General features: G+C 60.4%; 40 protein-coding genes (1 of these 40 cut by a window edge). 33 read left to right on the forward strand and 7 right to left on the reverse strand.

The features are described 5' to 3' along the window. The 32 genes from VNS12_RS04370 to VNS12_RS04525 all read left to right on the forward strand — a co-directional run. On the forward strand, positions 1-515 hold the 3' end of the coding sequence (locus tag VNS12_RS04370) for an NADH-quinone oxidoreductase subunit D (RefSeq protein WP_325486619.1). Its footprint begins 676 nt before the window's first position; only the last 515 of its 1,191 coding nucleotides appear in the window; the start codon falls outside the window, past its left edge; the stop codon is at positions 513-515. Then, positions 515-1,435, forward strand: coding sequence for an NADH-quinone oxidoreductase subunit NuoE (gene nuoE / locus VNS12_RS04375; RefSeq protein ID WP_325486620.1), 921 nt, complete (start codon positions 515-517; stop codon positions 1,433-1,435). The genes VNS12_RS04370 and nuoE overlap by 1 nt, the downstream gene beginning before the upstream one ends. Positions 1,436-1,438: 3 nt before the next feature. Then, positions 1,439-2,746, forward strand: a complete 1,308-nt coding sequence (nuoF, locus tag VNS12_RS04380; protein ID WP_325486621.1) for an NADH-quinone oxidoreductase subunit NuoF — start codon at positions 1,439-1,441, stop codon at positions 2,744-2,746. 5 nt (positions 2,747-2,751) lie between these two features. After that, the gene (gene nuoG, locus VNS12_RS04385; RefSeq protein WP_325486622.1) at positions 2,752-4,845 is read left to right on the forward strand and encodes an NADH-quinone oxidoreductase subunit NuoG; all 2,094 of its coding nucleotides are present in this window, start codon (positions 2,752-2,754) and stop codon (positions 4,843-4,845) included. A 9-nt stretch (positions 4,846-4,854) separates the two neighbouring features. After that, a complete protein-coding gene (gene nuoH / locus VNS12_RS04390; RefSeq protein ID WP_325486623.1) occupies positions 4,855-5,952 on the forward strand; it encodes an NADH-quinone oxidoreductase subunit NuoH in 1,098 nt (365 codons plus the stop codon). A 9-nt stretch (positions 5,953-5,961) separates the two neighbouring features. Further along, entirely contained in the window at positions 5,962-6,450 is a 489-nt protein-coding gene (gene nuoI, locus VNS12_RS04395) for an NADH-quinone oxidoreductase subunit NuoI (protein ID WP_325486624.1), read from the forward strand. A 9-nt stretch (positions 6,451-6,459) separates the two neighbouring features. Beyond that, positions 6,460-7,068 (forward strand): NADH-quinone oxidoreductase subunit J, encoded by a 609-nt coding sequence (locus tag VNS12_RS04400; protein ID WP_325486625.1) that lies wholly within the window; start codon positions 6,460-6,462, stop codon positions 7,066-7,068. Positions 7,069-7,077: 9 nt separating this feature from the next. Next, positions 7,078-7,392, forward strand: coding sequence for an NADH-quinone oxidoreductase subunit NuoK (gene nuoK, locus VNS12_RS04405; protein WP_325486658.1), 315 nt, complete (start codon positions 7,078-7,080; stop codon positions 7,390-7,392). A gap of 65 nt (positions 7,393-7,457) precedes the next feature. Then, positions 7,458-9,416 (forward strand): NADH-quinone oxidoreductase subunit L, encoded by a 1,959-nt coding sequence (gene nuoL, locus VNS12_RS04410; RefSeq protein WP_325486626.1) that lies wholly within the window; start codon positions 7,458-7,460, stop codon positions 9,414-9,416. After that, on the forward strand, positions 9,413-10,906 hold the full coding sequence (locus VNS12_RS04415; protein WP_414693063.1) for an NADH-quinone oxidoreductase subunit M: 1,494 nt from the start codon (positions 9,413-9,415) through the stop codon (positions 10,904-10,906). Before nuoL ends, VNS12_RS04415 begins: the two co-directional genes overlap by 4 nt. 9 nt (positions 10,907-10,915) lie before the next feature. After that, a complete protein-coding gene (nuoN, locus tag VNS12_RS04420; protein ID WP_325486627.1) occupies positions 10,916-12,361 on the forward strand; it encodes an NADH-quinone oxidoreductase subunit NuoN in 1,446 nt (481 codons plus the stop codon). Between the two features lie 12 nt (positions 12,362-12,373). Next, entirely contained in the window at positions 12,374-13,207 is an 834-nt protein-coding gene (locus VNS12_RS04425; protein WP_325486628.1) for a biotin--[acetyl-CoA-carboxylase] ligase, read from the forward strand. Between the two features lie 57 nt (positions 13,208-13,264). After that, complete coding sequence (locus VNS12_RS04430; RefSeq protein WP_325486629.1) at positions 13,265-14,947, forward strand: ribonuclease J; 1,683 nt, start codon at positions 13,265-13,267, stop codon at positions 14,945-14,947. Positions 14,948-15,034: 87 nt separating this feature from the next. After that, positions 15,035-15,280: a DUF1467 family protein gene (locus VNS12_RS04435; protein ID WP_325486630.1), complete on the forward strand. Its 246-nt coding sequence runs from the start codon at positions 15,035-15,037 to the stop codon at positions 15,278-15,280. Positions 15,281-15,665: 385 nt separating this feature from the next. Next, positions 15,666-17,015, forward strand: coding sequence for a proline--tRNA ligase (proS, locus tag VNS12_RS04440; protein ID WP_325486631.1), 1,350 nt, complete (start codon positions 15,666-15,668; stop codon positions 17,013-17,015). Beyond that, positions 17,012-18,379, forward strand: a complete 1,368-nt coding sequence (locus tag VNS12_RS04445) for an ABC transporter permease (RefSeq protein ID WP_325486632.1) — start codon at positions 17,012-17,014, stop codon at positions 18,377-18,379. The genes proS and VNS12_RS04445 overlap by 4 nt, the downstream gene beginning before the upstream one ends. Further along, a complete protein-coding gene (locus VNS12_RS04450; protein ID WP_325486633.1) occupies positions 18,372-19,058 on the forward strand; it encodes an ABC transporter ATP-binding protein in 687 nt (228 codons plus the stop codon). Before VNS12_RS04445 ends, VNS12_RS04450 begins: the two co-directional genes overlap by 8 nt. A 118-nt stretch (positions 19,059-19,176) precedes the next feature. Next, a complete protein-coding gene (locus tag VNS12_RS04455; RefSeq protein WP_325486634.1) occupies positions 19,177-19,320 on the forward strand; it encodes a hypothetical protein in 144 nt (47 codons plus the stop codon). A gap of 78 nt (positions 19,321-19,398) precedes the next feature. Then, positions 19,399-22,842 (forward strand): DNA polymerase III subunit alpha, encoded by a 3,444-nt coding sequence (dnaE, locus tag VNS12_RS04460; protein WP_325486635.1) that lies wholly within the window; start codon positions 19,399-19,401, stop codon positions 22,840-22,842. 156 nt (positions 22,843-22,998) lie between these two features. Continuing rightward, entirely contained in the window at positions 22,999-23,805 is an 807-nt protein-coding gene (rpsB, locus tag VNS12_RS04465) for a 30S ribosomal protein S2 (RefSeq protein ID WP_325486636.1), read from the forward strand. Between the two features lie 96 nt (positions 23,806-23,901). Further along, positions 23,902-24,828 (forward strand): translation elongation factor Ts, encoded by a 927-nt coding sequence (gene tsf, locus VNS12_RS04470; RefSeq protein ID WP_325486637.1) that lies wholly within the window; start codon positions 23,902-23,904, stop codon positions 24,826-24,828. Between the two features lie 47 nt (positions 24,829-24,875). Then, positions 24,876-25,589, forward strand: a complete 714-nt coding sequence (gene pyrH, locus VNS12_RS04475) for a UMP kinase (RefSeq protein WP_325486638.1) — start codon at positions 24,876-24,878, stop codon at positions 25,587-25,589. 101 nt (positions 25,590-25,690) lie between these two features. Further along, positions 25,691-26,251: a ribosome recycling factor gene (gene frr, locus VNS12_RS04480; RefSeq protein ID WP_325486639.1), complete on the forward strand. Its 561-nt coding sequence runs from the start codon at positions 25,691-25,693 to the stop codon at positions 26,249-26,251. A 33-nt stretch (positions 26,252-26,284) separates the two neighbouring features. After that, complete coding sequence (locus VNS12_RS04485; RefSeq protein WP_325486640.1) at positions 26,285-27,034, forward strand: isoprenyl transferase; 750 nt, start codon at positions 26,285-26,287, stop codon at positions 27,032-27,034. Continuing rightward, positions 27,031-27,906 carry a phosphatidate cytidylyltransferase gene (locus VNS12_RS04490; protein WP_325486641.1) on the forward strand — a complete coding sequence of 292 codons (876 nt, stop codon included), beginning with the start codon at positions 27,031-27,033 and terminating at the stop codon, positions 27,904-27,906. The genes VNS12_RS04485 and VNS12_RS04490 overlap by 4 nt, the downstream gene beginning before the upstream one ends. A 67-nt stretch (positions 27,907-27,973) precedes the next feature. Continuing rightward, positions 27,974-29,086 (forward strand): RIP metalloprotease RseP, encoded by a 1,113-nt coding sequence (rseP, locus tag VNS12_RS04495; protein ID WP_325486642.1) that lies wholly within the window; start codon positions 27,974-27,976, stop codon positions 29,084-29,086. A 184-nt stretch (positions 29,087-29,270) separates the two neighbouring features. After that, on the forward strand, positions 29,271-31,406 hold the full coding sequence (bamA, locus tag VNS12_RS04500) for an outer membrane protein assembly factor BamA (RefSeq protein ID WP_325486643.1): 2,136 nt from the start codon (positions 29,271-29,273) through the stop codon (positions 31,404-31,406). A 69-nt stretch (positions 31,407-31,475) separates the two neighbouring features. Beyond that, positions 31,476-32,498, forward strand: a complete 1,023-nt coding sequence (lpxD, locus tag VNS12_RS04505) for a UDP-3-O-(3-hydroxymyristoyl)glucosamine N-acyltransferase (protein WP_325486644.1) — start codon at positions 31,476-31,478, stop codon at positions 32,496-32,498. Between the two features lie 47 nt (positions 32,499-32,545). Further along, positions 32,546-32,983: a 3-hydroxyacyl-ACP dehydratase FabZ gene (gene fabZ, locus VNS12_RS04510; protein ID WP_325486660.1), complete on the forward strand. Its 438-nt coding sequence runs from the start codon at positions 32,546-32,548 to the stop codon at positions 32,981-32,983. Next, entirely contained in the window at positions 32,980-33,789 is an 810-nt protein-coding gene (gene lpxA / locus VNS12_RS04515) for an acyl-ACP--UDP-N-acetylglucosamine O-acyltransferase (RefSeq protein WP_325486645.1), read from the forward strand. Before fabZ ends, lpxA begins: the two co-directional genes overlap by 4 nt. Beyond that, positions 33,786-34,613, forward strand: a complete 828-nt coding sequence (gene lpxI / locus VNS12_RS04520) for a UDP-2,3-diacylglucosamine diphosphatase LpxI domain-containing protein (protein ID WP_325486646.1) — start codon at positions 33,786-33,788, stop codon at positions 34,611-34,613. The genes lpxA and lpxI overlap by 4 nt, the downstream gene beginning before the upstream one ends. Next, entirely contained in the window at positions 34,606-35,730 is a 1,125-nt protein-coding gene (locus VNS12_RS04525) for a lipid-A-disaccharide synthase (protein WP_325486647.1), read from the forward strand. The genes lpxI and VNS12_RS04525 overlap by 8 nt, the downstream gene beginning before the upstream one ends. Positions 35,731-35,740: 10 nt before the next feature. Here the strand turns inward: VNS12_RS04525 and gltA are convergent, their stop codons facing one another. Further along, positions 35,741-37,030, reverse strand: a complete 1,290-nt coding sequence (gene gltA / locus VNS12_RS04530; protein ID WP_325486648.1) for a citrate synthase — start codon at positions 37,028-37,030, stop codon at positions 35,741-35,743. Positions 37,031-37,201: 171 nt separating this feature from the next. Beyond that, complete coding sequence (gltX, locus tag VNS12_RS04535) at positions 37,202-38,632, reverse strand: glutamate--tRNA ligase (protein ID WP_325486649.1); 1,431 nt, start codon at positions 38,630-38,632, stop codon at positions 37,202-37,204. Positions 38,633-38,711: 79 nt separating this feature from the next. On the opposite strand from gltX, the gene VNS12_RS04540 reads away from it, so the two are divergent. After that, positions 38,712-40,781, forward strand: coding sequence for a ComEC/Rec2 family competence protein (locus VNS12_RS04540; RefSeq protein WP_325486650.1), 2,070 nt, complete (start codon positions 38,712-38,714; stop codon positions 40,779-40,781). 9 nt (positions 40,782-40,790) lie between these two features. Here the strand turns inward: VNS12_RS04540 and lexA are convergent, their stop codons facing one another. The 5 genes from lexA to trpD all read right to left on the reverse strand — a co-directional run. After that, a complete protein-coding gene (gene lexA / locus VNS12_RS04545; protein ID WP_325486651.1) occupies positions 40,791-41,498 on the reverse strand; it encodes a transcriptional repressor LexA in 708 nt (235 codons plus the stop codon). 93 nt (positions 41,499-41,591) lie between these two features. Further along, a complete protein-coding gene (locus VNS12_RS04550; RefSeq protein WP_325486652.1) occupies positions 41,592-42,794 on the reverse strand; it encodes a molybdopterin molybdotransferase MoeA in 1,203 nt (400 codons plus the stop codon). After that, positions 42,791-43,276 carry a cyclic pyranopterin monophosphate synthase MoaC gene (gene moaC / locus VNS12_RS04555; RefSeq protein WP_325486653.1) on the reverse strand — a complete coding sequence of 162 codons (486 nt, stop codon included), beginning with the start codon at positions 43,274-43,276 and terminating at the stop codon, positions 42,791-42,793. The genes VNS12_RS04550 and moaC overlap by 4 nt, the downstream gene beginning before the upstream one ends. Before the next feature lie 3 nt (positions 43,277-43,279). Continuing rightward, positions 43,280-44,077 (reverse strand): indole-3-glycerol phosphate synthase TrpC, encoded by a 798-nt coding sequence (gene trpC / locus VNS12_RS04560; protein WP_325486654.1) that lies wholly within the window; start codon positions 44,075-44,077, stop codon positions 43,280-43,282. Continuing rightward, the coding region (gene trpD, locus VNS12_RS04565; RefSeq protein WP_325486655.1) for an anthranilate phosphoribosyltransferase at positions 44,078-44,870 on the reverse strand (793 nt) is incomplete at its 5' end. It lies immediately after the preceding gene.

Raw genomic sequence — 44,870 nt, forward strand, 5'->3', positions numbered from 1 at the left:
GCGCCGCCTGGGATCTGCGCAAGAGCCAGCCGTATGAATGCTACGACCGGCTGGATTTTGATATTCCGGTGGGCAAGAACGGCGATTGCTACGATCGCTATCTCGTGCGCATGGAAGAGATGCGCCAGTCCAATTCCATCATGAAGCAGTGCATCGACCTGATGAACGCGCCGGAAGGCAAGGGGCCGGTGTCTGCGACCGATGGTAAGGTGGTGCCACCCAGCCGTGGCGAGATGAAGCGCTCGATGGAAGCGCTGATCCATCACTTCAAGCTTTACACCGAGGGCTATCGCGTGCCGGCTGGTGAAGTCTATGCGGCGGTCGAAGCGCCCAAGGGCGAGTTCGGCGTGTATCTGGTGGCCGATGGCACCAACAAGCCGTACCGGTGCAAAATTCGCGCGCCGGGGTTTGCCCATCTTCAGGCCATGGATTTTCTCTGCCGGGGACATTTGTTGGCCGATGTGTCGGCAATCCTTGGCTCAATCGATATCGTGTTCGGAGAGGTTGATCGCTGATGAGTGTGCGTCGCCTTGCAGACGAATCCGTCCAGCCCAAATCTTTTGCGTTTTCCGAAGAGAACGCGGGCTGGGCCCAAAAGCGCATTGCGCTGTATCCGGAAGGGCGCGAGCAGTCCGCCGTGATCCCGCTATTGATGCGGGCACAGGAGCAGGACGGCTGGGTCTCCCGCGCCGCCATCGAAACCATCGCCGACATGTTGGGCATGGCCTATATCCGCGTTCTGGAAGTGGCGACGTTTTATAACCAGTTCCAGCTTCAGCCGGTTGGAACCCGTGCGCACATCCAGGTGTGCGGAACCACGCCCTGCATGCTGCGCGGCGCTGAGGATCTGCGGGCGATCTGCCAGAAGCATATCCATCCCGAGCCGCACCATCTCAATGACGATGGCACCATGAGCTGGGAAGAGGTCGAGTGCGCGGGGGCCTGCGTCAACGCTCCGATGATCACCATCGGCTTTGACACTTATGAAGATCTGACCCCGGAGCGCTTCGAGGAAATCCTCTTCGCTTTCAGGGACGGCAAGGGCGATACGATTCCGGCAGGGCCGCAGAATGGCCGCCGCTTTTCCGCGCCGCTGACCGGACAAACCACGTTGCTCGACACGGTCGCCGCGCAACCTGCTGGCGGCGCGGCGGCGTCCGGGGCCGGCGATGATCCCAAAGCCGTCCGTCCGGGACGCAAAAGCCAGATCGGGGAGGAGGCCGCGCCCGCGATCAACTCTCCGGCTCCCGATGAAGCAAAGGCTTCTGTCGCAGAAGCGGAAGCGGAAAAGGACGATGCGACCGGGCCCGTCGGGCGCAAGCCCGATCAGGCTATGCGCGAGGGCGCAACCGGCGCGGAATCTGGTGCCATCGATGGCACGGCGAAGAGCGCGTCCGACCGCAAGTCGCCAAGCGGCAAGTCGAAGGGGGAGTGAACGATGCTGGCGGATAAGGATCGCATTTTCACCAATCTCTACGGCCAGGACGACTGGGGCCTTGAGGGAGCGCGGCGGCGCGGCTCCTGGCAGGGCACCAAGGACCTGCTCGATATGGGGCGCGAATGGCTGACCAATGAGGTCAAGGCTTCGGGCCTGCGGGGCCGGGGCGGCGCTGGTTTTTCCACCGGGCTGAAATGGAGCTTCATGCCCAAGGTCAGCGACGGGCGTCCGCACTATCTCGTGGTCAATGCCGACGAATCTGAGCCGGGCACGTGCAAGGATCGGGAAATTCTCCGGCACGATCCGCACCATTTGATCGAAGGTTGCCTGATCGCTGGCAGGGCGATGGATGCTCATACGGCGTTCATCTATATCCGCGGCGAATTCATGCGCGAGCGGCACCACCTGGAAGCGGCGGTGCAGCAGGCCTATGACGCGCGGCTGATTGGCAAGAACAATATCCATGGCTGGGACTTCGATATCGTCGTCCATCACGGGGCGGGGGCCTATATCTGCGGCGAAGAAACCGCGCTGCTCGAATCGCTTGAGGGCAAGAAGGGTCAGCCGCGCCTGAAGCCGCCTTTCCCGGCGGGCATGGGGCTTTATGGTTGCCCCACCACGGTCAACAACGTCGAATCCATCGCCGTCGTCCCGGAAATCTTGCGGCGCGGGGCGTCGTGGTTCTCCGGGCTCGGGCGTGAGAACAATACCGGCACCAAGCTGTTTTGCGTCTCGGGGCATGTCAACAATCCTGCCACCTTCGAAGAAGAGATGGGCATTCCGTTTGAACAGCTGATCGACAAGCATTGCGGCGGCATTCGCGGCGGCTGGGACAATCTGCTGGCGGTGATCCCGGGCGGGTCCTCGGTCCCGTGCGTGCCGGGCGAAACGATCCGCAACGCGCATATGGATTTCGATGGCCTGCGGGAAGTGGGGTCGTCGCTAGGCACCGCTGCGGTGATCGTGATGGACAAGTCCACCGACATCATCAAGGCGATCTGGCGTCTGTCGGCCTTCTACAAGCACGAAAGCTGCGGTCAGTGTACGCCGTGCCGCGAGGGGACCGGATGGATGATGCGCGTGATGGAACGGATGGTGCGTGGAGAAGCGCAAAAGCGCGAGATCGACATGCTGTTTGCCGTGACCAAGCAGGTTGAAGGCCACACGATCTGCGCGCTGGGCGATGCGGCAGCCTGGCCGATCCAAGGGCTGATCAAGAACTTCCGTCATGTGATCGAAGAGCGGATCGACGCATATACCTACAAGTCCACCTCGGATGGCGCCGTGCCATCGGTCGCGGCGGAGTAAGGGCTATGGTGCAACTCAAGGTCGACGGGCAACTGATCGAGGTTCCCGATCATTTCACGCTGATGCAGGCCGCCGAGGCAGCGGGGGCCGAAATCCCGCGCTTTTGCTATCATGAACGCCTGTCGGTGGCCGGAAACTGCCGCATGTGCCTCGTTGAGGTGAAGGGCGGGCCACCCAAGCCCCAGGCAAGTTGCGCCATGAGCGTGCGCGACCTGCGCCCCGGGCCCAATGGCGAAGCGCCCGAAATGTTCACCAACACGCCGATGGTCAAAAAGGCCCGCGAAGGCGTGATGGAATTCCTGCTGATCAACCATCCGCTCGATTGCCCGATCTGCGATCAGGGCGGCGAGTGCGATTTGCAGGATCAGGCCATGGCCTATGGTGTGGACAGTTCGCGGTTCTGGGAGAACAAGCGCGCCGTCGAAGACAAATATATGGGTCCGCTGGTCAAGACCGTGATGACCCGCTGCATCCAGTGTACCCGCTGCGTGCGGTTCAGCACCGAAGTGGCGGGGGTTTCCGAACTCGGTGCGACCGGGCGCGGCGAGGATATGGAGATCACCACCTATCTAGAGCAGGCGCTGACCAGCGAATTGCAGGGGAACGTGATCGATCTGTGCCCGGTGGGTGCGCTGACGTCCAAGCCCTATGCGTTCCAGGCGCGCCCATGGGAATTGATCAAAACCGAATCCATCGACGTGATGGACGCTGTGGGGTCGTCCATTCGGGTCGATGCACGGGGCCGCGAAGTCATGCGCATCCTGCCGCGCATCCATGAGGGGGTGAACGAGGAATGGATTTCCGACAAGACCCGTTTCATCTGGGACGGACTGCGCACGCAGCGGCTTGACCGGCCCTATGTGAAAAAGGGCGGCAAGTTGCAGGCCGCAACCTGGGCCGAGGCGTTCGCGGCAGTCGCAAAAGCAGTCGGCAAGGCAGACCCCAAGAGGATCGGCGCGATTGCCGGCGATCTGGCCGGCGTGGAAGAAATGTTCGCGCTCAAGGCGCTGATGACCGCTCTGGGCTCTGCCAATATCGACGCACGACCGGCAGGCTCAGGGCTCGATCCGAAAAAGGGCAGGGCGTCGTATCTATTCAATGCGACAATCGCGGGTATCGAAAACGCTGACGCGATTCTGATCATTGGCGCCAATCCGCGCCGTGAAGCCGCAGTGCTCAATTCGCGCATCCGCAAAACGTGGCGCGCGGGCGATGTCGCCATCGGCGTCATCGGCGAAGCTGCTGACCTCACCTATGACTATACCCATCTGGGCGCCGGTATCGACAGTCTGGTCGATCTGGCGGCGGGCAAGGGTGACTTCGCCAATACGCTCAAGGCTGCCAAGCGCCCATTGGTGATTGTGGGCGAGGGTGCTGTCACCGGCGTTTCAGGCAAGGACGTTTTGGCGCTCGCCGCCGAAATCGCGCGGGCCAGCGGGGCGCTGACCGAGGAGTGGAACGGGTTCTCCGTGCTCCATAATGCGGCCTCCCGCGTCGGAGCGCTCGATATCGGTTTTGTTCCGGGTCGTGGCGGCATGGATGCTGGGGCGCTGACGAAGGCTGCAGGAAGCGGCAAGCTCGACGTCCTGTTCCTTCTCGGAGCCGATGAACTCGACATGGCGGCGCTTGGCGACACCACCGTCGTCTATATCGGCACCCATGGCGATGCCGGAGCGCACCGCGCCGATATTATCCTGCCAGCGGCGACCTACACCGAAAAATCGGCCACCTACGTCAACACCGAGGGGCGGGTACAGACGACCACGCGGGCCGTGTTCGCACCGGGCGAAGCGCGGGAAGATTGGGCCGTATTGAGGGCCTTGTCGGCGGTGCTGGGCCATACCCTGCCGTTCGATTCCCTCGCCCAGTTGCGAGCGGTGCTCTATGAGCAGCATCCGCATCTGGCGCGGATCGATGCGATCGCAGCAGGCAAGGCCTCGGATATCGAAGCCATTGCCGAAATGGCCACGCCGAAATCGACATATGGCCTCATCTCGCCGGTTGGCGACTTCTACCTCACCAACCCGATAGCGCGCGCATCCGCCGTGATGGCCGAATGCTCGCAGCTCATGGCGGGCCTGAAACAGGCCGCGGAGTAAGGCAGCGATATGGATTGGATTTTGTACGCGCTGGACTACCTGGTGGGAGCCCCGATCCTGGGACTGGGAACCACGGTCGGCTTTGTCTGGAAGGCGCTGTTGCTGCTGGTCACACTGCTGATCTTTACAGCCTATGTTCTGCTGGCCGACCGCAAGATATGGGCCGCCGTTCAGATTCGGCGGGGCCCTAACGTGGTGGGTGCGTTCGGGCTGTTCCAGAGCTTTGCCGACCTTCTGAAATTTGTCTTCAAGGAACCGGTTATTCCCGCCGGGGCCGATAAGGCGGTGTTTATTCTCGCTCCACTGGTCTCGGTGCTGCTGGCGCTATCGACCTGGGCGGTAATCCCGATTTCCGAAGGCTGGGCGCTGGCCGATATCAATGTCGGCATTCTCTATATTTTCGCCATTTCCTCCCTTGGCGTTTACGGCGTAATCATGGGCGGGTGGGCGTCGAACTCGAAATATCCGTTCCTCGGCGCGCTGCGCTCGGCGGCGCAAATGGTGTCCTATGAAGTCTCGATCGGCTTCGTCATCATCACCGTGCTGCTGTGCGTGGGGTCGCTCAATCTCACCCATATCGTTCAAGCGCAGGAGCAGGGCGGACTGGCCCATATGCTGGGCGTGCCGTGGCTGACGTTCCTCAACTGGTTCTGGCTGCCGCTGTTCCCGATCTTCGTGATCTTCTTTATTTCAGCACTGGCCGAAACCAATCGTCCTCCCTTCGATCTGCCGGAAGCAGAATCCGAGTTGGTTGCCGGGTTCATGGTCGAATACGGATCGACGCCATACATGATGTTCATGCTCGGCGAGTATGTTTCGATCATCCTGATGTGCGCCCTGACCACCATCCTGTTCCTCGGCGGATGGACAGCACCAATCGACCTGCCGCCCTTTACATGGGTGCCCGGACCCGTGTGGTTCGTTTTGAAGCTGTCGATGGTCTTTTTCATGTTCGCCATGGTGAAGGCCTTCGTCCCCCGCTATCGCTATGACCAGTTGATGCGGCTGGGCTGGAAGGTCTTCCTGCCGATTTCGCTGTTCATGGTCGTCGCAGTCGCCGCCGTTCTCCAGCTGACCGGCTGGGGATGGCATGGCGGCATGGCTTAAGGAGAACCCATGAGAGCTTTGCGGTTTCTCGATGCGCTTTTGCTCAGGGAGTTCGTTTCGACGTTTTTCCTGTCGATGCGATATTTCTTCTCGCCCAAGCCGACTATCAACTATCCGTTCGAAAAGGGCCCTGTCTCGCCGCGCTTCCGGGGGGAACATGCCCTGCGGCGTTATCCCAACGGCGAAGAGCGCTGCATTGCGTGCAAGCTGTGCGAGGCGATTTGCCCGGCGCAGGCGATTACCATCGAGGCAGGCCCACGCCAGAATGATGGCACCCGCCGAACCGTCCGCTACGACATCGACATGGTCAAATGCATCTATTGCGGCTTCTGCCAGGAAGCGTGCCCGGTCGATGCGATCGTGGAAGGACCGAACTTCGAATTCGCAACCGAGACGCGTGAAGAACTCTATTTCTCCAAGGAGCGCCTGCTTGCCAATGGCGATCGCTGGGAACGCGAACTCGCGGCCAATATCGCGCTCGACGCGCCGTACCGTTAGGAGCGACAGGTGACCTTGCCGCTATTTTTCTTCTACCTGTTCTCGGCTGTCCTGGTCGCTTCGGCGATCATGGTGATCTCGTCGCGCAATCCGGTGCACTCGGTGCTGTTTCTGATCCTGGCCTTCGTCAATGGCGCCGGGATTTTCATGCTGGCCGGGGCCGAGTTCCTCGCACTCATCATCATAGTGGTCTATGTCGGCGCCGTGATGGTGCTGTTCCTGTTCGTGGTGATGATGCTCAACGTGGACTTTGCAGAGCTGCGGCGCGGAATCCTGCAATATGCGCCATTTGGCTTCGTGATCGGCATCATCCTGCTGCTTGAATTGCTGCTGGTCGCCGGATCGGCCTATCTGGTGCCCGAGGTGGCGGGGACGGGCGTATTGCCCATCGACGGCACCATTGAGAATACGCGGGCGCTCGGACGGGTGCTCTACACCGATTACATCCATCTCTTCCAGGCCTGCGGTCTCGTGCTGCTGGTGGCGATGGTTGGGGCCATCGTTTTGACATTGCGGCACAAGCCGAACGTCAAGCGCCAGGACGTGGCGCAACAGGTGGCGCGCACCAAGGCGACCGGCGTCGAGGTCGTCAAGGTAGAGAGCGGAAAAGGGCTTTAGGGGACAATGATGACACCGGTTATCGGGCTCGGTCACTTCCTGACCGTCGCGGCCATTTTGTTCACCATCGGGGTGTTCGGGATTTTTCTCAATCGCAAGAACATCATCATCATCCTGATGTCGGTGGAACTGATCCTTCTGTCGGTGAACATCAATCTCGTCGCGTTTTCCAATCATCTGGGCGATCTGGTCGGGCAGGTGTTTGCGCTTGTCATCCTGACGGTTGCCGCAGCGGAGGCCGCCATCGGGCTGGCGATCCTTGTGATCTTCTTCCGTAACCGCGGCTCCATCGCGGTTGACGACGTCAACATGATGAAGGGCTAGGGCATGGCTCCGAAAAGGCAAATCCGGCTTTCGGAAAAAGTCATGCTCCGGGGGGTAGGGCAGCAATGATTCAGGCAATCGTCTTCTTGCCGCTGATCGGCGCGCTGGTGGCCGGGCTTTTTGGCCGCTTCATCGGGCACAAGCCGGCGGAAATTCTCACTACGTCGCTGTTGATGGCGGCGGCAGCGCTATCCTGGGTAGTTTTCCTGCCTTTCTTTTTCGGCTCAGGCGAGCCGTTCTCGATAACGGTGCTGAGCTGGATTCATTCGGGGGAGCTGTCTGTCGACTGGGTGCTGCGCGTCGATACGCTGACCGCGATCATGCTGGTTGTGGTCAACACCGTCTCCGCACTCGTGCATCTGTATTCGATCGGGTACATGCACGACGACCCGCACCGGGCGCGGTTTTTTGCCTACCTGTCGCTTTTCACCTTCGCCATGCTGATGCTGGTGACGGCCGACAACTTCGTGCAGATGTTCTTTGGCTGGGAAGGCGTCGGGCTGGCTTCATACCTGCTGATTGGGTTCTGGTACCAAAAGGAGTCGGCGCGGGCAGCCGCAATGAAGGCCTTTGTCGTCAACCGTGTCGGCGATTTCGGCTTCCTCCTGGGTATCCTCGCGACATTTTTCGTCATCGGCACACTGGGGTTCGATGAAACCTTTGCCGCACTGCCGAATATGGCCGATGCGACGATCCAGTTCCTGTGGTGGGACGCGCATGCGATGACCGTCATCTGCCTGCTGCTGTTCATGGGCGCGATGGGCAAGTCCGCGCAATTCCTCCTGCACACATGGCTCCCCGATGCCATGGAGGGTCCGACGCCGGTTTCTGCCCTGATCCACGCGGCCACGATGGTGACGGCGGGGGTGTTCATGGTGGCGCGCCTCTCGCCGATGTTCGAACTCAGCGAGTCGGCAACCCTGTTCGTCATCTATATCGGGGCGATCACCGCGTTCTTTGCCGCGACGGTTGGGCTGGTCCAGAACGACATCAAGCGCGTCATTGCCTATTCGACCTGTTCGCAACTGGGCTATATGTTCGTGGCACTGGGGGTAGGGGCCTATTCGGCGGGCGTGTTCCATCTGTTCACCCACGCCTTTTTCAAGGCGCTGCTGTTTCTCGGGGCGGGATCGGTCATCCACGCCATGCACCATGAGCAGGATATGCGCCGGATGGGCGGGATCGCCAAAAAGGTGCCGATCACTTACGCGATGATGCTGATAGGGACACTGGCGCTGACCGGGGTGGGTATTCCCGGCACGCCTTTGGGTTTCGCAGGGTTTTTCTCCAAGGATGCCATCATCGAATCCGCTTATGCCTTTGGCGGCAGCGCGGGCTCGCTGGCCTTCTGGCTGCTGGTGGTCGCGGCGATGTTCACCAGCTTCTATTCCTGGAGACTGATCCATCTCACCTTCCACGGTCCGACCCGCGCCGATCAGGCCACGGTCGAAGGGGCTCATGAGAGCCCAAATGTGATGCTGACGCCGCTCTATGTGCTCGCCATCGGCGCGGTGCTGTCCGGTGTGGTGTTTTACCCGGTGTTCTTCGAACACGCAGACGAGGTTATGGCGTTCTTCAACGGCTCGGTCGTTGTCGACGAGCAATTGCTCGATGCGGCCCACCATGTTCCAGTCTGGGTGAAGTGGTCGGCAACCCTTGCCATGGTGATCGGGTTCGTCGCCGCCTGGTTCATGTATATCCGCAGCCCGGAAACACCCCGCAGGCTGGCCGAGGAACATCGTGGCCTCTATCAGTTCCTCGTCAACAAGTGGTATTTCGACGAGCTCTATGACCGGATTTTCGTACGTCCGGCCCGCTGGATCGGAACGGCTCTATGGAAGGGCTTCGACGACTGGCTGATCGACGAAACGCTCACCGAGGGCCTCGGGCGGCGGGTGAGGCAGGTGACCGGTTACGTCACCCGCCTGCAATCGGGCTACCTCTATCACTATGCATTCGCCATGCTCATCGGCGTTGCCGCCCTTATCACTTGGGCCATCGCCGCCGGGGGACTTCTGGGATGATTCTTGAAAGCAACATCCTGACCATCGTGACGTTTCTGCCGTTGGTCGGGGCATTCTTCATTCTCCTGACGCCCGGACGCGACGAGGCCGCGGTCACCAATATCAAGCGCATCGCGCTGGCGACCACAATCGTTACTTTCGTCTTCACGCTGGTCATGTGGGCCATATTCGACCCCGAAACAGCCGATTTCCAGTTCGTTCAGAACCAGCTCTGGCTCGGCGACGTGATCGGCTATCGCATGGGCGTGGATGGAATTTCGGTCCTGTTCATTGTGCTGACCGGCCTGCTGATGCCCATGTGCATCCTTGCCAGCTGGGAATCGATCACCTTCCGGGTGCGCGAGTACATGGTGCTGTTCCTTGTGCTTGAAATGCTGATGATCGGCGTTTTCGCTACGCTCGATCTGGCCATGTTCTACGTGTTTTTCGAGGGCACCCTCATTCCCATGTTCCTGATCATCGGGATATGGGGTGGAAAGCGGCGTATCCAGGCCAGCTACAAGTTTTTCTTTTATACTTTTACCGGCTCGGTGCTGATGTTGCTGGCCATCATGGCCATGTACTGGCAGGGCGGAACGCTCGATATCTCGCGCCTGCTGCGCGTCGAGTTCCCGGAATCGATGCAATACTGGCTGTGGTTGGCCTTCTTTGCCTCGCTGGCGGTCAAGATGCCCATGTGGCCGCTCCACCGCTGGCTACCTGAAGCGCACGTCGAGGCGCCAACGGCGGGCTCGGTCATCCTTGCAGCCATCCTGCTCAAGCTGGGCGGCTATGGGTTCCTGCGCTTTTCGCTGCCGATGTTTCCAGAAGCTTCTGCGTATTTTTCCAGCTTCGTGTTCTTTCTCTCTGTCGCCGCAATTATCGTCACCTCGCTGGTGGCCTTCGTGCAGACCGACATGAAAAAGCTCATCGCCTATTCCTCAGTGGCGCATATGGGCTTTGTCACGATGGGCATCTTTGCCGGCAATGTGCAGGGGGTTCAGGGAGCGATCTTCCAGATGATCTCTCACGGCATCGTGTCCGGAGCGCTGTTCCTGTGTGTTGGCGTCATCTATGACCGCATGCACACCCGCGAGATTGCCGCCTATGGTGGGCTGGTCGAACGCATGCCCAAATACGCATTCGCGTTCATGGTGTTCACCATGGCTAATGTGGGCTTGCCGGGCACGTCCGGTTTCGTGGGCGAGTTCCTGACGCTGCTGGGAATGTTCCAGGTCAATACGTGGTTTGCAGTGTTTGCAGCGACCGGCGTGATCCTTTCGGCCTGCTACGCACTCTGGCTGTATCGCAAGATCATCTGGGGCGCGCTGGACAAGGAGAGCCTCAAGGCGATTCTTGATCTCAATCCACGTGAAGTGGCGATGCTCGCCCCGCTGATTGTCCTGACAATCCTCTTCGGTTTCTACCCCGCGCCGCTGCTCGACGCGACTGCCGTTTCGGTGCAGGCGCTGGTCGATCAGTACCAGTCCGCTATCGGTCTGGCGCATTAGGAGGTGACTATGGTGTCCGAATTTCCCGGTTTCGCCGCCCTGGCGCCTGCCTATCCCGAATTCGTGCTGATCGTCGGGGCGCTGGCGCTGCTGATGGTCGGCGTGTTCGCCAAAAAAGAGATCGCCGCCGGCGTGACCGGCATCGCTATCGGGCTGCTGATCGCGGTCGCGGTGCTGATCGCCTTCATGCCCTCGGAAGGCACGATCTTCCAGAACGGCTTCATCAATGACGGCTTCGCGCGCTTCATGAAGGTGCTGATCGTCACAGGATCGGCGCTCGCACTCGTGTTGTCGGTGTCGAGCGCGTCCGACAGCGGGCTCAACAAGTTCGAATATCCCGTGCTCGTCGTCATGGCCACAGTTGGCATGATGATGATGGTGTCGGCCAATGATCTGATGAGCCTTTATGTCGGCCTCGAACTGCAATCGTTGGCGTTGTATGTGTTGGCTGCGTTCAAGCGCGATAGCGGCAAGGCGACCGAAGCGGGGCTGAAATATTTCGTGCTCGGGGCCTTGTCCTCGGGGATGCTGCTCTATGGCGCGTCGCTGGTCTATGGATTTACCGGCCATACCCAATTGCCGGAAATCGCTCAGGCCGTGGCGCTTGGCGACCGTAATCCGGGCGTGATCTTCGGTCTTGTGTTCCTGCTTGCCGGTGTCGCCTTCAAGATTTCCGCCGTGCCGTTCCATATGTGGACGCCCGACGTTTATGAAGGCGCGCCCACGCCGGTGACGGCATTTTTCGCCTCGGCGCCGAAAGTGGCAGCGATGGCTCTGTTGATCCGGCTCGTGTTCGACGGTTTCGAGCCCATCGCGCGTGACTGGCAGCAGGTGGTGATCTTTTTGTCCATCGCTTCCATGGTGCTCGCGTCATTTGCAGCCATCGGGCAGAACAATCTCAAGCGCCTGCTGGCCTATTCCTCAATCGGCCATGTCGGTTTTGCGCTTGTCGGCCTTTCAGCGGGCAATCTGGTGGGTGTCGAAGGCATTGCCATCTACATGGCGATCTACATGGTCATGACCATCGGGACATTTGGCTGTCTTTTGGCCCTGCGCAACGAAAACGGATATGTCGAAACCATCGATGACCTTGCAGGCTTGGCCCGCAATCGTCCGTTCGTAGCGGCGGTGATGGCGCTGTTCATGTTTTCGCTGGTCGGGCTGCCGCCTCTGGCCGGATTTTTCGCCAAGTGGCAGGTGTTCCTCGCAGCGATGGAAGCGCAGCTGTTCGTGCTGGCTGTCATCGGCATGCTGGCGAGCGCGGTGAGCGCGTTTTATTATCTGCGGATCGTCAAGGTCATGTATTTTGATGAGCCGACCCAGACCTATGCCATTCCGCCCGTCGAAGTGCGCGTGGTGCTGGCCTTTACCGGGTTTCTGATCCTCACCTATTACTTCACGGTGGGCGCACCGCTGACGGCCCTGGCCCGTGGCGCGGCCACAGCATTGCTCTAGAGCCGAGGACGGGTGGTTACGTTTCCGCTTTCCAAACGGGCACTCAATGCCGGGTACCGGGTGGTGGGTTTCGATACGGTCGGGTCCACCAACACCCTGGCGATGCAGGCTGCCATGGATGGGGATGCGGGCCAGCTGTGGTTTGCGGCCTTGCAGCAGACCGAGGGCAGGGGACGGCGCGGACGGGCCTGGGAGAGCCCTCATGGCAATCTCGCCGCCTCGCTACTCATTGTGCCCGATGCCCCGGCTGCCAGCCTTGCCAGCCTTGGTTTTGTGGCCGGCGTAGCGCTCAACACTGCTCTTGCCCGTGTGATCCCACAAGCAGCGATCCACAGCGCACTCGATGGCGCGGACGGGGCGAGCGGGGGAGGCAAGACGCGGTTTGCGCTCAAATGGCCCAATGACCTGCTGAGCGATGGGGCCAAGCTGGCGGGCATCATGCTCGAAGCGTCAAAACGTCCCGATGGCCGCACCGCAATCGTGATCGGCATCGGCGTCAACGTCGTCGCAGCCCCCAAGGACGTGCCGTATCCGGCGACTTCGCTGGCCGCGCTGGGCGCAGCTATCGACGCTGCGACAGTTTTTGAGGCACTGGCGGAAAGCTGGGTCGAGTGCTACCAGACATGGAACGATGGTGAAGGCACCCCGGCGATCATTCGTCTGTGGCGCGAGCGGGCCGCTGGAATTGGTGGCGAGGTGGCCGTTCAGCGCAAGGACGGCGTGTTGCGCGGAATTTTTGAAACGATTGATGAAGCGGGCCATCTGATTGTCCGCGATGACGACGGGCACCGTATCGCGATTACCGCGGGCGACGTCCATTTTGGAACCACGGCAACGCTGCGCTAGACGATGCGGGCCGTTAGAAACAGGGACGCCGCCGCCTTGCGACGGCGCAATCCGCTAATGGCAAAAAAGAATTCCGGGATCGAAGAACTCGTCTTCGTGCCTCTTGGAGGCGTGGGCGAAATCGGCATGAACATGGGCCTGTACGGCTTTGGCCCCGAAGAGAAGCGCAAATGGCTGGTGGTCGATTGTGGCGTGAGCTTCGGGGGCCCCGAATTGCCCGGCATCGAACTGGTCATGCCCGACCCCTATTTTCTGGAAGACCAGGCCGAGAACGTCGTCGGGCTGGTGCTGACCCACGCTCATGAGGACCATTTTGGCGCGATCCTCGACTTGTGGCCCAGTTTCGATAAGCCGGTTTTTGCTGGAAAATTCGGCGCGGCCATGCTCAGGGCCAAGCGCATTTCCAACAATATCGTGGACGATGTCGAAATCCAGCTGTTCGAGCCGGGTGTGCCGTTCCATGTCGGCCCGTTCACCGTAGAAGCCATCGAGGTTTCGCACTCGATCCCGGAATCCAATGCTTTGCTGATTTCGACGCCAGCCGGTCGTGTGGTGCATACCGGTGACTGGAAGATCGATCCTTTGCCAATTGGCACCCCGGCAACCAACATGGCGCGGTTCAGGGAGATCGGGTCGGATGGCGAGCCTATTGCGCTGGTTTGCGACTCGACCAACGCCATGAAAGACGGGGACAGCCCCTCGGAAACCGAGGTTGGCGTCAACCTGGAACGGCTGATCGCTTCGGCCAAGAACCGGGTGGCGGTGACGATCTTTGCGTCCAACCTTGGGCGGATGATCTCGATTGCGCGCGCGGCGGCCAAAGCCGACCGGCAGGTCGTCGCGGCGGGCAGGGCGGTGCATCGAATCGCGGGCATCGCGCGTGAACTGGGCATGATGGAAGACATTCCGCCCTTTCTCGATCAGGATGCCTTCGACACTCTGCCACGCGACAAGGTTGTGCTGATCTGCACGGGCAGTCAGGGCGAATCCCGCGCAGCCATGGCTCGCATTGCCGATGGTTCTCATCCGGTCATCAAGCTTTCGCCCGGTGACATGGCGATTTTTTCGTCCTGGGCCATTCCAGGCAACGAGAAGGCCGTACTCGATATCCAGAACAAGCTGGTCGACCAGGGCGTCGAGATCGTGACAGCGGACCGGGAAACCATTCACGTTTCCGGCCACCCCCGCCGCCATGAGCTGGCCCAGCTCTACGATTGGCTCAAGCCGGATGTGCTGATTCCGGTGCATGGCGAGCCGATGCATCTTGAGGCCCACGCTACGTTTGGCCGTGAGAAGGGTATCCCCAAAGTGTTCTCGATCCGCAACGGGGACATGGTGCGGCTGTATCCGACGCTGAAACATTCACGCAATGAAGTGCGCACCGGCGTGCTCTACCTGGACGGTAATCTCGTCTGCACGCCCGAGGAATCCAATGTTCGTGATCGGCGCCGACTGGCTTTTGGCGGCGTTGTCGTCGTGAGCCTTGCGATTAACGGCAAGGGACAGATCGTCTCGGGTCCGGTATTCGATCTGGACGGTCTGCCGGATTTGGCCGACGATGACGATCCGTTGAGCGCTGTTGCCCATTCGGCGGCGCGTGGCGCCATCAAGGGCTTTGCCGAAAAGCGGCGGTCCGATACCAACCGTTTCGCAGAGGCCATCCGCCGTGCGGTGCGCGCCGAACTCAACCACGCGTGGGGGCGCAAGCCCATCGTGAAAGTGTTCGTTCACAAGGTCTGAAGGACCTGATTTTTTATTGGAGGTCTTCCGGTCGATCCTTCGTGGCTCTCGGACGGAAGGCCCAAGACAGTGGGGTGGACCTCAGGCATGCAGCCATTGACCTATATCGCGATTTATTTCGTGGTCTGGTGGACCGTGCTTTTTGTCGTTCTGCCGTTCTCGGTGCGCAGCCAGCACGAGGATGGGGAGATCGCTGACGGCACGGACCCCGGCGCTCCGGTGAAGACCTATCTGTGGCAGAAGGCGCTGATCACCACCATCATTTCAGCGGTGCTGACCGTGGCTGTGTTCTGGATACTGGGCAATCCCGCGCTCCAGGATTACTGGGCCTAAGGCCGAAATCCGATCTTTTTGCATGAAGGTCGGGCGGCAAATCTTTGTAAGTGAAATAAAAAAGTGCAGGGCGATGCCCTGCACTTTGGAAAAGTTTCGCGACAATCCACTGGTCTTACAGCGCTCAGATCGGGCGGCCAGTGCTCCTCCCTTGACGTTGTCCGCGTCAGGACAGGTTGTGCCTGTCTATTGGTTTTATGGGCGGACCCTATCAAGGACATTTTGCCTGGACAAGCACAAAATGCGTGGATTTGTCACACCCGTTGGCAAAAGGCTCAAATTGGCCGCATTCCAGCATTGTCGCTTGTCAGCGCGAGCCTGCTTGCGCTTGATTGTGCGGCCTATTATTGAGCCTTGAGTCGGTCTGCGGCAATTCGGAGTTTTCATGCGCCTGTCCCGTTATTTCCTTCCCGTCCTCAAGGAAACGCCCAAAGAAGCGGAAATCATTTCCCATCGGCTGATGCTACGGGCGGGCATGATCTCCCAGCAGGGGGCCGGAATGTATGCCTGGCTGCCACTCGGCTACAAGGTGCTGCGCAAGATTCAGCGCATCATCGAGGAAGAGCAGAACCGGGCAGGGGCCATCGAACTGCTGATGCCTACGCTCCAGAACGCGGACCTGTGGCGTGAGTCCGGGCGGTACGAGGATTACGGCAAGGAAATGCTGCGGATGCAGGACCGCCATGAGCGCGACATGCTCTATGGTCCGACCAACGAAGAGATGATCACCGCGATCTTCCGCTCTTCGGTCCGCTCCTACAAGGATTTGCCGCTCAATCTTTACCACATACAGTGGAAGTTCCGCGACGAGATCCGCCCGCGCTTTGGAACCATGCGCAGCCGCGAGTTCCTGATGAAGGATGCCTATTCCTTCGATCTCAACAAGGAAGACGCGATCAAGGCCTATAACAAGATGTTCATCGCCTATCTGCGGACCTATCACCGCATGGGCCTCACAGCCGTGCCGATGCGCGCCGAAACCGGTCCCATCGGCGGCGACTTGTCCCATGAATTCATCGTGTTGGCAGAAACCGGTGAAAGTGGCGTTTTCTGCCACGCAGACCTGCTCGATACGGCCATTCCGGGAAGCGACATCGATTTCGACAGCGATTTGTCGTCGATCGTCTCGGATTGGACCGCGCTCTATGCCGCGACCGAGGACATGCACGACGAAGCCGAGTTTGCGGCCAAGGTGCCCGAAGACAAGCGCATCGCTGCCCGGGGCATCGAAGTGGGACAGGTGTTCTACTTTGGCACCAAATATTCCGAACCCATGGGGGCGACGGTTACCGGGCCGGACGGAAAGGAAGCCACTGTCCATATGGGCTCGTACGGTATCGGGTTGACGCGCATCATCCCCGCCATCATCGAAGCGAGCCATGACGAAGATGGGATCGTTTGGCCGGTCTCCGTCGCGCCATTCGAGGTGAGCCTGATCAATCTCAAATCCGGCGATGCGGCCTGCGACGCCGCAAGCGAAAAACTCTATGGCCAACTCGATGCCGCCGGCATCGACGTGCTCTATGATGATCGCGAGATGGGCGCGGGCCAGAAATTTGCCACAGCTGACCTGATCGGCATTCCCTTCCAGCTGATTGCCGGCCCGCGCGGACTGGCTTCCGGAGAAGTCGAGATCAAGCATCGCAAGAGCGGTGAGCGTGAGACACTGGGCATCGAGGATGCGGTTGCGCGCCTCAAGGCTCTTATCGAACCCGAACGCAGGGACGCCGTTTGACCTCCACAGCCAATGCCAGCCTGAAGAAGAGCCCGCGACCGTTTTCGCGTTTCGAGTGGCTGGTCTCCGGTCGCTATCTGCGGGCGCGCCGACGCGACACGTTCATCTCGGTGATTGCCGGGCTGACGATGATCGGCATTGCCATTGGTGTCGCGACGTTGATCGTCGTGATGAGCGTGATGAACGGGTTCCGCGATGAGCTGCTGACCAAGATTTTGGGGCTCAACGGTCATTTTACGGCGTTTCCCATCGAGGAGGTGTTCCACGATTACGAGGCCGTGCGGGACCGGCTCGAAACCGTGGATGGCGTGGTGTCGGCTGTGGCCTTTGTCGAGGGGCAGGCGCTGGCGACGGGCACCTACAATTCTTCCGGGGTCAACGTGCGCGGCATGTCTCTTTCAGACATCGAGAAGCTGCCGCTGCTCTATTCCAGTACGCTTGCCGGCGGCTGGGAAGATTGGGATGATCTTGAAGGCGTTGCCATCGGCGTACGCATGGCGTCCCAGCTTGGTGTCACGATCGGCGACCCTATTACGATCGTGACGCCCAATGGTCCGCGCACGCCCCTGGGATCCACACCGCAAATCCGATCCTATCCCGTCAATGTTATCTTTGATGTGGGAATGGTGGAATTTGACTCTCTGTTCGTGTTCATGCCGATCCGCGCTGCGCAGAACTATTTCCGCCTTTACGAAGACCGCTTGCGTGAAGGGTTCGACGAACTGCCGCTGATGGCGACCGACGAGGAAATCGATGCCGCCTATGAGCGGGTCTATACCGCGACCGCGGTTGAAGTGTTCCTCACCGATCCAGATTCCACCTGGAGCAAACAGCTGGAACTGGAGCAGGCCGCAGGCCGCCCCATGGTCTTCACCGACTGGCAGCGGCGCAATCAGACATTCTTTTCAGCGCTCCAGGTTGAGAGGGTGGTGATGTTCACCATCCTTTCGATGATCGTCCTTGTCGCCGCTTTCAACATCATCTCCAGCCTGGTGATGCTGGTGAAGGACAAGGGCCCCGACATCGCCGTGCTGCGCACCATGGGCGCGACGCGAGCCTCGATCATGCGCATCTTCTGCATCACGGGCACCGCTATCGGCTTTATCGGCACCATCGCAGGGTTTCTCCTTGGGCTGGTTCTCGCCATCAATGCCGAAACCATTCGGGCGTGGATTTCCGATGTCATCGGCGTGGCGCTGTTCCCGCCTGAGGTGTTCATGTTGTCCCAACTGCCCTCGCGCGTCGATCCGACAGAGGTGACGGTTGTGCTGGTCATGGCGCTGGCGTTGTCATTCCTCGCGACGCTCTACCCTGCCTGGCGTGCGGCCCAATACGATCCCGTGGAGGCCTTGCGTTATGAGTGACGCACTCTTGAGCCTGCGCAACGTGCGCCGAACCTACGGCGATGGGGAAGGGGCGATCCACGTCCTCACCGGCGCGGATCTCACGGTCAGCCGGGGCGAGATCGTCGCGCTGGTCGCGCCTTCAGGGGCGGGCAAGTCGACCTTGCTGCATATTTGCGGGCTGCTGGAGCGGCCAACCGATGGGGAAGTGGATATCGACGGCGAACGCACGGCAAAGCTCGCCGACCGGCAGCGGACCCTGCTGCGCCGACACAAGATCGGCTACGTCTATCAATTCCACCACCTTTTGCCTGAGTTCAGTGCCCTCGAAAACGTCACGATGCCACAACTGATCGCGGGGGAGAGCCAGAGCGTCGGCAATGAACGCGCCATGGCCCTGCTGGACGCCCTGGGGATCAGCCATCGCGCAGACCATCGACCCGCGGAACTCTCGGGGGGGGAACAGCAGCGGGTGGCCATTGCGCGCGCCGCCGCTAACCGCCCCAGCCTGATCCTCGCCGACGAGCCGACCGGCAATCTCGATCCCGGCACTTCGGATACTGTGTTCCGTGCGCTCTCGGATTTGATCCGAAAGCAGAATGCCGGCTGCATCATCGCCACGCACAATCATGATTTGGCCCGCAAGGCCGATCGGATCGTGACCATTGTGGACGGCAAGGTGCACGCCACAACCCTTTAAAAGCAGGCGGCTTTCTTGTCCGAACCTCGGTGCAGTTGGGCTCCGGGGTTTTTTGTTATCCACACTTTGTTAACCGTCGATATCCCCAGAGTTCTCAATATCTGGACAGGAACAAAAAATGAACGTAGAAGAACAAAGCATAAACACTGTGCTGGAGGTTCCCATGCTCGCTTTGGTCAAGGATTTCATGGCTCTTGTTTCGCTCACCGCGTTCGGTGGCGTGATGCTGTTCTATTTCGATATGATGACCTATCTCGTTTGATTCCCGGGCGCTCGGCGCTGCGGACGAAATCCGCAGCCGGACCGTCCGGGAGTTCCATAACTGATCGGGTATTTGCGCATGACAGGCCCCGGCTTCGTCCATCTTCACGTTCATTCCGCGTTTTCGCTGCTCGAAGGCGCGCTGCCGCTTGGCACGATACTGGAGATGGCCGCCAAGGACGGGCAGCCGGCCATCGGGATTGCCGATACGAACAATCTGTTCGGCGCACTGGAGTTTTCCGAAAAGGCGACCTCCAAGGGCATCCAGCCGATCATTGGTTGCGAACTGACCCTCGATTTTGGAGCGGATGAAGACAAGCCATCCGATCGCGTCAATCTGGGCAAGGGATCGGTTGTCCTGATTGCAGCCGACGGTATCGGCTTTGCCAACCTTTCCGAGCTGGTTTCAAAGGCCTACCAGGAAGGCTCGGACGGAAAAACCGCTGCCCATATCGACTGGCTCGTCGATCATGGTGCCGGGCTGATCTGCCTCACCGGGGGGCCTGAAGGCGCGATCGACCCGTATTTGGCAGCAGGGCTCGATGTCCAGGCCGAGGCGCGACTGGAGGTGCTTCAGCGCATATTTGCCGATCGTCTCTATGTGGAAATCCAGCGCCACGACCATGCCCTGGAAAATACGGTGGAGCCGCGCCTCGTGGAGTTGGCCTATCGGCTCAACTTGCCGCTGGTGGCGACCAACGAGCCCTACTTTCCACGCCACGACGATTTCGATTCCCACGATGCTCTGCTCGCTATCGCTGCAGGCTCGGTGGTGGCGCAAACCGAACGCCGGCGGTTGTCCGATCAGCATTATTTCAAGACGCGCGAGGAAATGATCGCGCTCTTCGCCGATCTGCCCGAGGCGCTGGACAACACCATCGAGATCGCGCGGCGGTGCAGCTATCGTCCCCGTACTCTCGATCCTATCCTTCCCAAATTTGCCGCCGCCGAAGGCGTGAGCGACGAAGACGCCGTTGCTGCCGAAGGGGACGAGCTGGCGCGTCAGGCCCGTGAGGGGCTTGCGCAAAGGCTGGCGAGCTACGGACATGCACCGGATCGAACCACCACTGAATATGAGGAGCGGCTGGAGTTCGAACTCAAGGTGATCCGGGACATGAAATTCCCGGGCTACTTCCTGATCGTTGCGGACTTCATCAAGTGGGCGAAAGCCCATGACATTCCAGTGGGTCCGGGGCGCGGGTCAGGGGCGGGGTCTCTAGTTGCCTATGCCCTTACTGTCACTGACCTCGATCCGCTGCGCTACAACCTGCTGTTCGAGCGCTTCCTCAATCCCGAGCGCGTGTCGATGCCGGACTTCGACATCGACTTCTGCCAGGAACGCCGCGAAGAGGTGATCCACTACGTTCAGCAAAAATATGGCTACGAGCAGGTCGCCCAGATCATCACGTTCGGAACGTTGCAGCCGCGAGCCGCATTGCGCGACGTGGGGCGTGTGCTCCAGATGCCTTACGGGCAGGTGGACCGGATCTGCAAGCTGGTGCCCAACAATCCGGCCAATCCGGTGACGCTGGCCCAGGCGATCACCGACGAGCCGCGCTTGCAGATGATGCGCGATGAGGATGAGACTGTCGCCGAACTGCTGCGCATCGCCGGCAAGCTCGAAGGGCTCTACCGGCATGCCTCGACTCATGCCGCCGGTATCGTAATCGGCGATCGCCCGCTGCAAAAGCTGTTGCCGCTCTATCGCGACCCGCGGTCGGACATGCCGGTTACCCAGTACAACCTCAAATGGGTAGAACCGGCGGGGCTGGTCAAATTCGACTTTCTCGGCCTCAAAACCCTCACCACCATCCGCTACGCCGTCGATATGGTGAAGGCTACGGGTGTGGATCTCGACATCGATGCAATCCCGTTGGAGGACGCGCCAACCTACAAGCTGTATGCCGATGGCGATACCTACGGCATCTTCCAGTTTGAAAGCCCGGGGATGCGGCGCGCGCTGGTCGAACTCAAACCGGACCGTATTGAAGACCTGATTGCCATGAACGCCCTCTATCGGCCCGGCCCGATGGACAATATCCCCAGCTTCATCAGCAGAAAGCACGGGCGGGAAAAGGTTGAATATCCGCATCCTTCGCTGTCGACGGTGCTCGATGAAACCTATGGCATCATCGTTTATCAGGAACAGGTGATGCAAATCGCCCAACTGCTGTCGGGCTACTCATTGGGCGAGGCCGACATGCTGCGGCGCGCCATGGGCAAGAAGATCAAGGCGGAAATGGACCAGCAGCGCGAACGCTTTCGCGAGGGCGCGGTCCGCAACGGCATCAAGAAGGGGCAGGCCGACGCCATCTTTGACCTGCTCGCCAAGTTCGCCAACTATGGGTTTAACAAGAGCCACGCTGCCGCCTACGCTTGGGTGTCGTACCAGACGGCCTATCTCAAGACCCATTATCCTGAGCAGTTTTATGCTGCGTCGATGACGCTGGATATGGCGCAGACAGAAAAACTTGCTGATTTCAGGAGCGAGGCGCAGAAAAAGAACATCGAAGTCGTTCCGCCATGCATCAATCGGTCCGAGATCGATTTTTCGGTGCGGGAAGGTCGGATTCACTATTCGTTATGCGCCGTGAAGGGTGTGGGTCGCCACGTGGCCGAACATCTTGTCGAGGTGCGGGGCGATCGACCCTTCCGCGACCTTGCGGACTTCGCGAGCCGGGTCGATCCCAAAATCATCAATAAGCGGACACTGGAAACGCTGATTAACGCCGGGGCATTTGATATGCTCTCGCAGCGGCGCGAGCAACTGGTCGGTGTGATCGATGTCGTGGTGAACACAGCCCAGCGCGAGGCAAGCGGGAGGGCTGATGGCATTGAGGACATGTTTGCCAGTAGTCAGCCGCAAGCTATCGCTTTGCCCGAGCATGTCGCACCCTGGAGTCTCACCGAGCGACTGGCAAGGGAGCATGCGGCGATTGGCTTTTATCTCTCCGCCCATCCTCTCGATGATTACGAAGCTTTGTTCGAACGGCTCCGGGTGCAGCAATGGGCCGGCTTTGAACGTGCGGCGCGCAATGGCGCAGTCGCGGGCCGCCTTGCTGGCACGCTCATTTCCAAACAGGAGCGCCGCACCCGCAAGGGGTCGACCATGGCGATCATGATGTTTTCCGATCCGAGCGGATCGTATGAATGCATCGCCTTTTCCGAACAGATCAATGATTTCGGGCGTTGGCTGGAGCCGGGGAGTTCGGTGGTCATCGAGGTGGGGGCGGATGCGCGCCCGGATGGGGTGAGGCTGAGGCTGATCAATTGCGAACCCATCGATATGTCAGTGGAAAAACTTGGTCGTCGCATGACTATTTTTGCAGGCGACGAACGCTGCCTGCCGCCGATCAAGTCGCAGCTTCAGTCCGGCGGGGAAGGGGTGGTGAGCCTGGTTCTGGTCCGCGACCAGGGCGAGCGGGAATATGAACTGGAACTGCCTGGACATTTCCGGCTGACACCGCAACTGGCCGGAAGTCTCAAGGCCATCTCCGGAGTGGTTGACGTCAGGCTCAATTAGGCGCGTTAAGCTTGCGTTTGAACGGCTGTTCCTGTATAGGGCGGCTCGTTAAATCCACATGCAAAGGCTGGTTCCGTATTTCAACGGCGCCGATCCGGTGGCGGAGCGTCCGCCTCTTTCCTTTGCAAAGGCATAACCGGTAAAGGAGACTACCCAATGGCATTGCCAGATTTTTCCATGCGCCAATTGCTTGAGGCCGGCGTTCACTTCGGTCACCAGAAGCACCGCTGGAACCCCAAGATGGAGCGGTTCATCTTCGGTGTTCGCAACGATATTCATATCATCGATCTCAGCCAGACCGTGCCGGCGCTCTATCGCGCCCTGCAGCTGATCAGCGATACTGTTGCCGATGGCGGCCGCGTCCTCTTCGTGGGTACCAAGCGCCAGGCAGCCCCGCTGGTCGCCGAAGCGGCCCGTCAGAGCGCGCAGTATTATGTCAATTCGCGCTGGCTCGGCGGCATGCTGACCAACTGGCAGACCATTTCCCATTCGATTGCCCGCCTGCGTGAACTCGAAGCCCTTGAGGCGGAAGGTGCGGTCGGCCTAACCAAGCGCGAGCGCCTTCAGCGCAGCCGTGAGCAGGAGCGTCTTGAGCGCGACCTGGGTGGCATCAAGGACATGGGCAACATTCCCAATCTGCTGTTCGTGATCGACACCAACAAGGAAGCCAACGCCATCAAGGAAGCCCGTCGTCTGGGCATTCCGGTCGTTGCCATCGTCGACACCAATTGCGATCCCGACGTTGTGGATTATCCGATCCCGGGTAACGACGACGCCGCCCGCGCGCTGGAACTCTACCTGTCGCTCGTGTCGCGCGCAGCCATTGATGGCATTTCGCGGTCTTCCACGTCGCTGGGGCACGATCTGGGTGCGTCGACCGAAGTTCTCGAAGAGCCCGCTCTTGCCGATGAACCTGCCGCAGAGCAGGCCGCGGCAAGCGAAGGCGAGGCCGCACAGGCCTGACAGCGTCGGCGCACTGCGCCGCCAAGCCAAGTTTAAGATCTATTCAGGCCGTCCTTTCCGCTTCTGCGGGGGGCGGCCAATCAGAGAGGTATCGAGATGTCAATCAGTGCAGCAGACGTAAAAAAGCTCCGCGAAATGACCGGCGTGGGCATGATGGACTGCAAGAAGGCACTCACGGAAACCAATGGTGACATTGAGGCCGCAGTTGACTGGTTGCGGACACGCGGTCTTGCGCAGGCCGCCAAGAAGGCAGACCGCGTCACCGCGGAAGGCCTGGTCGGTGTTGCTGTGGACGGTAACCGCGCCGCTCTTGTCGAGATCAACTCCGAGACCGACTTCGTTGCCCGCAACGAAGACTTCCAGAACATCGTTCGCAACGTCGCCTCTCTTGCGCTCTCCGCCAATGGCGATGTCGACGCGCTGGCTGCCGCTGAATTCCCCGGCACCGGACGCACCGTGACGAATGAATTGGCGGAAGCCATCGGCCGGATTGGCGAAAACATTACCCTGCGACGCGCAGCGCTGATGGAAGTGTCCGAAGGCGCCCTCGGCACCTATGTGCACGCGGCAGTGACCGAAGGCCTGGGCCGCATTGGTGTGCTCGTTGGTCTGGAATCGACGGGTGACAAGGCCAAGCTCGAAGAGCTCGGCAAGCAGATTGCCATGCATATCGCGGCCATCAAGCCGTTGTCGCTGTCATCGGACGAGCTCGATCGCGAGGCCGTTGAGCGTGAGCGCACGGTGTTCATCGAGCAGGCCAAGGCGTCCGGCAAGCCCGACAATATCGTCGAAAAGATGGTCGAAGGCCGCATCCGCAAGTACTATGAGGAAGTGACCCTGCTTGCCCAGACGTTCGTGATCGACGGTGAGAACACTGTTGAGCAGGCCGTCAAGAATGCAGAGGCCGATGTCGGTGCGCCAATCACGGTCACAGGCTTTGTGATTTTCGCCCTTGGCGAAGGCATTGAGCGGCAGGATGCGGACTTCGCTGCTGAGGTTGCCGCAGCTGCGGGCACCGCGTAACGTACCCGGAATTTCTTCGGATTCGTTACGATTGAGGTGGGGCGCTCATGTCCAAAACCGGCTATTCACGCGTCTTGCTCAAGGTCTCCGGCGAAGTACTCGCCGGAGACCAGTCATATGGAATCGAGCCAAAAGTTCTCGATGACATCGCCGGGCAGGTCGTCGCTCTGGTCGGGCTTGGCGTGGAAGTCGCCGTGGTGATCGGTGCCGGAAATATCGTTCGCGGCATGACCATTGCCGCCAAAGGTGGCGATCGGGTGATCGGCGATCACATGGGCATGCTCGGCACGGTGATCAATTCGCTGGCGCTTGGCGATGCCATCCGCAGGGCAGGGGGGCGCTCCCACGTCTTCTCGCAGGTATCGATGCCCTCGATTTGCGACACTTTTACCCAGCGGGCGGCGATTGCGGCGCTTGAAGGCGGTGCGGTCGTGATCTGTGCCGGGGGCACCGGCAATCCGTTCTTCACCACCGACACTGCGGCCGCGCTCAAGGCGATCGAATTGCGCTGCGATGTGCTGCTCAAGGGAACCAAGGTGGATGGCGTCTATTCCGCCGATCCCGAAATCGATCCCACTGCAACGCGTTTCGAGACCATTTCCCACGAACAGGTCATCGCCCAGGACCTGCGGGTCATGGACACCGCTGCATTTGCGCTTGCGCGTGATAACGGCTTGCCGATAATCGTTTATGCCCTCTCCGATGAGCAGGGGCTTGTGGGCGTCATCGAGGGCCGGACGCCGAGTACCAGGGTCGGCTGATACAGGCCCTGCGTGTGCTGACTTAAAAATGACATGGTCGCGCCGGTAATGCCGATGCGGCGCCGGGCGTAATGCCCTGAACCACGACCGGGAGAAATTCAATGTCCGAAGCGTTCTCGCTCGAAAATATCCGTTCCAGAATGAAGAAGTCGATCGAATCGATGAAGGGGGACATGGCGGGCCTGCGCACGGGACGTGCAAGCGCCAGCTTGCTCGACCCGCTCATGGTTGATGCTTATGGATCGATGATGCCGCTTAATCAGGTTGCGACCGTCTCCGTGCCGGAATCGCGCATGCTGAGCGTGCAGGTCTGGGACCGCAGCATGGCCAATGCGGTCGAAAAAGCCATTCGCGAGTCCTCGCTTGGCCTCAACCCGATGAGTGAAGGCCAGGTCATCCGTGTGCCACTGCCCGAGCTCAACGAGGAGCGGCGGCGCGAGTTGACAAAGGTGGCGCATCAATATGCCGAGCAGGCCCGGGTGGCGGTTCGCCACGTGCGCCGCGATGGTATCGAGTTGCTGCGCAAACTGGAAAAGGACGGTACGATGGGGCAGGACGATGCCCGCGTCGAAAGCGAACGTGTCCAGAAGGCAACTGACGAGGCGATCGCCGAAATCGATCAGCTGGTGGCCACCAAGGAACAGGAAATCATGCAGGTCTGATCCGACTTGTACCGGCCAGGCTTGAGGAAACCGATGTCGACACAACCGGCAGCAGCATCGTTAGAGCCTGAAGGCGGCCTCAAGATTCCACGCCATATCGGCGTCATCATGGATGGTAACGGGCGTTGGGCAAAGCAGCGCGGATTGAGCCGTTCGGATGGGCATAAAGCAGGGGTCGAGGCCGTGCGCAGGGTCGTGGCGCTGGCTATGGATCATGGCGTCGATTGCCTGACCCTGTTCAGTTTTTCCGCGGAGAACTGGCGCAGGCCTCCGGACGAGGTTCGGTTTATCTTCGGTCTTTTGCGCCGGTTCGTCGCGTCCGATCTCGAAAAGCTGCATAGCCGCAACGTGCGTATCCGTGTAATTGGCGAGCGCGACGGCCTCGAACGCGGGCTGCTCAACATCATCGATGATGTTGAAGCGCGCACGGCGGGCAATTCAGGCCTCGATCTCATCATCGCCTTCAATTATGGCTCCAAGGTCGAAATCGTCAACGCCACCCGGGCCATAGCGCGGAAAGTTGCGGCGGGGGACATGCGGCCCGAAGATATCGACGAAACCGTTATCGCCCGCCACCTCGACACATCAGGACTGCCCGATCCCGATCTGATCATCCGCACCAGCGGGGAAATGCGGCTTTCAAACTTTCTGTTGTGGCAGGCAGCCTATGCGGAACTGGTGTTTGTCCCCGAGAACTGGCCTGACTTTGACGAATCGGTTTTCGTCCGGGCATTGAGGACCTACACTCAACGCGAAAGAAGGTTTGGCGGTATCACGACGTGACGGAACAACATGGCAGAGCCGAAAAAAAGAACCCAAGGCTCTGGCCTTTCGGTCCCGATTTACTGCCTCGGCTGCTTTCGGCCATCGTACTCATCCCGCTGACCGCGATTGCGTTGACTGCCGGATGGCTTTTGTTCGCTTTGCTGATCGCGCTGGTCATGGCCGGCGCCTATCGCGAATGGGAAGAGATGATCACCGGGCGTCACTCCGCCTGGCCATCGGTATTCATCATGGGTCTTGTCGCGATGATCGCCATCGCGCATCCCATGAACGGCGCTTGGGCCAGCGCAGTGGTGTTCGGCATCACGGTGGTCATTGCCGCCTTCATCAAGGCTCCGAACCGGCATTGGCGCATCAGCGGCGTGATTTTTTTCGGCTTTGCCACCATCGCGTTCCTCGCCATTCGCGGCAGTTCCGGTGTGGGGATATGGGCCGGGATTTTCCTCGTATCGATAGTCTGGATGACAGATATAGGTGCCTATTTTGTTGGACGGATCGTTGGAGGCACCAAGTTGTCGCCGGATGTGTCGCCGTCCAAGACCTGGTCGGGCGCGGCAGGGGGGCTGTGTGCCGGAACACTGAGCGGCATTGTGGTCTGGTTCGTGGCTGGCTGGGCCCTCGATACTCCGTCGCCCTTTGCCATCGGGCTGCTGATTTCGGTGGTTGTCTCGATTTCGGGGCAATTGGGCGATCTGGCGGAAAGTGCGGTGAAACGCCGCTTTGCCGTCAAAGATAGTGGCGACATAATCCCCGGCCATGGCGGATTGATGGATCGCATCGACAGCCTGACCGTCGCCGGGATCGTCCTTTGGTGCGTGGGGCTGGCCAACCGCGGGCTGGGGGCGGTGCCGCAGGGCATCCTGTTCTGGTAAGACCTGTAAATCGACACATTGACGGCGCATGGGCCCAATCTCGTGATCGGAACCGAAAGGGCAATCGATGATCGGCTCGCTCCCGTTCTACCTAAACTATATCATTCCGTTCCTTGCGATACTGACCGTCATCGTTTTCATCCACGAGATGGGGCACTATCTGGTGGCGCGCTGGAACGGCGTGGCTGTGGATGCCTTTTCCATCGGGTTCGGCCCCGAACTGCTCGGATGGACCGACAGGCGCGGTACGCGCTGGCGGCTGGCGGCCATCCCTCTGGGGGGATATGTCCGATTTTCCGGTGACATGAACGCCGCCAGCGTTCCTGACCCGGATGCTGTTGCCAAGGCCGATCCGGAGCTCGCGCCGCATTTGTTTGTCAATAAATCCGTGTGGCAGCGCATGGCCGTGGTCGTCGCGGGGCCGCTCGCCAATGTAATCTTCACCTTTCTCATCCTCTACACGATGTTGCTCGGCTATGGCCGCTTCACGCTCGATCCGGTGGTGGGCGAGATCGTCGCCGATTCTCCAGCCGCCATCGCGGGGCTCGAAGAGGGTGATCGCTTCCTGTCGGTGGATGGATTTGCCGTTCGCGGATTTGAGGACGTGCAACGCGTGGTTTCCACGGCATCCGAGCGCGAGGTGCCGATCATCATCGAGCGCAATGGCCAGCGCATCGACCTGACGCTGATCCCGCGGACGGAGACCACGACCACCCGGTTCGGACGGGAATTGAAAGTGGGGCGTATTGGCGTTGTGCGCAGTGTGGAAGAAGGGGATGTCATCCTTTATCGTCCCGGGCCGATCGAAGCGATCGGGATGACGGTTGAGGAAATCTGGTTCCTCATCGACCGTACAGCGAACTTCCTTGGCGATCTGTTTGTCGGGCGCGCCGACCTTGATCAGGTGGCCGGGCCGGTGGGCATGGCGCAGATCTCGGGAGAGGTGGCTACACTGGGCCTGTTGGCATTGGTTAACCTAACTGCACTTTTATCGCTCAATATCGGTATAATTAACCTCTTTCCAGTGCCTATGCTGGATGGTGGTCACCTATTGTACTACGTTTTTGAGGCCGTGCGGGGGCGTCCCCTGAGCCAGCGTGTTCAGGAAATCGGTTACCGGATCGGTTTCGCATTGGTGTGTACGCTCATGATCTTCACGCTGGTCAACGACCTCGTCTGACGCGGCGTTTCAAGGGGTTAGCAGTGTTGCATGAATACATGAATGGCCATCTTTTGGCCGCAAGGCGGGGCGTTTCACCTTGCCCCAGCGGCAAAAAAGGGTAAAACCTGTCAACGGAGTATGGGGGAATCCATGTCTGGAGACGATTCCCCGCACAAGTCTCACAGGGCAAGCAAGAACAATCATGACCAAATCAGCCAAGCTTTTGCACAGCGTCCTCCTCGCCATGGCGCTCCTATTCGTTGCGCCTCTGATGGGGAATGTGGCGCTGGTTTTTGGGGTTGCTCAGGCCCATGCCCAGGCAGCGGTGAGCGAGGGAACGCAAGTCGCTTCCATCGGTTTTGATGGTAACAGTCGCTTCAACGACAATCAGCTGTCAGCCATGGTCGATGTTGCGGTCCGGCGCGTCTATACGCAGGCCGGCATTGCCACGGATATCCAGACGATCCAGGCAGCGTATTCCCAGGCGGGCTACAGCAATGTTTCCGTCACCGTGCGCACGGAGCCGACAAACGATGGCCGGGCGCGGGTGATCTTCGTGGTCAATGAAGGAGATCGGGCAGGCATCGCCGCCATCAACTTCACCGGCAACAACTCGATCAGCTCAATGGTGCTCAAGGGTGTTCTCGTCACCAAGGAAAGCCACCTGTTCAGCTGGCTGTTCCGTGACGACGTCTATGATGAGGATCGTCTCGCCGTCGATCGCGAGCGCGTCCGTCTCTATTACGCCAACCGTGGCTTCCCTGATGCGCGCGTGCTGTCGTCGGTTGCCGAATTCGACGCGGAGCGCAATGCGTATTTCATCAACTTCACCGTTGAAGAGGGGCAGCGCTACAATTTCGGCAATGTCGCTATCGAAACCTCGATTCCGGGCCTGAATGCCGACGCCCTGCGCGGAGGCATTGCGACCGGCTCGGGCAGTCGCTATTCGATTTCCGATCTCTCGCAGTCGACATCCGAACTGGCGATCCGCGCAACCAATCAGGGCTATCCGTTTGCGGAAGTGCGCCCGCGCATCGACCGTGATGTCGCCAACAACACCTTTAATGTCACCTATCTGGTCGATGAAGGTCCGCGCATCTATGTTGAGCGCATCAATATCACCGGTAACACCAAGACCCGCGATTATGTCATTCGCCGCGAATTCGAGTTTGGCGAAGGTGATCCGTTCAACCGCGCATTGGTGACCAAGGGCCGTGCTTCCATCGAGTCGTTGGGCTTCTTTTCCTCGGTGCAGGTGACCTCGGCTCAAGGTAGTGCGCCCGATCGGGTTGTGCTCAATGTGGCCGTTGTCGAGCGCAGCACCGGTGACTATGGCGTGGGTGCAGGCTATTCCACCCGCGACGGTATTTTCGGCGAAATCTCGCTGACCGAGCGGAACTTCCTTGGCCGGGGCCAGTATCTGCGCGTGGCGCTCGGACGGTCGGAAAACGGCGAGACCTATGATTTCAGCTTCACAGAGCCGCGGTTCATGGGTCTGCGCATGTCGGCTGGGATCGATCTCTATCGCCGCGTTACTGCCGAAGGAAACAACTTCACCTACGGAACCGAGACCACCGGCGGACAGCTTCGCTTTGGTCTGCCGATCATCGAGGATTTGACGCTGACCACCCGCGTTGGGCTGTCGCAGACGATCTTCAAGGACGCGGATGCTCCGTTTATGCCGTCCCCGTGGTACATCACGGATGGCATGACACGCGACAAGCTGACCTTGGGCTATACGCTGACCTACGACACACTCGACAATCAGCAGCGCCCGACCGAAGGCATGGTTCTGTCCTTCTCGCAGGACTACAATACCCTGACCTCGGACTTCCTGACCACCGAAGTGCGCGCCCGAGTGTACTATCCGATCTGGGAAGAGATGGGTGTTGTGGCCAGCCTGCGCGGTCAGGCCGGTGCCATCACCGATCTGGGCGGCGGCGGAATTCATCCGACGGATGCCTTTATCCTTGGCCCCAATCTGGTCCGTGGCTATGCTTATGGCGGCATGGGTGCCCGCGCCAACCCAACCAACGATCCTCTCGGTGTTCTGGCCTACGCCGGACTGTCTGCGGAAATCGACTTCCCGCTGCCGTTCCTGCCGGAAAACTGGGGACTGCACGGTGCGGTCTGGGGTGATGTCGGCTGGATCGACGGCACTCCGGCAGCGGGCGTCGCTGACACGGGCATTGGCAATCCGCTGAAATCCTCGGTTGGCGCGTCGATCATCTGGGAATCGCCGATGGGGCCGCTGCGGGGTGACTTCGCCCACGTAATCGAGCCGGACAGCTTTGACCGGACCCAGGTATTCCAGCTGACACTGTCGACACTGTTCTGATCGACCGTTTCATTGAAAAGGCTGAAACCGCGGCGCATTGTGGCCGCGGTTTCTTTTTCAGGCGACGTCATGATCGATACCCGTTTTCATCACAGCACTGCACCGGTCGCCCTTTCGGACCTGCTCTCAGCCTCAGGCCACTCCGACCTGGCAGCGCATCTTTCAGTTGATCCGGTTGTGCAAGGCGCGAGCGATCTGAGCGACGCGGTCGCCGGCAGCATTTCCTTTGCCGGCAGCCGTGCCTATGCCGATCAACTGGCGTCCAGCCGGGCGGACGTCGTGCTGATCACAGTCGATCTGAGCGACGCCGTGGCCAAGGGGGCCGTGGCGGTCGTTTGCGACAATCCCTATGATGTCTTCGTCGATATCCTCAACATTCTCTATCCGGACGACAGCGCTTGCGTCATCCGCGCCGCCATCCTGGATGAACCGGCACCGCTGCTTGAACCGGGCGTGATGCTTGGAGCCAATGTCTCGATCGGAGCGGGGGCCGAGATCGGTGCCGATACGGTGATCGGCGCCAACAGTGTGATCGGGGCCGGGGTCGCGATTGGCCGCGATTGCATCATCGGCGCCAATGTTTCGATTTATTGTGCCTACCTGGGCAACGGGGTCGTCGTGCAGCCCGGCGTGGTGATCGGCGGCGAAGGTTTCGGGTTCCAACTTCGGCGGGAAGGGCACCGCAAGATTCCGCAATTGGGACGCGTCATCATCCAGGACCGGGTTGAATTGGGTGCCAATACGACTGTCGATCGCGGGACGCTCGGTGATACGGTGATCGGCGAAGGAACAAAGATCGACAATCTGGTTCAGATTGGGCACAACTGCAGAATCGGACGCAATTGCGTTATCTCGGGGATGTGCGGGCTGAGCGGCTCGACTATTCTGGAGGACGGAGTTGTGATGGGGGGCGGGGCGGGCACTGCCGGGCATCTTCGGTTGGGCGCGAACACCCGCGTTCTAGCGCGTTCCGGTGTTACCCACAGCTTTCCGGCCGGCTCCAATATTGCCGGTGCGCCAGCTCAGGATGTAAGAATGTGGAAGCGGGAAATCGCTGCCATAAGACGATTGTCGAAAGGGGACAAAGTGTGAGTACGCTCAGCGAGACTACGGCCCGCCAGACGGCCGAACTCTCCAGCATGGATATCGACGCGATTCTCAAGGCGCTGCCGCATCGCTATCCGTTCCTGATGATCGACCGCATCATCGAAATCGATGGCGACGATTCCGCTATTGGCATCAAGAACGTGACGTTCAACGAGCCGCAATTCGCAGGACATTTCCCCGAAGAGCCCATCTTTCCAGGCGTTTTGATCATCGAGGGGATGGCCCAGACTGCGGGGGCTATCGTCATCAATCTTGAAAATCAGTCAGGCGGTAAACATCTTGTTTATCTGCTGACAGTGGATGGCGTGAAATTCCGCAAGCCCGCCAGACCAGGCGATCGGCTCGAATACCACATCAAAAAGATTCACCGGCGCAAGACCGTAGGCCGTTACGAGGCCAAGGCCATAGTCGATGGCGTCGTTGTTGCAGAAGCCGAGATCGGTGCGATGATCGTCAAGGAACAAGAGTGACCGCCGCAATTCATCCAAGCGCAATCGTCAGCGACAAGGCGAAAATCGGTGAAAATGTCAGGATCGGTCCCTATTGCATAGTCGGCGATAATGTCGTGCTCGATCGCGATGTGACGCTGGTTTCGCACGTCTCCATCGATGGAGACACCGCGATCGGCGCCCGCACCACAATTCACCCTTTTTCGTCCATCGGGCAGCCTCCGCAGGATCTCAAGTTCGAGGGCGAAGCCAGCACGATCAGAATCGGCGAAGACTGTGTGTTGCGCGAATACGTGACGGTCAACCCCGGCACCTCCGGGGGCGGTATGGAGACGCGTGTCGGCAACAACTGCCTGCTGATGGTCGGCGTTCACATCGCTCATGATTGCCGGGTCGGCAATCATGTGGTGATGGCCAATCAGGCCTCATTGGCCGGCCATTGCGAGATCGGCGATTATGTCCGGTTTGGCGGCATCTGTGGCGTACATCAGTTCGTCCGTATTGGTGACCACGCGTTTGTCGGTGCAATGAGTTTCGTCGAAAACGATGTCATCCCCTATGGCTCGGTTCTGGGCAATCGCGCTTATCTGGGCGGGTTGAACCTTGTCGGCCTGAAGCGCCGAAAGTTCGACCGGGAGTCCATCCACGCTCTTCGCGCTGCCTATCGCATGATCTTTTCCAACGAAGGCACCTTGCGTGAGCGGATCGAGGATGCAGCCGATTTCTTCAAGGGCCAGAAGCTGGTTGAGGACGTGATCGAGTTTATTCGTCAGCCGTCCGACCGGGCCCTGTGCATGCCGCGCAACGGCACCCATACGGAACAATGAGCGGGCCGGGTCGGCTGGCGCTGGTCGTCGGCTCCGGCGATCTCGTCCCGCAGGCCATAGCGGCCGCGCGGGACGCCGGATGGGAAGTGCGGGTGCTTGCCCTGCATCCGCGTGAGGATCTGGCCGCAGAGCAGCCTTTCCAGATCAAGGTTTCCCGCCCAGATCAGGTCCTGCGTGAGATCCGCAGGTTCAAGGCGACCCATGTATGTGCCGTCGGCGCCATGCATATGTCTGATCGCGAACGGGAAAGTTTTGCTCAATTCGCGGGCGAGCAACAGCCCGAATCCAAGGGTGACGGGAAGCTGTCGCAGCTTGGTTCTGCGCTGCTTCGCATGCTCGGCCTACCCTTCATCGGCGTCCATGAAATCGTCGCCGACCTGCTTGCACCCGAAGGCCCCTTCGGCGCCGTTCCGATCGAAGGAGATTTGCTCCGCACTGCCGAATTCGCAGTGTCCACAGCCCGCAAGGCGGGGGCGCTCGATCTCGGCCAGGCGCTGGTGGTGGCCGGCGGACGCGTGATCGCCACCGAAGATATCGGTGGCACCGATGAGTTGCTCATGCGCTGCCGCGTCTATCGGGATCGGGGACTGATCGGCGACGGGCACGGCTATATCGTGCTTGGCAAGACCTCCAAGCCCGACCAGCCTCTCCATATCGACCTGCCAGCCGTCGGCATCCGCACGGTCGAGCTTGCCCGTGAGGCAGGTATTTCAGCCATTGCCATCGAGGCTGGGAGAACCCTTGTAATCGGGCGGGCCGAGATGGTCGCTGCCGCTGATGCGGCTGGCATTGCGCTCATCGGCTTTGCGATTCCCAATGGCTAGCCTATTCATCCTCGCCGGCGAGGCGTCTGGCGACCGGATCGGCGCCAACCTCATGCACGGCCTGCGCCATGAACGCCCGGACCTCATGATCAACGGCGTCGGGGGCGACGCCATGGAAGCAGAAGGGCTGCGGTCCCTGTTTCCGATCGATGATCTGGCGGTCATGGGCTATCGCGACGTGATCCTGCGCCTGCCAAGGCTGCTGTGGCGCGCCAACCAGGTCGTCTCCTCCATCCTGCGCGATCGCCCCGATGCCGTTGTGCTCATCGATGCTCAGGTGTTTTCCAGGGTGGTGGCCGGACGGTTGCGCCGGCGCGGCTATCGCGGCGCGATCCTGCTCTACGTGGCCCCCGCAGTGTGGGCCTGGGGGGCGGGGAGGGCAAAAAAGCTCTCGGGCCTATTCGATCAGGTGCTCAGCGTTCTGCCATTCGAACCCGAAGCGATGCGCAGGCTGGGCGGGCCGCCAACGGTCTATGTCGGCCACCCCGCACTCCAGCGTTATCCGTTTCGCTCGACTCAGCCTGCGTCCGGCCCAATCCTGCTGCTACCAGGTAGCCGTACCAGCGAAATCGAAAAACACATGCCCATGTTTGGAGAACTGGCGGGCAGGTTGGCGTCACACCCCCATGTAACGGGCTTTGCGATCCTCTCCACCCGATCTCAAGCGCCCCGCATCGCTCGCATGATTTCCGATTGGCCGGTGCCCGCCGCTCTGCTGGTCGAGCCTGAACAGCGCAGCAACGCTCTACACGAGGCTTTGGCGGCGGTTGCTGTAAGTGGCACCGTGACCCTGGAATTGGCGCTCAGCGGCGTGCCCCACATTCTGACCTATGTGGCCGAGGGGGCTCAGGTGCGGTTGTTCAAGAAAGCCACAAGCCGCTTTATCGGCCTGCCTAACATCATCGCCGGTCGGCAGATCGTCCCGGAAATCCTGTTTGCCCATAAGGGCAAAGCCGATGAACTCACTGCGGCCGCTGATACGCTGCTGGACGATCCCAAAGCCCTTGCGGCGCAAGTTTCCGGCTTTCGCGACGTGCGCTCGCTCATGGAAAAAGGGGCGCCGGAAGCGCCCCTTGAAAATCCTGTTCAGATTGTTCTGACCTGGCTACCCGCCTGAAGCCAAGGCTTCAGCGCCGGGCAATATCCACATAGTCGCGCTGGACCGCACCCTTGTACAACTGACGCGGGCGACCGATCTTTTTCTGCGGATCGCCGATCATTTCCTTCCACTGAGCAATCCACCCCACTGTGCGCGACAGCGCGAAAATGGCGGTGAACATCGAGGTGGGGAAGCCGATGGCGTCAAGGATGATGCCCGAATAGAAGTCGACGTTGGGATAGAGCTTGCGTTCGACAAAATAAGGGTCTTCAAGCGCGATCTTTTCCAGCGCCTGCGCAACCTGAAGGGTGGGGTTGTTTTCGACACCCATCAGCGCGAGCACTTCCCGCGCGGATTCCTGCATCACGGCAGCGCGCGGATCATAGTTCTTATAGACCCGGTGCCCAAAGCCCATCAGGCGGAAAGGGTCGTTCTTGTCCTTGGCGCGTTCGATAAATTCCGGAATGCGATCGACGCTGCCGATTTCACGCAGCATGTTGAGCGCGGCCTCATTGGCACCGCCATGGGCCGGCCCCCAGAGGCACGCAACACCCGCCGCGATGCAGGCAAAGGGGTTCGCGTCAGATGACCCCGACAGACGAACCGTCGAGGTCGAGGCATTCTGCTCGTGATCGGCATGCAGGGTGAAGATGCGATCCATCGCCCGCGCCACCACCGGGTCGACCTTGTATTCCTCGGCCGGCACGGCAAAGCACATGTGCAGGAAGTTGGAGGCATAATCGAGATCGTTGCGCGGATAAACGAAAGGCTGCCCGACCGAATATTTGTAAGCCATCGCCACGATGGTGGGCAGTTTGGCCACCATGCGGATTGAGGCGATCTCGCGCTGTTCAGGATCGGAAATGTCGGTCGAGTCATGGTAGAACGCGGCCATGGCGCCGATCACGCCCGTCACAATCGCCATCGGGTGGGCATCGCGGCGGAAACCACGGAAGAAATAATGGATCTGTTCGTGAACCATGGTGTGGCGGGTCACGCGGATTTCGAAGTCTTTCAGTTCCGCGCTGGTCGGCAACTCACCATAGAGCAGCAAATAGCAGACTTCGAGGTAGGAGCTTTTATCCGCAAGCTGTTCGATGGGATATCCGCGGTAGAGCAATTCGCCCTTGTCACCATCGATAAACGTTATGGCGCTGTCGCAAGCCGCTGTCGAGGTGAAGCCCGGATCGTAGGTGAAAAGGCCGGTCTTCGAATAGAGCGATCGGATGTCGATGACATCAGGGCCCACCGTGCCACTGAGAACCGGGAACTCATAGGTCTGGTCGCCCAGAGTAAGTTTTGCGGAGTGTTCGCTCATCAAGTGCCTCGCGGGTTCAATGGGCTCAGGCACCGCGAGCGTGGAGCTCGCTCAAAACTGAGCACACACAACGGCTTCGTAAAATGCTTCGCTTGGGTATCCGAATTTGGGGAGCCATGCAACTGCGTCATGGCTCTTGACGTATAGGTAAGACGAAAAGCTGATGCGCTCCTACGCCTGCACAAATGTGGCGGTCGCATCCGCCAGCCGGGCCAGGCTTTCCTCGCGCCCGATCAGGACCATCACTTCAAACACACCTGGCGAAACTGTCCGTCCGGTGAGGGCAGCGCGCAGCGGTTGGGCAATCTTGCCAAGCTTCAGGCCAGCTTCTTCGGCGTAGGAGCGCGCTGTTCCATCGAGGTTTTCAACGTTCCAGTCGTCAAGGTTTGCAAACTTGGCAGAGAGCCCGACCAGATGGGTGAGGCCATCTTCGTTGAGCAAGGCCGCTGCCTTGTCCTCAATCACCACGGGACGTGAGGCGTAGATGAACTGGGCGAGATCGATCAGTTCGAGCACGGTCTTGGCGCGTGGCTGTAATTCCGGAATTGCGGCCAGAACCGTATCCTTTTTGGAAACGAGCCCGGCATAGTCGGCGTTGCGGCCGGTCTCGGACGCTGTGTCGACCATAATGTCATAGAGCCGTGCGGGATCGGCGGCGCGGATATAATGGCCGTTCAGATTGTCGAGCTTGGCGAAATCGAAACGCGAGGCACCCTTGTTGAGCGCTTCCAGCGAGAACCATTCCACCATCTGGTCGGTCGAAAAGATTTCATCGTCACCATGGGCCCAGCCCAGCCGGGCCAGATAGTTGCGCAGCGCTTCCGGCAAATATCCCATCTGCCGGTAGGCTTCCACGCCCATCGCGCCATGACGCTTGGACAGCTTGGCGCCATCAGGTCCGTGGATCAGGGGGATGTGCGCCATTTCGGGCACGGCCCAGCCCATCGCCTGATAGATGACGATCTGGCGTGCGGCATTGGTCAGGTGATCATCGCCGCGAATGATGTGGGTGACGCCCATGTCGTGGTCGTCCACCACCACGGCATGCATGTAGGTGGGCGTGCCATCCGAGCGCAGGATGATGAAATCATCAAGGTTTTCAGCCTTGAACACGACGTCGCCCTGTACCCGGTCCCGAACGACGATGTCGCCCGATTGCGGCGCCTTGATCCGGATCACGGGCTCGACGCCCTCTGGCGCTTCAGACGGATCGCGGTCGCGCCACCGTCCATCATAGCGAGGCGGGCGGCCTTCTGCGCGCGCCGTTTCGCGCATCTCGGTGAGTTCTTCGGGCGAGCAATAGCATTTGTAGGCGTTGCCCGATGCGAGCAGCTCCCGCGCCACTTCCGCGTGCCGGGCGGCGCGCGCGAACTGGGAGATGGGCTCGCCATCCCAGGTCAGTCCGAGCCAACTTAAGCCATCGAGAATGGCCGTGACCGCTGCGTCCGTCGAACGCTCGCGGTCGGTATCCTCAATCCGCAGCAGCATCTTTCCGCCCGTGTGCCGCGAAAACACCCAGTTGAAAAGGGCGGTACGGGCGCCGCCGATATGCAGAAAACCGGTGGGAGAAGGGGCAAAACGCGTAACGACGGGTGTGGACATTTGGGCTTACCGCTTGGAGATTTCTTGGCCCCGTGTGTACCATAGCACCCGCCGAGCGCAAGGGTGGGGGCGCGGGGGGATGGGGCAAACAGTCACAAAGTTCGGGATTTTCGCGGACTGGCGAAATCAGTTTGCCGACGCGGTGTCGGACGCTGTGACCCAGAGGCGCAATTTCGTCTTGTGGCCGTTTGTGATGATCCTCGGACTGGCGACTTACCGAAGCCTGCCCGTCGAGCCGCAACCGGTGACGCTGGTGATGGCCCTCCTGGCCTTTCTCATATTGGAGATTGCCCGGCCCAACAGCAACGGCTTCGCACAGATGGGCATGATTTTTTGCTTGGGAATCATGCTGTTACCGATTCATGGTGCGCTTCTGGGAACGGCGATGCTCGACGCGCCGCGCTATGGAACCTATACGGCAAGGGTCGATTCCATCCCGTTCAACGATGGCCAGCAACAGCGCTGGATCCTCTCCGATATCGAGGGGGACGAGGCGTGGACGGTGCCGCCGGTGCGCCGGGCCAGAATCGTCGTTCAGGGCGATTATCCGGTGGTGCCCGGAGACAGGATCGAGGCGCGCATCCGGTTCTACCCGGTACCGGCCCCCGCGGTGCCCGGGGGGCACGACTCACAATTTGCAAGCTATTTCAGCGGTATCGGTGCTTATGGGAATGCTTTTGATGAGGTCATCGTTACGCCCGGAACAAGCAAAACGCTCCAGCGCATCGTGGAACACGCCCGCAACGCCATCACCGCCCGCCTGGTCAATCAACTGGGAGACAGGATCGGGGGCATCGCGGCGGCGCTGATCTCCGGCGACCAGAGCCGGATTTCGGACGAGGATTATGACGTGATGGCCCAGGCGGGGATCGTGCATGTGATCTCGATCTCGGGCCTGCATTTGACGCTGGTTGCCGGGACCATGCTGCTCTGTGTGCGCTTCGTGCTGGCGCTCGGGCACGGGGTGACCCAGCGCTGGCCGATCAAGAAAATCGCCGCCGTGTTCGGTATCGTCACCGCTATCGGCTACATGATGCTTTCAGGAATGGTCATTCCGGCGGTCCGCTCGACCATCATGCTAGGCCTTGTTTTTGCTGCGATAATTGCCGGACGACAGGCACTGACCATGCGCAATGTCGCCATCGCTGCCCTGATCATCATCGCTGTTGAGCCAGCCAGCGTGTTCCGCCCGTCCTTCCAGCTGTCGTTTGCCGCCGTCGTGGCCCTGATAGCGGCCTATGAACTGGTGCGCAGGCGACGCGAGGCGCGGCAGGGTCCCGCGAGGGGCAGGGTATGGCGTATGTCGATCGACGTTGCCATGACCAGCCTGATCGCCGGACTGGCAACGCTGGTGTTCACCGCATACCACTTTCAGCAGACCGCGCCGTTCGGGGTATTGGGCAATCTGATGGTGATGCCCGCCGTCAGTTTCGTCATGATGCCAGCGGCACTGTTTGGGACTCTGCTGCTGCCATTCGGGCTGGAAGGCCCGGTTTACATGGCTTTGGGGTGGAGCGTCGAGTTCATGCTGTGGTGCGCGACGTTCGTGCGCGACCTGGCCGGAGGGTTTGATCCCAGCCCGATCCTTGCCCCATCTGCGCTGCTGGTGACGCTGGCGGCGCTCGCCTGGCTGGCCTATTTCCGTGACGGGATCAGACTGTTGGGGCCGCTGCTGGCGGTGCCGGTGATTGCGGTGTGCTGTCTTGAGCCGGTACCCGATATCCTGATCGCCGACCAGAGCCAGGCGCTGGCGGTGCGCCATGGAGGGGAACTTGCCCTGATTGCGGGACGCCTGAACACCTTTGCCACCAATGTCTGGTCGGAACGCTACATCACCGACATTGGTAAGTCCCATGAAAATAACCATTGCGATTCAATGGGATGCGTTATCGATTCCGACAAAGGGTTCACGCTGGCGCTGGTCAAGACGCGGGCGGCATTCGATGAGGATTGCCGCGTAGCCGACATTGTGGTGACGCGCCTCGTGGCGCCATCAGCCTGCCGCGAGGTGGCGCGGATGGTGGTGGACGCCAGCGACCTTGAGCGGCTTGGGGCGCATATGATCGGCTGGAACGAGAAGGCGCTGACCGTGAGAACGGCGATCGATCCGCCGGATCGTCCATGGCGGATCGGTAGTGTAAGCCGTTGAAATATCGGCTTAATAGCGGCGCAGAAGACCGACCAGACGCCCCTGGACCTTGACCCGGTCCGGGCCGAAGATGCGGGTTTCGTAAGCGGGGTTGGCGGCTTCGAGGGCGAGGGCATTGCCCTTCTTGCGCAAGCGCTTGAGCGTGGCTTCCTCGTCATCGACAAGCGCAACCACAATCTCCCCGTTGCCGGCGGAATCCTGCTTGCGAATCAACACTGTATCGCCATCGAAGATGCCCGCATCGACCATGGAATCCCCGCGAACCTCAAGGGCGAAATGCTCGCCCGTGCCCAGCATTTCGGGGGGGACGGCGATGGTGTGGGAGTGGGTCTGGATCGCTTCGATGGGCACACCAGCGGCGATCCGGCCCATCACCGGAATGGCGACGGAGCTACTGGGGTCCGGGGTGGAAGCCGTTGATTTTGCGGGGACTTTTCCAAGATTACCCTCGATGACGCTGGGCTCGAACCGGGCCTTGCGGCCACCCAATGAAGGGTTCATGGAATCGGGGAGCTTGATCACTTCCAGCGCCCGGGCCCGGTTGGGCAGGCGGCGGATAAACCCGCGCTCTTCCAATGCCGTGATCAGACGATGAATCCCGGATTTCGATTTAAGATCAAGGGCTTCCTTCATTTCATCAAACGAAGGAGGGATGCCGCTTTCTTTCATCCGTTCATGAATGAACATCAAAAGTTCATGCTGCTTATGCGTCAACATTGGCGATTCCCCCACCAGTATCGAATCGGAACAAATATTGAACTTTTATATATGTTCTGTAAATGTTCCGCAAGTGGGTTGCCAATTCCCGTGTCAACATTTGGGATAAAATGTATGGACTTGTGCGAAATTAAGAGCCGGAATGCCTAAACAATCCTCTCTTTGTTCGATGAGCACTTCGGCATCGGCCAGAGACGACAGATGCCCGCTGTCGGTCTGTAGGATCGGCTCGACCAGTGTGCCCCGCTTCGGGTCGCTGATCAGCCGCCCACGCCGGAAATGACGGCGGGGTCCATTGGGGGGCAGCGGCGCGGCGAGCGGAAGGAAAAAGGACGGCGGGGGAGCGGAGCCGACGAGAGCGAGAAGGGCGGGCACAACGAACAGGCGCGCGGTGACCAGCGCCGATACGGGATTGCCCGGAAGGCCGAAAACAAGAGTGCGGCCCCGGCGCCCGACCATCAGGGGGCGGCCCGGGCGCATGGCGATGCGCCAGAAGTCGATATCGACCCCATTGGCGCGCAGCATGTCCTGAACGTAATCGTGTTCGCCCACACTGGCCCCGCCAGTGGTGACGAGGATGTCAGGGGCAGCGTCCAGCGCCGCGGCAAGGGCCGCGCCCAGAACCTCGCGATCATCCGGGACGATGCCCAGATCGGTGACGGTGCTGGCATAGGGGGCAAGGAAGGCGGACAGGCCGGTCGAGATCGAGGCGACGATCTGGTCGGGGCCGACCGTGCTGCCGGGCAGAACGAGTTCATCGCCTGTGGCCAGAAGCGCGACCCGGGGCAGGGTGGCGACGCTGAGCGTATCGACGTTACCCGCCGCAACGAGGGCGAGGCGGGCGGGGGTCAGCCTCGCGCCAACGGGGACCAACGCATCGCCAAGTGCGAAATCGGCGCCCCGGAACCGGATATTGAGACGGGGCGCGACGGTCTGCTCGAAGTGAATTGCCGCGCCGTCAGCGTGGGTGTGTTCCTGAATGACCACAGCATCGGCCCCTTGCGGGACCGGAGCGCCGGTGAAAATGCGGGTGCACTGGCCGGGGCCGATGGTGCCGGAAAATCCCGAACCGGCCTGCGCCATGCCGATCATCTCCAGCGTTGCGCCGGGGGCGACATCCGCGGCGCGGACGGCATAGCCATCCATGGCGCTGACATCGAAGGCGGGATTGAACAGGCGCGCGGTGATGGGGGAGGCTGTGGTGCGCCCGGACGCAGCGGACAGAGCAACGGTTTCGGCTGGCAGCGGGGTGATGGCGGAGAGAACGCGCGCCAGGGCCTCATCGACGGAAATCATGGGGTGGCCCGTGAGAAATCGCCCGATTTGCCGCCGCTTTTTTCCATAAGCTGCAGATCGGTGATGGTCATGGATTTATCGAGGGCCTTGGCCATGTCGTAAAGGGTGAGGGCGGCGACAGAGGCGGCGGTCAGCGCTTCCATCTCGACGCCGGTGCGACCCACGGTTTCTACAGTAGCGCGAATAGAGATGGTGCCCGTCTTTTCGCCCGGTTCAATGTCCACCGCGATCCGGGTGATGGGGATGGGGTGGCAGAGCGGGATCAACTCGGACGTCTTTTTGGCAGCCATGATTCCGGCAACACGAGCCACGGCAACCGCATCGCCCTTTTTCAGCTCGCCGCCAAAAATGGCGGAGACGATATCGGGGGTGGCGTTGAAGGTGGCTCCGGCCACGGCCCGACGGGCGGTCTGATCCTTGCTGCTGATATCGACGATGCGGGCCGCGCCCTGATCATCGAGATGGGTCAGCCCGCCGCCCATGGCTCAGGCTCCGGTCAAAAGGGCGTGGGTGGCCGCCGTCACGTCATCCTGACGCATCAGGCTTTCGCCGACGAGGAAACAGCCAACGCCGGCGGCGGCCTCAAGGTGGCGCACATCCTCATGGGTGAAGATGCCGCTTTCCGACACCAGCAGGCGATCGTCGGGTACCATGCCAGCAAGGGCAATGGTGGTATCGAGGGTGACCTCGAAACTGCGCAGATTGCGGTTGTTGATGCCGATAAATTCGGCCCCCAGCGCCACGGCGCGCTCCATCTCGGGCGCGTCATGGACCTCGACCAGAGCATCCATGCCCCATTCGGCGGCGGCGTCGAGCAAATGGCGGGCGGCGGTGTCATCGACGGAGGCGAGGATGATCAGGATGCAGTCAGCACCCCAGGCGCGCGCTTCGGCGACCTGATAGGGCTCGAACAGGAAATCCTTGCGCAGAACGGGAAGGGCAGTCGCCGCGCGGGCTTCGCCCAGAAATTCCGGCCGTCCCTGAAAGGACGGAGTATCGGTTAGAACCGAAAGACACGCGGCTCCGCCAGCCTCATAGGCCTTGGCGAGGGCAGGTGGATTGAAGTCGGCGCGGATCAGGCCCTTTGAGGGGCTGGCTTTCTTGACCTCGGCGATAAGACCGTATTCGCCCGCTGCGCGTTTGCGCTTGAGGGCATCGACAAAGCCGCGCGGGGCGTCGCGATCGCGGGCGGCGGCGGCCAGTTCGGCCAGCGGCAGGGCGGCTTTGGCGGCGGCGATTTCCTCGCGCTTATAGGCTTCGATCTTACGCAGGATATCGGTCATCTAGTTCCTCGCTACGGCGATCAGCTTGTCCAGCGTCGCCTTCGCCCTGCCGCTGTCGATCAGCTCGGCGCCCATCGCCACGCCATCGCGCAGGGTTTCAACCTTATCAGAAATGATCAGGGCCGCCGCGGCGTTGAGCAACACGATGTCGCGATAGGGGCCCTTTTCCCCATCGAGCATCCGGCGCAGGGTGGCGGCGTTGTATTCGGGATCACCACCGACGATGTCCTCAAGGCTCACGCGCTCCAGGCCGGCTTCCTCGGGCGTGACTTCGAACGAGGTCAGATTGCCGTCGCGGATCTGGGAGACGAAGGAGGGGCCGGTGGTGGACAGTTCATCGAGCCCGCTATGGCCGAAAACCACCCAGGCGGTCTGGGCCTGATTGGCCAGCAGCGCCGCGGCGACCGGTTCGACCCATTCGCGGTCGTAAACGCCGAGCAGATAGCGGCGGACGCCAGCGGGGTTGGACTGGGGCCCGAGCAGGTTGAACATGGTGCGCACGCCCATTTCCGCCCGCGCCGGACCGACATGACGCATGGCGGGGTGGTGGTTGGGAGCGAACATGAAGCCGATGCCCGCTTCGCTGATACAGGCGGCGATGCGTTCAGGCGACAGGTCGAGCTCGATGCCGAGCTTTTGCAAGGCTTCTGCCGAACCCGATTTTGAAGACAGGGCGCGATTGCCATGTTTGGCGACGGGAACACCGGCGGCGGCAACCACGAATGAAGCCCCGGTCGAGATGTTGAGGGTACCCGCACCATCGCCGCCCGTGCCCACGATATCGATGGCATCG

It is taken from the genome of Pelagibacterium sp., from assembly GCF_035555455.1.
GTDB lineage: Bacteria > Pseudomonadota > Alphaproteobacteria > Rhizobiales > Devosiaceae > Pelagibacterium.

Excerpts from the sequence above, each read along its gene's own strand:
- nuoF (WP_325486621.1), top strand. The coding sequence starts at position 1,439 with ATGCTGGCGGATAAGGATCGCATTTTCACCAATCTCTACGGCCAGGAC.
- VNS12_RS04540 (WP_325486650.1), top strand. The coding sequence starts at position 38,712 with ATGGGGCAAACAGTCACAAAGTTCGGGATTTTCGCGGACTGGCGAAAT.
- gltX (WP_325486649.1), bottom strand. The coding sequence starts at position 38,632 with ATGTCCACACCCGTCGTTACGCGTTTTGCCCCTTCTCCCACCGGTTTT.
- nuoG (WP_325486622.1), top strand. The coding sequence starts at position 2,752 with ATGGTGCAACTCAAGGTCGACGGGCAACTGATCGAGGTTCCCGATCAT.
- nuoK (WP_325486658.1), top strand. The coding sequence starts at position 7,078 with ATGACACCGGTTATCGGGCTCGGTCACTTCCTGACCGTCGCGGCCATT.
- proS (WP_325486631.1), top strand. The coding sequence starts at position 15,666 with ATGCGCCTGTCCCGTTATTTCCTTCCCGTCCTCAAGGAAACGCCCAAA.
- tsf (WP_325486637.1), top strand. The coding sequence starts at position 23,902 with ATGTCAATCAGTGCAGCAGACGTAAAAAAGCTCCGCGAAATGACCGGC.
- rseP (WP_325486642.1), top strand. The coding sequence starts at position 27,974 with ATGATCGGCTCGCTCCCGTTCTACCTAAACTATATCATTCCGTTCCTT.
- nuoH (WP_325486623.1), top strand. The coding sequence starts at position 4,855 with ATGGATTGGATTTTGTACGCGCTGGACTACCTGGTGGGAGCCCCGATC.
- nuoN (WP_325486627.1), top strand. The coding sequence starts at position 10,916 with ATGGTGTCCGAATTTCCCGGTTTCGCCGCCCTGGCGCCTGCCTATCCC.
- VNS12_RS04455 (WP_325486634.1), top strand. The coding sequence starts at position 19,177 with ATGAACGTAGAAGAACAAAGCATAAACACTGTGCTGGAGGTTCCCATG.
- VNS12_RS04550 (WP_325486652.1), bottom strand. The coding sequence starts at position 42,794 with ATGATTTCCGTCGATGAGGCCCTGGCGCGCGTTCTCTCCGCCATCACC.
- VNS12_RS04525 (WP_325486647.1), top strand. The coding sequence starts at position 34,606 with ATGGCTAGCCTATTCATCCTCGCCGGCGAGGCGTCTGGCGACCGGATC.
- frr (WP_325486639.1), top strand. The coding sequence starts at position 25,691 with ATGTCCGAAGCGTTCTCGCTCGAAAATATCCGTTCCAGAATGAAGAAG.
- lpxI (WP_325486646.1), top strand. The coding sequence starts at position 33,786 with ATGAGCGGGCCGGGTCGGCTGGCGCTGGTCGTCGGCTCCGGCGATCTC.
- gltA (WP_325486648.1), bottom strand. The coding sequence starts at position 37,030 with ATGAGCGAACACTCCGCAAAACTTACTCTGGGCGACCAGACCTATGAG.
- lexA (WP_325486651.1), bottom strand. The coding sequence starts at position 41,498 with ATGTTGACGCATAAGCAGCATGAACTTTTGATGTTCATTCATGAACGG.
- moaC (WP_325486653.1), bottom strand. The coding sequence starts at position 43,276 with ATGGGCGGCGGGCTGACCCATCTCGATGATCAGGGCGCGGCCCGCATC.
- VNS12_RS04415 (WP_414693063.1), top strand. The coding sequence starts at position 9,413 with ATGATTCTTGAAAGCAACATCCTGACCATCGTGACGTTTCTGCCGTTG.
- lpxD (WP_325486644.1), top strand. The coding sequence starts at position 31,476 with ATGATCGATACCCGTTTTCATCACAGCACTGCACCGGTCGCCCTTTCG.
- dnaE (WP_325486635.1), top strand. The coding sequence starts at position 19,399 with ATGACAGGCCCCGGCTTCGTCCATCTTCACGTTCATTCCGCGTTTTCG.
- VNS12_RS04430 (WP_325486629.1), top strand. The coding sequence starts at position 13,265 with ATGGCAAAAAAGAATTCCGGGATCGAAGAACTCGTCTTCGTGCCTCTT.
- VNS12_RS04450 (WP_325486633.1), top strand. The coding sequence starts at position 18,372 with ATGAGTGACGCACTCTTGAGCCTGCGCAACGTGCGCCGAACCTACGGC.
- bamA (WP_325486643.1), top strand. The coding sequence starts at position 29,271 with ATGACCAAATCAGCCAAGCTTTTGCACAGCGTCCTCCTCGCCATGGCG.
- fabZ (WP_325486660.1), top strand. The coding sequence starts at position 32,546 with ATGGATATCGACGCGATTCTCAAGGCGCTGCCGCATCGCTATCCGTTC.
- trpC (WP_325486654.1), bottom strand. The coding sequence starts at position 44,077 with ATGACCGATATCCTGCGTAAGATCGAAGCCTATAAGCGCGAGGAAATC.
- nuoL (WP_325486626.1), top strand. The coding sequence starts at position 7,458 with ATGATTCAGGCAATCGTCTTCTTGCCGCTGATCGGCGCGCTGGTGGCC.
- VNS12_RS04485 (WP_325486640.1), top strand. The coding sequence starts at position 26,285 with ATGTCGACACAACCGGCAGCAGCATCGTTAGAGCCTGAAGGCGGCCTC.
- VNS12_RS04435 (WP_325486630.1), top strand. The coding sequence starts at position 15,035 with ATGCAGCCATTGACCTATATCGCGATTTATTTCGTGGTCTGGTGGACC.
- pyrH (WP_325486638.1), top strand. The coding sequence starts at position 24,876 with ATGTCCAAAACCGGCTATTCACGCGTCTTGCTCAAGGTCTCCGGCGAA.
- rpsB (WP_325486636.1), top strand. The coding sequence starts at position 22,999 with ATGGCATTGCCAGATTTTTCCATGCGCCAATTGCTTGAGGCCGGCGTT.
- nuoE (WP_325486620.1), top strand. The coding sequence starts at position 515 with ATGAGTGTGCGTCGCCTTGCAGACGAATCCGTCCAGCCCAAATCTTTT.
- nuoI (WP_325486624.1), top strand. The coding sequence starts at position 5,962 with ATGAGAGCTTTGCGGTTTCTCGATGCGCTTTTGCTCAGGGAGTTCGTT.